The sequence below is a fragment of the Thermalbibacter longus genome, assembly GCF_023806485.1.
Taxonomy (GTDB): Bacteria; Chloroflexota; Chloroflexia; order Thermomicrobiales; family Thermomicrobiaceae; genus Thermalbibacter; species Thermalbibacter longus.
This window is the reverse complement of record NZ_JAMSLR010000005.1, coordinates 171,450-225,792: the sequence shown is the minus strand read 5'-3', so window position 1 is coordinate 225,792 and position 54,343 is coordinate 171,450. Positions and strand designations below refer to the sequence as shown.

Annotated in this window: 51 protein-coding genes (1 of these 51 running past the window's edge); 17 read left to right on the top strand and 34 right to left on the bottom strand. The window is 67.6% G+C overall.

The annotated features are described in order from the left end of the window. Positions 1–195: 195 nt before the first annotated feature. The 8 genes from NET02_RS09575 to NET02_RS09540 form a co-directional block, all read right to left on the bottom strand. Positions 196–1,023, bottom strand: coding sequence for an MBL fold metallo-hydrolase (locus tag NET02_RS09575; RefSeq protein ID WP_284057178.1), 828 nt, complete (start codon positions 1,021–1,023; stop codon positions 196–198). A 286-nt stretch (positions 1,024–1,309) separates the two neighbouring features. Further along, complete coding sequence (locus tag NET02_RS09570; protein WP_284057177.1) at positions 1,310–2,407, bottom strand: mannose-1-phosphate guanylyltransferase; 1,098 nt, start codon at positions 2,405–2,407, stop codon at positions 1,310–1,312. A gap of 259 nt (positions 2,408–2,666) precedes the next feature. Further along, positions 2,667–2,807 (bottom strand): hypothetical protein, encoded by a 141-nt coding sequence (locus tag NET02_RS09565; protein WP_284057176.1) that lies wholly within the window; start codon positions 2,805–2,807, stop codon positions 2,667–2,669. Positions 2,808–2,959: 152 nt separating this feature from the next. Continuing rightward, positions 2,960–4,378, bottom strand: a complete 1,419-nt coding sequence (locus NET02_RS09560; protein WP_284057175.1) for an NCS2 family permease — start codon at positions 4,376–4,378, stop codon at positions 2,960–2,962. Between the two features lie 132 nt (positions 4,379–4,510). Then, entirely contained in the window at positions 4,511–5,302 is a 792-nt protein-coding gene (locus tag NET02_RS09555) for an alpha/beta fold hydrolase (protein WP_284057174.1), read from the bottom strand. A gap of 122 nt (positions 5,303–5,424) precedes the next feature. Continuing rightward, positions 5,425–6,363 carry a GerMN domain-containing protein gene (locus tag NET02_RS09550; RefSeq protein ID WP_284057173.1) on the bottom strand — a complete coding sequence of 313 codons (939 nt, stop codon included), beginning with the start codon at positions 6,361–6,363 and terminating at the stop codon, positions 5,425–5,427. Between the two features lie 169 nt (positions 6,364–6,532). Then, entirely contained in the window at positions 6,533–7,630 is a 1,098-nt protein-coding gene (locus NET02_RS09545; protein WP_284057172.1) for an LCP family protein, read from the bottom strand. 230 nt (positions 7,631–7,860) lie between these two features. Then, positions 7,861–9,216, bottom strand: coding sequence for a bifunctional folylpolyglutamate synthase/dihydrofolate synthase (locus NET02_RS09540; RefSeq protein WP_284057182.1), 1,356 nt, complete (start codon positions 9,214–9,216; stop codon positions 7,861–7,863). Between the two features lie 337 nt (positions 9,217–9,553). Between NET02_RS09540 and NET02_RS09535 the strand changes: the two genes are divergently transcribed. After that, the gene (locus tag NET02_RS09535) at positions 9,554–10,207 is read left to right on the top strand and encodes an orotate phosphoribosyltransferase (protein ID WP_284057171.1); all 654 of its coding nucleotides are present in this window, start codon (positions 9,554–9,556) and stop codon (positions 10,205–10,207) included. Between the two features lie 16 nt (positions 10,208–10,223). Next, positions 10,224–11,054, top strand: coding sequence for a cyclase family protein (locus tag NET02_RS09530; protein WP_284057170.1), 831 nt, complete (start codon positions 10,224–10,226; stop codon positions 11,052–11,054). A gap of 121 nt (positions 11,055–11,175) precedes the next feature. On the opposite strand, the gene NET02_RS09525 is transcribed toward NET02_RS09530, so the two are convergent. From NET02_RS09525 to NET02_RS09485, 9 genes are all read right to left on the bottom strand, one after another. Next, positions 11,176–11,715 carry a hypothetical protein gene (locus tag NET02_RS09525; RefSeq protein WP_284057169.1) on the bottom strand — a complete coding sequence of 180 codons (540 nt, stop codon included), beginning with the start codon at positions 11,713–11,715 and terminating at the stop codon, positions 11,176–11,178. After that, on the bottom strand, positions 11,712–12,296 hold the full coding sequence (locus tag NET02_RS09520; protein ID WP_284057168.1) for a type II toxin-antitoxin system HicB family antitoxin: 585 nt from the start codon (positions 12,294–12,296) through the stop codon (positions 11,712–11,714). Before NET02_RS09520 ends, NET02_RS09525 begins: the two co-directional genes overlap by 4 nt. Positions 12,297–12,311: 15 nt before the next feature. Further along, a complete protein-coding gene (locus NET02_RS09515; RefSeq protein WP_284057167.1) occupies positions 12,312–12,533 on the bottom strand; it encodes a type II toxin-antitoxin system HicA family toxin in 222 nt (73 codons plus the stop codon). A 219-nt stretch (positions 12,534–12,752) separates the two neighbouring features. Continuing rightward, positions 12,753–14,276: an o-succinylbenzoate--CoA ligase gene (locus tag NET02_RS09510; protein ID WP_284057166.1), complete on the bottom strand. Its 1,524-nt coding sequence runs from the start codon at positions 14,274–14,276 to the stop codon at positions 12,753–12,755. Positions 14,277–14,311: 35 nt separating this feature from the next. After that, a complete protein-coding gene (locus tag NET02_RS09505) occupies positions 14,312–14,728 on the bottom strand; it encodes a hypothetical protein (protein WP_284057165.1) in 417 nt (138 codons plus the stop codon). Beyond that, entirely contained in the window at positions 14,725–15,834 is a 1,110-nt protein-coding gene (gene menC / locus NET02_RS09500; protein ID WP_284057164.1) for an o-succinylbenzoate synthase, read from the bottom strand. Before menC ends, NET02_RS09505 begins: the two co-directional genes overlap by 4 nt. After that, the gene (locus tag NET02_RS09495) at positions 15,831–16,685 is read right to left on the bottom strand and encodes a 1,4-dihydroxy-2-naphthoate polyprenyltransferase (RefSeq protein ID WP_347711028.1); all 855 of its coding nucleotides are present in this window, start codon (positions 16,683–16,685) and stop codon (positions 15,831–15,833) included. The genes menC and NET02_RS09495 overlap by 4 nt, the downstream gene beginning before the upstream one ends. 97 nt (positions 16,686–16,782) lie before the next feature. Next, positions 16,783–17,610 (bottom strand): 1,4-dihydroxy-2-naphthoyl-CoA synthase, encoded by an 828-nt coding sequence (gene menB / locus NET02_RS09490; protein WP_284057162.1) that lies wholly within the window; start codon positions 17,608–17,610, stop codon positions 16,783–16,785. A gap of 352 nt (positions 17,611–17,962) precedes the next feature. After that, a complete protein-coding gene (locus NET02_RS09485; protein WP_284057161.1) occupies positions 17,963–18,559 on the bottom strand; it encodes a putative glycolipid-binding domain-containing protein in 597 nt (198 codons plus the stop codon). Positions 18,560–18,991: 432 nt separating this feature from the next. On the opposite strand from NET02_RS09485, the gene NET02_RS09480 reads away from it, so the two are divergent. The 3 genes from NET02_RS09480 (at position 18,992) to NET02_RS09470 (ending at position 22,974) form a co-directional block, all read left to right on the top strand. After that, positions 18,992–19,282 carry a nucleotidyltransferase family protein gene (locus tag NET02_RS09480; RefSeq protein WP_284057160.1) on the top strand — a complete coding sequence of 97 codons (291 nt, stop codon included), beginning with the start codon at positions 18,992–18,994 and terminating at the stop codon, positions 19,280–19,282. 168 nt (positions 19,283–19,450) lie between these two features. Further along, positions 19,451–22,612: a type ISP restriction/modification enzyme gene (locus NET02_RS09475; protein WP_284057159.1), complete on the top strand. Its 3,162-nt coding sequence runs from the start codon at positions 19,451–19,453 to the stop codon at positions 22,610–22,612. Next, entirely contained in the window at positions 22,609–22,974 is a 366-nt protein-coding gene (locus tag NET02_RS09470) for a transposase (RefSeq protein ID WP_284057158.1), read from the top strand. Before NET02_RS09475 ends, NET02_RS09470 begins: the two co-directional genes overlap by 4 nt. Positions 22,975–23,165: 191 nt before the next feature. Here NET02_RS09470 and NET02_RS09465 read toward each other — a convergent pair whose 3' ends face one another. The 3 genes from NET02_RS09465 to NET02_RS09455 are packed head-to-tail and all read right to left on the bottom strand — an operon-like array spanning position 23,166 to position 26,730. Further along, positions 23,166–24,578 (bottom strand): dihydrolipoamide acetyltransferase family protein, encoded by a 1,413-nt coding sequence (locus NET02_RS09465; protein ID WP_284057157.1) that lies wholly within the window; start codon positions 24,576–24,578, stop codon positions 23,166–23,168. 60 nt (positions 24,579–24,638) lie between these two features. Then, complete coding sequence (locus NET02_RS09460; protein ID WP_284057156.1) at positions 24,639–25,613, bottom strand: alpha-ketoacid dehydrogenase subunit beta; 975 nt, start codon at positions 25,611–25,613, stop codon at positions 24,639–24,641. A 16-nt stretch (positions 25,614–25,629) separates the two neighbouring features. Continuing rightward, positions 25,630–26,730 carry a thiamine pyrophosphate-dependent dehydrogenase E1 component subunit alpha gene (locus NET02_RS09455; RefSeq protein WP_347711027.1) on the bottom strand — a complete coding sequence of 367 codons (1,101 nt, stop codon included), beginning with the start codon at positions 26,728–26,730 and terminating at the stop codon, positions 25,630–25,632. 407 nt (positions 26,731–27,137) lie between these two features. Between NET02_RS09455 and NET02_RS09450 the strand changes: the two genes are divergently transcribed. The 9 genes from NET02_RS09450 to NET02_RS09415 all read left to right on the top strand — a co-directional run bounded on the left by NET02_RS09450 (position 27,138) and on the right by NET02_RS09415 (position 36,748). Beyond that, positions 27,138–28,337, top strand: coding sequence for an acyl-CoA dehydrogenase family protein (locus NET02_RS09450; RefSeq protein ID WP_284057154.1), 1,200 nt, complete (start codon positions 27,138–27,140; stop codon positions 28,335–28,337). A gap of 93 nt (positions 28,338–28,430) precedes the next feature. Continuing rightward, positions 28,431–29,963 carry an acyl-CoA carboxylase subunit beta gene (locus tag NET02_RS09445; RefSeq protein ID WP_284057153.1) on the top strand — a complete coding sequence of 511 codons (1,533 nt, stop codon included), beginning with the start codon at positions 28,431–28,433 and terminating at the stop codon, positions 29,961–29,963. Between the two features lie 45 nt (positions 29,964–30,008). Continuing rightward, on the top strand, positions 30,009–30,794 hold the full coding sequence (locus NET02_RS09440) for an enoyl-CoA hydratase/isomerase family protein (protein WP_284057152.1): 786 nt from the start codon (positions 30,009–30,011) through the stop codon (positions 30,792–30,794). 381 nt (positions 30,795–31,175) lie between these two features. Then, positions 31,176–31,871, top strand: coding sequence for a response regulator transcription factor (locus tag NET02_RS09435; protein WP_284057151.1), 696 nt, complete (start codon positions 31,176–31,178; stop codon positions 31,869–31,871). Positions 31,872–32,579: 708 nt separating this feature from the next. Next, positions 32,580–33,278, top strand: a complete 699-nt coding sequence (locus NET02_RS09430) for a hypothetical protein (RefSeq protein WP_284057150.1) — start codon at positions 32,580–32,582, stop codon at positions 33,276–33,278. Continuing rightward, positions 33,275–33,958 (top strand): MauE/DoxX family redox-associated membrane protein, encoded by a 684-nt coding sequence (locus tag NET02_RS16690; RefSeq protein ID WP_430981078.1) that lies wholly within the window; start codon positions 33,275–33,277, stop codon positions 33,956–33,958. The genes NET02_RS09430 and NET02_RS16690 overlap by 4 nt, the downstream gene beginning before the upstream one ends. A gap of 58 nt (positions 33,959–34,016) precedes the next feature. Further along, positions 34,017–34,586 (top strand): RNA polymerase sigma factor, encoded by a 570-nt coding sequence (locus NET02_RS09425; RefSeq protein ID WP_284057149.1) that lies wholly within the window; start codon positions 34,017–34,019, stop codon positions 34,584–34,586. Beyond that, on the top strand, positions 34,586–35,884 hold the full coding sequence (locus tag NET02_RS09420) for a hypothetical protein (RefSeq protein ID WP_284057148.1): 1,299 nt from the start codon (positions 34,586–34,588) through the stop codon (positions 35,882–35,884). The genes NET02_RS09425 and NET02_RS09420 overlap by 1 nt, the downstream gene beginning before the upstream one ends. A gap of 33 nt (positions 35,885–35,917) precedes the next feature. Then, positions 35,918–36,748, top strand: a complete 831-nt coding sequence (locus NET02_RS09415; protein WP_284057147.1) for a DUF4232 domain-containing protein — start codon at positions 35,918–35,920, stop codon at positions 36,746–36,748. 72 nt (positions 36,749–36,820) lie between these two features. Here the strand turns inward: NET02_RS09415 and NET02_RS09410 are convergent, their stop codons facing one another. From NET02_RS09410 to NET02_RS09400, 3 genes are all read right to left on the bottom strand, one after another. Continuing rightward, positions 36,821–38,164, bottom strand: coding sequence for an acetyl-CoA carboxylase biotin carboxylase subunit (locus NET02_RS09410; RefSeq protein ID WP_284057146.1), 1,344 nt, complete (start codon positions 38,162–38,164; stop codon positions 36,821–36,823). Between the two features lie 9 nt (positions 38,165–38,173). Continuing rightward, positions 38,174–38,401 carry an acyl-CoA carboxylase biotin carboxyl carrier protein subunit gene (locus tag NET02_RS09405; protein WP_284057145.1) on the bottom strand — a complete coding sequence of 76 codons (228 nt, stop codon included), beginning with the start codon at positions 38,399–38,401 and terminating at the stop codon, positions 38,174–38,176. Between the two features lie 75 nt (positions 38,402–38,476). After that, positions 38,477–38,926 (bottom strand): acyl-CoA thioesterase, encoded by a 450-nt coding sequence (locus tag NET02_RS09400; protein WP_284057144.1) that lies wholly within the window; start codon positions 38,924–38,926, stop codon positions 38,477–38,479. Between the two features lie 143 nt (positions 38,927–39,069). On the opposite strand from NET02_RS09400, the gene NET02_RS09395 reads away from it, so the two are divergent. Next, on the top strand, positions 39,070–39,381 hold the full coding sequence (locus NET02_RS09395) for a nucleotidyltransferase family protein (protein WP_284057143.1): 312 nt from the start codon (positions 39,070–39,072) through the stop codon (positions 39,379–39,381). Between the two features lie 14 nt (positions 39,382–39,395). Here the strand turns inward: NET02_RS09395 and menH are convergent, their stop codons facing one another. Then, positions 39,396–40,217 (bottom strand): 2-succinyl-6-hydroxy-2,4-cyclohexadiene-1-carboxylate synthase, encoded by an 822-nt coding sequence (menH, locus tag NET02_RS09390; RefSeq protein ID WP_284057142.1) that lies wholly within the window; start codon positions 40,215–40,217, stop codon positions 39,396–39,398. Between the two features lie 210 nt (positions 40,218–40,427). On the opposite strand from menH, the gene NET02_RS09385 reads away from it, so the two are divergent. Then, positions 40,428–40,667, top strand: coding sequence for a type II toxin-antitoxin system HicB family antitoxin (locus NET02_RS09385; protein ID WP_284057141.1), 240 nt, complete (start codon positions 40,428–40,430; stop codon positions 40,665–40,667). A 108-nt stretch (positions 40,668–40,775) separates the two neighbouring features. Here the strand turns inward: NET02_RS09385 and menD are convergent, their stop codons facing one another. The 5 genes from menD to NET02_RS09360 all read right to left on the bottom strand — a co-directional run bounded on the left by menD (position 40,776) and on the right by NET02_RS09360 (position 46,060). Further along, entirely contained in the window at positions 40,776–42,569 is a 1,794-nt protein-coding gene (gene menD / locus NET02_RS09380; RefSeq protein WP_284057140.1) for a 2-succinyl-5-enolpyruvyl-6-hydroxy-3-cyclohexene-1-carboxylic-acid synthase, read from the bottom strand. A gap of 2 nt (positions 42,570–42,571) precedes the next feature. After that, positions 42,572–44,038 (bottom strand): isochorismate synthase, encoded by a 1,467-nt coding sequence (locus NET02_RS09375; RefSeq protein ID WP_284057139.1) that lies wholly within the window; start codon positions 44,036–44,038, stop codon positions 42,572–42,574. After that, on the bottom strand, positions 44,035–44,646 hold the full coding sequence (locus NET02_RS09370; protein ID WP_284057138.1) for a TetR/AcrR family transcriptional regulator: 612 nt from the start codon (positions 44,644–44,646) through the stop codon (positions 44,035–44,037). The genes NET02_RS09375 and NET02_RS09370 overlap by 4 nt, the downstream gene beginning before the upstream one ends. A 168-nt stretch (positions 44,647–44,814) precedes the next feature. Then, a complete protein-coding gene (locus tag NET02_RS09365; RefSeq protein ID WP_284057137.1) occupies positions 44,815–45,348 on the bottom strand; it encodes an NUDIX domain-containing protein in 534 nt (177 codons plus the stop codon). Positions 45,349–45,637: 289 nt separating this feature from the next. Continuing rightward, positions 45,638–46,060 (bottom strand): hypothetical protein, encoded by a 423-nt coding sequence (locus tag NET02_RS09360; RefSeq protein ID WP_284057136.1) that lies wholly within the window; start codon positions 46,058–46,060, stop codon positions 45,638–45,640. 247 nt (positions 46,061–46,307) lie between these two features. Here NET02_RS09360 and NET02_RS09355 point away from each other — a divergent pair, with 247 nt between their 5' ends. Further along, the gene (locus NET02_RS09355) at positions 46,308–47,309 is read left to right on the top strand and encodes a TIGR00341 family protein (protein ID WP_284057135.1); all 1,002 of its coding nucleotides are present in this window, start codon (positions 46,308–46,310) and stop codon (positions 47,307–47,309) included. Between the two features lie 46 nt (positions 47,310–47,355). Here NET02_RS09355 and NET02_RS09350 read toward each other — a convergent pair whose 3' ends face one another. The 5 genes in view from NET02_RS09350 to NET02_RS09330 are tightly spaced (at most 60 nt apart) and all read right to left on the bottom strand, a layout consistent with a single transcriptional unit that may run on beyond the window. Beyond that, on the bottom strand, positions 47,356–49,290 hold the full coding sequence (locus NET02_RS09350; RefSeq protein ID WP_284057134.1) for a S9 family peptidase: 1,935 nt from the start codon (positions 49,288–49,290) through the stop codon (positions 47,356–47,358). A 60-nt stretch (positions 49,291–49,350) separates the two neighbouring features. Next, positions 49,351–50,736, bottom strand: coding sequence for a serine hydrolase domain-containing protein (locus tag NET02_RS09345; protein WP_284057133.1), 1,386 nt, complete (start codon positions 50,734–50,736; stop codon positions 49,351–49,353). A 41-nt stretch (positions 50,737–50,777) separates the two neighbouring features. After that, positions 50,778–51,680, bottom strand: a complete 903-nt coding sequence (locus NET02_RS09340) for an ABC transporter permease (RefSeq protein ID WP_284057132.1) — start codon at positions 51,678–51,680, stop codon at positions 50,778–50,780. A 35-nt stretch (positions 51,681–51,715) separates the two neighbouring features. Further along, complete coding sequence (gene nikB, locus NET02_RS09335) at positions 51,716–52,642, bottom strand: nickel ABC transporter permease (RefSeq protein WP_284057131.1); 927 nt, start codon at positions 52,640–52,642, stop codon at positions 51,716–51,718. Between the two features lie 57 nt (positions 52,643–52,699). Continuing rightward, positions 52,700–54,343: the 3' portion of an ABC transporter substrate-binding protein gene (locus tag NET02_RS09330; protein WP_284057130.1), read on the bottom strand. The gene runs 117 nt beyond the window's last position; only the last 1,644 of its 1,761 coding nucleotides appear in the window; its start codon lies off the right edge, out of view — the gene reads right to left on this strand; it ends in the stop codon at positions 52,700–52,702.

Sequence of the window (54,343 nt, the reverse complement as noted above, 5' to 3'; positions counted from 1 at the left end):
GATCGTGACGTCGTAGACGTCCCGCTCCGGTCCCCGCTCGTCCATCACTGCTTCGCCTCCGCACCGCTCATGGTGCATCCTCGCCCCGAACGCCGTTGGCCGGAGAAGGATGGCCCATCCTGTCTGCCACGACACCAGAGTATACGGGACGCCCAGAGTAAACGCACAGCGCCGGTCGATCCGGCACTGCGCCGCTCAGCAGGCGATCTCCATGAGATCACGCCCGAGAATGACCTCGCCGTCGAACTCGCGCCGCGCCCCCTCGAGCGCCGGCCCCTCGTAGACACCGCGCAGGAAATGCGTCAGTACCAGGGTGCGCACGCCGGCCTCACGGGCCACGCGAGCCGCCTCCGCCGGGGTCGCATGGTGGTGGCGCAGCCGCTCGGCCAGGTTTCCCCAGAGCGGGTTCGGCTGAAGGGCTAGCGCTGGAGCCAGGCAGGCATCGTGGACCAGCACGGCGGCGCCACGCGCCAGCTCGACCAGTTCCGGGCAATAGGCCGTGTCACCGGAAATCACCAGCGACCTGCCAGCGTAGTCGAACCGAAGGGCCAGCGTCGGTGCCGAGTGGATCACGGGCACAGCCGACACGCGCAGCCCGCCATCGTCGTAGATCACCCTGGGTTCTAGCGGGCACTCATGCACGGCGATGTCGAGCACGCCGGCCGGCGAGCGACCGAGCGAGACTCGATAGGCGATATCGTCGGCATAGGGCTCCAGCAGGAGCAGGCGATGAAGCCGCGCGGTCCCGGGCGGGCCGTAGACGGCCAGCTCCTCACGGCCCATCGCCCAGCTCCCGAGGATGAACTCGGCATAGTCGAGCGTGTGGTCCGAGTGCAGGTGAGTCAAGAAGAGCCGCGTCACACGCGCGGGGTCGAGCCCGGACTCCAGCAGTCTCCGCATGACCCCAGCGCCGCAATCGACGAGGATCGTCCGCTCCCCGGCGAAGACGACTTGTCCGGTATTTGCCCGTTCGAGGGTCGGGCGCGGTGACCCGGTACCGAGCAGCAGAAGTCGCAGGCTCACGGTCATTCCCTATCCCCTAGGACGGACACGCTGCCGCAGTCTACCACCATGGCCGCACGGGGGGACCAGTCCGGGCCCACTCGCGACGAGCGAAAGCGTGCCCGACCAGGCCTCGAGACTATCAGCGCAGTGACACTCCCAGCGGGTGCCGGAAGGGCGGGACAACCTCTACGGTGCCGGGTAGCCTGTCCGATTGCAGGGGCGAACAAACCATTCGCCCCTGCAATCCCCACGAGGCGAGGGAGAGGGGAAGGTTGAAGGCAGACGCAGGCTTCTGGGCACTCCCTCAGATGAGCGGGAGCCTGCCCTCTTCTTCGAGACGGCGGACGATCCGGCGCACGTCCTGCGCGCGAGAGCGGTCGCAGACCAGGACGACGTCCTCGGTATCGACGATGACAAGGTTCCTGACCCCGAGCGTCACGACGGTCCGGCCACTGCCGTAGACCAGTGTCGACTCGGTGTCCTCGGCGATCACAGAGCACCCGACAGCAATCGTCGCGCCATCGCTGGCACCGAGGAGTTCGCCCAGGCTATGCCAGTCGCCCAGGTCCGTCCAGCCGAAGTCAGCCGGGACGACTGCGACGCGCTCGGCCCGCTCCATAATGCCGTGATCGATCGTGATCTCCGGAAGTTGTGTCCAGAGCTCGGCCAGCTTCTCCTCGTAGCCCGGCTCACCCCAGATCCCGGCGATCTGCTCCAGTGCCTGGTAGACCTCGGGCAGCAAGCGCCGCATCGCCTCGAGCAGCGTCGAGGCACGCCAGACGAACATGCTCGCATTCCAGAGGTAACGGCCACTCTGCAGGTAGGCTTCGGCCGTCTGGCGATCCGGCTTCTCCTTGAACTCCTCCACCTCGTGGATCACGAGGCCGTCGCGCTCGAGCAACGGACGTCCGCAGCGGATGTAGCCGTAGCCGGTCTCCGGGTAGGTCGGCTTGATCCCGATGGTGACGAGATACCCTTGTTCGGCAGCCTGAACGGCAGCCAGCACCGCCGCCCGAAACCGCTCCGGCTCGGCCACGTAGTGGTCGGCAGCGAAGGAGCCCATGACAGCATCCGGTTCCCGGCGGGCAATCAGCGCGGCTCCGAGCCCGATGGCAGGCCCGGTTCCGCGCGGCGCGGGCTCGACGACGATGTTCCCTTCCGGTAGCTCCGGGAGCTGGCGGGCAACCGCGACCGCGTGGGCGCTCCCGGTCACCACGTACATATTGCTGTACGGCAGCAGCGGAGCGAGGCGGTCGATGGTCGTTTGGAGCATCGATCGCGGCCCAGGCAGGGGGAGGAGGAACTTCGGCTGGCCTTTCCGGCTCGCTGGCCAGAGGCGCGTACCGCTGCCGCCTGCCGGGATGACCGCATAGAGGTTCCGCCTGTGATGAAGCTCGCCCATCCCACCCTCCCTCTCGTTACCCCGGCTGGCCTCACGGCCAGAGCTGTGCTCGATCAGTCTCCGGGCGAGCACTCGACCACGTTCCCGGTTGCCGCCCGGGAACGATTGTGGATTCCAGTACAGCATAGGGCTTAGTTACCGTCAACCACCCTGGCACGGCGCAGCCGGGGGACAGCCAGCTCTCTCCCGTTCTATCCCGTCGGACGCGAGCTCGGCCGCTGCCCATCAGCGCCGCTGGAGACAGAGGAATTCCGCCTCCTCATTCGAGTGAATCCCGGAACAGATGATTCGTAAGCGCCAGGACGAGCACGACCGCCAGGCAGCAGAGAAGCACGGTCCCGGCCAGGACGATGAGCAGCGCGATCCGCACGGCTCGATCGAAATCATCTCCAGGCGGCACCGTTCGTCCTCTCCAGCCAGTCCAGGGCACGCTCCTCCTCGACCAGCCACATGCGCCGGTACTCCCGCGTCGCGTTCACCCGGCGGACACCGGCGAGCGCAACGCTTAACCGGCCGGTGTTCACGCTCTATGGTCGGTTCGGCCCGCGCGCCTCAGATCGCAACACCCAAGTAGTGACGCAGGAAGTAGACCAGGAAGGCCAGGCTAATCACGTACATCACCGGATGGATCTCGCGCGTCTTGCCCCGGAACAGCTTGATCAGCGTCCAGACGATGAAGCCGGCGCCGATCCCGTTCGTGATGTTGTAGGTCAGCGGCATGACGAGCATCGTGACGGCGACCGGCAGGCCGACCTCGATGTCAGCGAAGTTGATACTGCTGCGCAGTCCCCCTCGCCCTCCTTCAGCCTCCGCTTCCGCCTGGCTCAAGACGCCCATCATCATCCAGCCGACGATAATCAGGGCCGGTGCGGTCGCCTGCGCCGGCACGATCCCGACCACCGGCCAGAACGGCATGGAGAGCAGGAACAGGATCCCGACGACGACCGAGACCAGCCCGCTGCGGCCGCCGACGCCCACGCCAGCCGCCGACTCGATGTAGGTCGTGGCCGAGGAGGCGCTCGCCGCGCCTCCGGCGACAGCGGCGAGCGAGTCGACCAGCAGCGCGCGCTGCGCTTGGGGAAGCTCACCGCGCTCGTCCAGGTAGCCAGCCTGGCGGCCCACGCCGATCAGCGTCCCCATCGTATCGAAGAAGTCGGCCATCATGATCGAGAGCACCACCAGGATCCCGGTCAGCACGCCGAGCTTGGCGAAGAAGCCGAAGCTGAAGTCGCCCACCCGGCTGAAGTCCGGCGCGGCGATCCACTGCGAAGGGAGCTGGGCCACTCCCGGCGGGAAAGCCTCGGTACCGGTCACGGCGCGGGCGATGATCGCGACGACCGTTGCGCCGAGGATGCCCCAGAGCAGCGCCCCGCGCACGTTGCGCGAGAGCAGGAACATGGTCAAGAGCAGGCCGACGACGGTCACGAAGACCGGTACGCCGCGCAGATCCCCCATCCGCACGAGCGTCGCCGGATCCGGAACGACGATACCGCCGTTCACCAGCCCGATGAAGAGGATGAACAGCCCGATCCCGACAGAGATCGCTTGCTTGAGCTCCAGCGGGATCGCCGTCATGACGTAGCGGCGGATACCCAGGAGCACGAGGAGCGTAATGATGAGCCCCTCGGCCACGATCACGCCCATCGCCTCGGCCGCCGTCAGCCCCATCGCGCCCATGAGCTGGAAGGCAACGACCGCATTGAGACCCATCCCCGGGGCGATCGCGTATGCCCGGTTGGTCGCTAGCCCCATCGCGATCGTCATGATGCCGGCGACGAGCGCTGTCGAAGTCGTGACCGCTGAGACCGGCAGCCTGTCCGGGGGCGTAGGCGTACTCAGGATGCTCGGGTTGACGAAGATGATGTACGCCATGACCATGAAGGTCGTGAGCCCGGCGATCACCTCGGTACGCAGGTCGGTGCCGAGCGCGCGGAGCTGGAAGACGCGATCGAGGAGGCCTTCTGCCTCCACTGCCGGTGCTCCGCGAACCGGTGAGCTCTCTGCCTGTCCGCTCATTCGTACGCCCCCGTTCCCCAGCAGCATCACCCCGACACTGCCGAGTCTAATCGCAGCGCGCGCAGAGAGCAATGGGGCAGCATACGTTCACTGCTCCCCGAGGAACGCCAGCACCGTCTCTACGAACTCGGTTGGCCGCTCCCGGTGGATCGCGTGGCCGGTCTCCGGGAAACGCGCGAGCGTAGCGCGCGGCAGTGCCGCCAGCGCTCGCGCCGCGCTCTCGTCGTCGAGCGCCCCACCAGCGAGCGGGTCTGCCTGAAGCACGAGCGTGGGACAGGTGATCGACGGCAGCAGCGCCCAGGGGTCTGGCTGGTGCTCGCCCTCCAGCAGTGCCAGGAAGGGGCCGTCCGCCGTGTCGCACAGCCAGGCAGCTTCCCGGTGCCACTCGGCCTCGTCGCGCTCGGGGTGGAGATCGCGCGCCAGCTCGTAGGCCGCGGCTGCGCCGCCGCGCTTCGCCTCCAGGAGTGCCATCAACCAGGCACGGGCCGGCTCGCCGAAGGGCGCGAGCGGGGGATCTTCCAGCACCAGGGCTTCGACCAGCTCCGGACGGGTGCCGGCCAGAACGACTCCCACCAGAGCCCCGAGCGAGAATCCGACCACGCTTGCCGAACGGCCGACGATCGACTCCAGCAGCTCCGCGGCATCCGCGGCGTAGTCGGCCAGGCGGTAGCCAGTACTAGGCCGATCGCTCCGCGCATGCCCGCGCAGGTCGGGCGCGAGCACCCAGAAGCGCTCCGCCAGCGCCGATAGCACCGGCTCCCAGCTCTCCCACCGGTCGTAGAGCCCGTGCAGCAGGAGCAGGGGTGACCGTGCTGGGTGGCCGGCCTCCGCCAGCCAGACTCGAACGCCGTTGACCTCGACTGCCCGCTCGCGCACCATCAAGGGCGGACTCCTCCCTGGAAACCACGCCTAGAGTGGGCTTCCCTACCCTCTCCACCGGGACCGCTCGCAGGCCCGGCAAGGCGAACGTGCCAGCATACTGCCTTCCCACACGGCAGTCACTACTGCTCCAGCTTGAGCGGGATCTCGACGACATTAACCGGCGAGCCGTCACGCGCCGAGGCCTCGTAGACGGTCAGCGTCCCGGGGCCAGCTCGCGGCACGGCGAGGTCGAGGGTGACATCGAAGCTGCCGCGCGTGCCGCTGCCGGAGGTCGCCATGACCGGCTGCTCGAGCAGCACCGCGCCGCTCGCGTCGGTGAGCCGAACCATAAATGTAGCCTCGAAGGTGTTGGCGGTGCCTTGCAGGTGGAACGGGCCGGAGACGACGTCGAAGGGCGCCGGTGACTCGACGAAGATTGCCGGAAGCAGCTCCTCGAAGCTGTCTCGCCCGACCGGCTGGTCGAGCATCAGCCCTTCGCCACCGAGCGCTTCCACCGGCTGGCCATCGAGCTGGAATTGAACTCCCTGGACACTCGGGAACTGGGTCAAGGTGAAGACAACCTGGGCGACACGGGCCACCATCGAGAGGCTGCCGCCCTCCTCGGCGAAGTGCCCGGAGAGATCGACCGTCGCGACGCCGTTCTCGATGCTCAGCCCGCGTAGCCGGGTGCCCGGCGGTATCGCGCTGGTGAAGCCGATCGACTGCTCTTCAGCCGTTGGCCCGGCGAGCAGCGCCTCCAGTGCTGCCCTGCCGATCTGCGGTGTCCGCGGGATGGCGCGGCGTGCGGCTGCCAGGTGATCGCCACGCATGAAATAGACCGAGACATCGACCTCCTGGACACCGGTGGTCGGCGTCGGGCTGGCTGCCACGGTGGGAGGGGTCGAGCCTACAGCCGGGATCGTCCCTGGTTGCGACGCCGGCCCGGTTGTGGTTGCTGGGGTTGCAGCCGGGCCGGCTGTGCTGGTCGGGGAGCCGGCAGGACTCCGGCACGCACTGAAGAGCCCAGCGAGGACGAGCCCGGCGATGAGTATGGCCATGCCAGGGGAACGCTTGCGCACGGATGCCTCCTGCTCTTTGCCCCTCGGGCGGCAGACAACGGTTACACGGGACTCGCAGGGGCAGGCGGCCGCGAGTCGCCTGCCCGGCGACCGGGCACAGCCTGAATACCAGGCAACTACCTCTCTTAACGAGCGCGCGGCCTCGCCAGTTCCGCCACCCACTCCGAGTCTACTGTGGAGACACCGTCATTTCAGCCACGATCTGGCGGACGGCAGGCCAGTTCGCGACCAGGTAGAAGGCTCCGTTCGGTGCCCAGTAATCGCTCACGGCACCCTGCAGGCTGTACGAGTGGATGTCGTCCTTGTCGATCTCCACCCCGAGCCGGGCCAGCGCGAGCACGTCGCGGGGCCGGAGGTCGGTGCGAACCGTGCCGCCCAGCTCATCGATCAATTCAGAGGCCCTGGCGAGCAGCTCGAGCTGGATCGCCTGCTCCCTGAGCGCCTCGAGCACCTGCTGCTGGCGGGCACCGCGGGCGAAGTCGTTGTCGTCGTGCCGGGTGCGGACGTAGCGCAGCGCGGTACGGCCATCCATGTGCTGGAGACCTGTCGGGAAATAGAGCCGGGTGTAGTTGAAACCCTCAGCCGGGTGCTCATCGTCCTTGATCGGAGCGGGCACGTCGACCGTCACACCCCCGAGCGTATCGACGATCCTGATGAAGCCCTGGAAGTCCACCTCGGCGAAGTAGTGGACGGGGATGCCGAAGTTGTATTCGATAGTCGCCCGGACTAACCCGGGCCCGGTGAACTCGGACAGTGCGCCGTAGGCGTACGCCGCGTTGATCTTGTCGTCACCGTAGCCAGGGATCCTCACCAGCAAATCCCGGGGGATGGGCAGCATGCCGACTTGCCGGGTCACCGGATCGATCGAGACGAGGATCATCGTATCGGAACGCGGGGGGTCGCCTTGAGCGACTCGTTCCGGTGTCGTGTCGACACCGAGGAGCAGGATGTTGATGCGCTCCGTGCCGTCCCAGCTCGGGAGCGGGGTGGGCGTCGGTTCATGGGGTTCAGGTGTCTCGAGCACCAGCTCTGGAGTCCCCTGGGGGTTGATTACCACCGTCGGCCGTGGCACCGGCGTGACGAAGACCTCGCCATAGGCCCGGTGCGCCGCTAGCAGGATCGGGATGAGGTAGGCCGCCAGGCCACCGGCGATCAGAAGCGAGACGACCGCCACGGCCCAGCGGGCCGGGCGGCGCCACCTTGGCCTGGCCGGCGGCGCGACAGGCTGCTCCTCCGGGTAAACGAGCGCCTCGGCTGGCGGCTGCACTGCCGTTTCCGGTTGGGACAGGGCCCCGCGCCCCTCTCGCCGGGCCCGCCGGATCTCGCGAGGGGTGAGACGCCTGAGTGGTGCTGGTTCTGGGAGGGAGCCTGGAGATGTTCCGTCCACGTCCATCCCGCGCGCTTTCGGATGAGGTTCACGAGCATGCGCTCAGACAGCGGAGGGAGTATACCTCTTGACAGTACACCCATACGAGCTTCTGGCAGGTGGCCGATCGACTACCCGAAGAGGAGGGCGCGCTCCTGGGGATCGGCCTGCGCCAGCCCCAGCGCCTCGCGGGCCTCGGCCACCACGTAAAGCGAGCCGGTGACCAGGATCAGATCCTCCGGCGCTGCCTGTGCCAGAGCAGCCTTGAGCGCCTCGGCCACCGAGCCGGCCTCGTGAGCCGCGACCGGTGGCTGGAGCGCGCTCGCCGCGGCCAGAATCCGCTCAGGCGGCGCCGCCCGTGGGGAGTGCGAGGCGACCGCGACCACCTCGTCCGCGAGCGGCGCCAGCGCCCGAACGATTCCGGGGATGTCCTTGTCCCGCGCGATGCCGAGGACGAGGATGAGACGTCTCCAGGCGAACTCCTCGCGCATGGCCCGGGCGAGCCGCTCGGCGGAGTCGACGTTGTGGGCTCCGTCGACCACCAAGCAGGGACGCTCGCGCACCACTTCCAGCCGGCCCGGCCACTGCACCTCCGCCAGTCCACGACGCAGCGCCGGCTCCGGGATCGGCAGCCCGCGCTCGCCGAGGAGTTGTCCCACTGCCAGCGCCACGCCGGCGTTCTCGATCTGATGGGCACCGCGCAGCGCCAGCCGGAGACCGTGGAGCTCGCCGCCAGGCCCACGAAAGCTGAACCGGGCAGGCGACCCCTCGACAGCCCAGTCGCGCCCGCCGAGCAGCAGCGGTGCCCCTCGCTCCGCGGCGATTCGGGTGATGACCGCTTCCGCCTCCGGGTGCTGCGGAGCCGAGACCACCGGCCGCCCCGGTTTGATAATGCCGGCCTTCTCTCTGGCGATCTCGGCCAGCGTGCTGCCCAGGATCTGCATATGGTCGTAGCTGATGGAGGTGATCGCCGCGACCTCGGGCAGGAGCACGTTGGTCGCGTCGAGCCGGCCTCCCAACCCCACCTCGACGACCGCTACGTCGACGCGCGAACGGGCGAAGGCCAGCAGCGCCAGCGCGGTGGCCAGCTCGAAGGCCGTCGCTTCTCCCCAGTCCGGGTGCTCGCCCACGAGCGCGGCGTTGGCGTCCGCCAGCTCCGCAGTGAGCTCGGCAAAGAGTTCGGGGTCGATCGGCTGGCCGGAGATCTGGATCCGCTCGCGGAAGGTATGGAGGTGCGGCGAGGTATAGAGCCCGACCCTGTAACCGGCCGCACCCAGCACCGAGGCCAGGCAGGCGGCTGTCGATCCCTTCCCCTTCGTGCCGGCGACGTGCACCGACGGATAGCGGCGCTCAGGGTTGCCGGCCGCGCGGAGGATCCAGGCAGTGCGCTCTAGGCCGATCCCCTCACGCTCGAACGGATTGGACACGAAGCCGCGGTCATAGCCCGAGCGTTCGCTCAGGTAGCGGAGTGCTTCCAGGTAGTCCATCGTCACCGTGCTCTGCCTTTTTCTCGCCCCTCGCGCTCGCGCGCTGCCTCAGAGATACCACGCGCCAGGGCCCGCCGTCTCCACTAGGAACCAGGGCGTACCACGCTAGGGGAAGGCGGTTAGCCCTCTCGGTCTCCTCTCAACGGTGCAGCCCGCGCGCCCGCGACTGCGGCGCCCGCCACTCTCTGGCACAGACCAAAGGTGCGCAGGGCGCTATGCTACACTCCTCACCGGGCATACATTGCCTTATACTTGCTGGTGCCTTCCTTTCTCTCTCGTATTCCACTGCCCTGCGGAGTTGGGAGGACTCTCGACTTAGGCAGAAATGAGGCCTGACGTGCTCTTCGGCGCTGAATCCAACCTCGACCTGGCCCTGGCCCTCTACGACCTCGGCGGGGTACAGTTCGGCGACTTCGACCTCGGGCCGACCGCCGGCCGCTCGCCGATCTACCTCAACCCGCGCGTCCTGATCAGCGACCCAGCGGTGCTGCGCCGGATCGCCCTGCTGATCCACCACGAGATCCAGGCAGATCAGGCCCGGCGACGCCCCCGGCTGGCCAGCTTCGCGGCTGTGGCCGGCGTGCCGATGGGCGGCCTGCACCTGGCGACCGCCTACGCGCTGGTCAGCGACACGCCGCTGCTCTACGTCCGCCCCGATTCGCAGCAGCCATCCATCGAGGGCCGCATCATCCCCGGCCAGACCGTGCTGGTGATCGACGACCTGATGACCGGCGGCACCAGCTTGCTGCGCACGGCGAAGGCGCTGGAGGAGAGCGGGCTGGTAGTACGCGACTTCATCGTGCTGATCGACCGCGAGCAGGGCGGAACCGAGCGGCTCCACGAGCACGGCTACCACGTGATGCCGATCCTCCGCTTGCGCACGATGCTCACCTACTACCATGAGTGCGGCCTGCTCGATACCGCCCGCTACCGGACGGTGATGGACTACCTAGAGCGAACCAGCCCGCGCCGCTGGTCGGGGAGCCCCTGAGCGGACGGGAGGGGAGATGACCAGCTTCGCGGTCGACCTCGCCGGGCGCCCGGCAACCGTGTTCGATCTGGAGCAGCCGAGGACTCCAGAGATGCCGATCCACCCGTCGCACCGACCCGGGTACGCCTACTTCCTGCACCGTAGGCACGAAGATACGTACCGGCCCCAGGAGAGCGGGCCGCGCTCCGGCGCGTCCGGCGTGATCGTCTGCATGGAGCACAGCGGCACGCATATCGACGCCATCTGCCACCAGGCGGACGACCTCCAGCTCCTCGGGGATATCCCGGTGTCCGAAGTGGAGAGCCCTCGCGGCTTCACCAGGCTGGCGGTGGAGGAGATCCCGCCGCTGGTGGGGCCAGGTGTCCTGCTCGACGTGGCCGGGCACAAGGGCGTGGAGGCGCTCGATCCCGGCTACGCGGTCACGGTGGCCGACATCGAGGAGTGCTGCGCGGCGCAGGGGGTCGATATCCGCCCGGGCGACGTGGTGCTGGTGCGCACCGGCAACGCGCGCTACTGGGGCGAGCCCGAGCGATACCTGGCAGGGCCAGGCGTCTCGGGCGCGGCCTCGGCCTGGCTCGCCGAGCTGGGCGTGCGGGCAGTCGGTGCCGATAACATGGCCTGGGACGTGATCGGGCTGTTCGACCCGGACACTGGCTGCGATCTGCCTGGACATCTGATCCTGCTGGCACGGCGCGGCATCTACATCGTCGAGAACCTCCAGCTCGACGAGCTCGCGGCCGCGCGTGGCTACCGCTTCACCTTCGTCTGCACGCCGCTGAAGTTCGTCGGCGCGACCGGCTCGCCAGTTCGACCACTCGCGCTGGTCGTGCACGACGCGTCGCCCTGACCCGAGCCATTGCGCTGGGGCTCACGCAAGAGCCACGCCCGGCTCCGGCGCCGCTGTGTTGAACTCACCCCGCCGACCGCACAGCGAGCCGAGCGGTTCGCTGAATACGGGCAAAGCGCGCTCAAGAAGGCTCTTCCGGTGCCTCCGCGTCTATACCGCGCGGTGATCGCCGGCGGGACGAGCGACGCGGGAGGCGCTTCAGCGTCGGGAGCGCGAACGGCTGCCAGCCGAAGCGACCGAGTATGCTGGCGACTAGCTCGCGCAGATAGGGCCAGGTATTCACCGGCACATTAACGGTGCTGAAGACCTCGAAGAGGTCGTCGGTGAGCGGCAGAGCAGAGGAGAACTCGAGCCCGTAGGTCACCCGCAGTGTCGCGATAGGCGTCTCGGTATCGCCAGCGCCGGAGAAGACGAGATCGTACACGTGATAGATCCGAAAACCGCCGTCGCGGGGTTCCCAGGTGGCCTCGTCCTCCACTCTCACGCCGCCAGGCTGCGGGGTGGTCGGGCCGTGGTCATTGCGGACTTCGAGCGCAGCTAACCACAGATGTCGAAGCTCTATCCCAGCGATGAACTCGCTGTAAGTGTCAGTGAGGGCCCGGGAACTCGTTGTCCGATCACGGCGAGTCGAGCGACTCGCCTGCGCCCGAGACGCGCTCATGCCGCCACCCCACCTTTGATCAGCGTGAGCCGATCACGCCGCCCACGCCCGTTCTCCGGCGCTCCCACTGGTGCTGGCGATGCTTCCGGAGTCGTTTCCCAGTCCACCCGATAGGGAGACTCCTTCACTCGCACGTCCAGGTCGAACTGGGTGGAGGGGTTGACCAGCCGGCGCTCGATTCGTTCCAACCGGCGCTCGATCCGCTCGAGCCGCTCGTCCTTTGCTGTCGCACCCAGGGCGCGCTCGATCAAGGCGACCGTGTAGGTGTTGAGGCTCACACCGTTGCGCCGGGCATCCTCCGCGAGCCGTCGGTGAAGCGAGCGCGGCATCCGCACGACGAACCGGCCGGAGTACTGCTCCGCCCCCAGTGGCTCGGGAACGTCCATCCCGCGTTCATAGACGCTCTCGATCCAGAGCCGGCGGGCCTCCTCCGCCATCGAGTGAATCTCCTCCGGCGTCTCTGCCACCGTCGCGCAGCCGGGCAGGTCCGGGAATATCACCACGAAGCCGCCCTCAGGATCCGGCTCGACCGTATACGGGTAGATAGTGTCCAGGTATTCCTGCAGCGTCTTGCGAGCCATGTGCCCCGCCCTCACTCACAGTTCGTCGAGATCGAGCTCGTCGAGTCTGAGACGTTCGACGATTATGCGCACGTATGCACCCTTGACTCGTTTCCCGCGGTGCTTGGGAACCGAAATGGAGAACTCCCCTTCCTTACCAAACACCACATGGCTACCCCTTATTCGATCCACGTACCAACCGAACATTGCCAGGAGCGTCTCGACATCCTCGTACGCCACCTCAGGTGGCTGGCGCAAGAACCGCTCGTCAAGCTTTCGCCACCTGCTCGCTCAACGCCCCTCGCATAGTATCACATGTGATATCAAACATCAAGACAAGCCTAGGGATAGCGATCGGGCACGGTCTACCAATCGCTCAACCGTCCGCATCCACCACATTAGAACATGGTCATGTGGGGGAGTGATACGAGGACGCTGCGGAGAGCCTCTCGCAGAGGAGCAACACCCCGACGAACCTCAGGCTCCCGGCTCCCACCAGCCCCGTACGGCGCGGCGGAGGAGCTTACCGGTCGCGTTGCGGGGAAGCTCGGCGACGATTCGGATCTCCTTCGGCACCTTGTAACCTGCCAGCCGCTGGCGGCACCAGGCGTGGAGCTCGCCTGCGCTCACCGTGGCCCCGGCTACCAGCCGCACCGCGGCGACCACCCGCTGGCCCCACTCCGGATCGGGCACCCCCACCACCACGGCTTCGGCCACCGCCGGGTGCGCCAGCAGCGCTGCCTCGACCTCGGCCGGGTAGACGTTCTCGCCCCCGCTGACGACCAGATCCTCCCTCCGGTCGACCACGTAGAGATAGCCTTCCTCGTCCAGGTAGCCAAGGTCGCCCGTGCGCAGCCAGCCGTCGCGCACGGCAGCCGCCGTCGCCTCGGGTCGGTTCAGATAGCCTGGTGTCACGATCGGGCCTCGCACCAGGATCTCCCCCACCTCACCTGGCCTGGCCTCCTCGCCTTCCTCCGTGACGATCCGCACCCGGTTCGGGTACAGCGGTCTGCCCGCCGACCCGAGCTTGCGCAGCGCGTCCTCCGGCGCCAGCGTCGCCACCTGGGACGCCGTCTCGGTCAACCCGTACGTCTGCGCCACCGGCAGGCCGAGCCGAGCGCACGTCTCGAGCAGTGGCCGGGGCGCCGGACCGCCGCCGAGCAGGACGCAGCGCAGCGTGGACGGGTAGGCTCGCTCGCCACGCGCTTCCAGCATGCGCTGGAGCATCGTGCTCACCACCGAGAGCAGCGTGACGCCCTCCGCGTCGATCGCCTGGTTGACCGCTACCGGATCGAACCGCTCGTGCACGAGGGCAGCGAAGCCGGAGATCACGCTCCGGAAGAGGATCGACAGCCCGCCGACGTGGAAGAGCGGCAGGCAGACGAGCCAACAGTCACTGGGAAGCGCGCCGAGATTCATGGCCGAGCCGAGCGCGCTCCACCAGTGGTTGCCGTAGGTCAGCAACGCGCCCTTCGGCCGGCCGGTCGTGCCCGAGGTGTAGACGATCGTGTGCACCTGGCCCAGGTCGACCTCCCGCCGCAGCGGCGCCTTCGCCTCCGGTAGCTCGACTAGCGACGGCACACCGGGCTCGAGCGGCTCCGTCGTGACCAGCCGGCAGCCTGCCAATTCCTCCAGGGCACCCCGGGCCAGATCGAGCGTTCCCGGCGCGGCGAGCAGCCAGCGGGCGCCGCAGTCGGCGAGCTGCCAGGCGAGCTCGCTGGGCGCCAGCCGCACGTTCAGCGGCACCAGCACGAGGCCGAGACGGCTGACCGCGTGCGGTACGACTGCCGCCTCCAGCCCGTTGGGCAGCAGCGTGGCCAGCCGGTCGCCCGGCTCCAGGCCGAGCGCGGCGAGCCGGCGGGCCATCCTGTCGGCCTCGGCAGCCAGCTCAGCGAAGGACAGCCGGCGCCCGCCGGCGATCAGCGCCAGCCGCCCCGGCGTCGCCTGAGCGCGCCAGTACAGCCACTCCGGCATGAGCGGATAGCCACTCGCTGCCCTCATCGCCCGCGTGCCCCTTCGTCAACCGCTAGGCCTCCCTAGCTCGGGCCGAGGCCGAAGAGTCCGAACACGAAGGCCACCGCGAAGGGCCAGAGGAAGATCGAGTAGCCCAGCAGCAGGGCAAGATTCGTCTGCGTGAAATCGGTATCCCAAGGGTTGACGAGCACGAACCCGGTCGTCCAAAGCGCACCGACCACGACGTACAGAAAGGCTGCGAGCAGCGCACCGCGACGGGCGCTGCCCCACGGTCGCAGTCCGGCCCCGACCAGCACCCAGCCGAGCGCGAACAGCCCGACGCCAGCGAAGATCGCGAGGTTCCCCACCAGCGGGCCGAGCTGCCGGGCCGACCACCGCGCCAGTGCCGAGAAGAGCATGGCGCCGGTGACCATCAGCGACAGCGCCAGTACCAGCACCCGCCGATCGGGGCTCGCGGGCCAACGCAGCATCGACGTCATCGTCCCTCCCTGCCCTGCCGCCAGCGATCGAGCGCCGCTCGGTCGATCGACACGCCTAATCCTGGTCCAGCCGGCAGGCACAGGCATCCTCTGCGCGGCAGCAGCGACTCGTCGGTGAGCGTCGCGGCGAGCAGGCCAGCAGTCGCCAGCCCGCTGGCCGGAGACAGTCCAGGCAAGGCGGCCGCCAGGTGCAGCGCCGCGGCCAGCCCCACCCCGGCCTCGAACGCGCTCGTGACGATGACCGCGCAGCCGCGCTCAACCGCCAGCTCGGCGATCTCCCGCGCCGAAGCGATGCCGCCAGTGACCGGCAGTTTGAGCACCAGCGCGTCGGCTGCCTCTAGCTCCAGGATGCGCCGCGCCGTCTCCGGGCCGGTCACCGCCTCGTCTGCCGCTACCGCGACTGGCGCGCGGCGGCGCACCGCTGCCAACCCCTCCAGGTCGCCGGCTGGCACCGGCTGCTCGACCAGGTCGATCTCGTAGACCGCAAGCCGCCGCAGCAGCCGGACGGCCTGCTCGCTCGTCCAGCCGCCGTTGGCGTCCAGCCTGAGTCGCACTCCCGAGCCGATCGCCTCCCGTACCGCCGCCACCCGCTCGACCTCCGCCGCCTCGGTCTCCGCCACGCCGACCTTCAGCTTCACCGTTCGGAAGCCCGCGGCGACGGCACCGCGCGCCTCGTCGGCCGCGGCCTCGATGGAGGGTGCGGTCACGACGGCGTTGACCGGCACCGCTGTCCTTGCCTCCGCCGACAGCCAGCGCGCCAGCGGGAGCCCGGCCTGCCGCGCCCGCGCGTCGAGCAGAGCCGTCTCGAGCGCTGCACGGAGCGCCCGGCCGGCCGGCATCCCATCGCGCCAGCCGGCCAGCAGGCGCTCGAGATCCGGCTCGCCGCGCTCGATCTCTCCTCTGAGCTCCTCCAGCAGACCGAGCGCCCGGCCCAGCTCGCGCTCGGCCAGGTCAGGGAGCGGGGCCACCTCGCCCAGGCCGCGCACCCCGTCGGGGCCGGCTAGCCAGAGGATCGCCCCAGCGCGGAACGCCAGCCGGCCGCGCGCAGTCGCGACCGGCCGGGTAAAGGGCATCCGGTAGGCCGCCCAGCCGAGCGCCCAGCTCACCACAGCAGCCCCCCGGCCAACAGCAGGCTGTAGAGCAGGTGGAGCTGGCCCGTGCGCTTGAGCACCGGGTTCAGCGCCGGCCCCGCGAGGCCGCCGAGCACCGCCCGGCCCAGCCGCCAGGCCAGCGGCAGCGAGAGCCAGGTCAGCAGAGCCGCCGGCCCGGCCAACCCGCTCAGCCAGAGCACCAGCGGCGCCGCATAGGCGACGACGAGGGACAGCACGTACTGCATCCGGGTCACCCGGTCGCCGAGCCGCACCGCTAGCGTGCGCTTGCCGGCGGCACGGTCGGTCGGGATGTCCCGCAGGTTATTGATCACCAGGATGTTCGTCACCAGCAGGCCGACCGGGACGGACGCCGCCAGCGCCAGGACGCTGAGGCGACCGGCCTGGAGGTAGGCGCTGCCGGTCACTGCCACCACCCCGAAGAAGATGAAGACGAAGAGGTCGCCCAGACCCAGGTAGGCCAGTGGCCAGGGGCCGGCGGTGTAGAGCAGGCCGCAGGCGACCGAGAGCAGGCCGATGACCAGGATCGGCCAGCCACCGACCCACACCAGGTAGAGCCCGGCCAGCACCGCCAGCCCGAAGGTGAGGGTGACGGCCCGCCGCATCTGCCCCGGCGTGACCAGCCCACGGGCGGTGACCCGGGTCGGCCCGGCTCGCTCGGGCGTGTCAGCGCCCTTGAGGAAGTCGAACAGGTCGTTGGCGTAGTTGGTGCCGATCTGGATCAGCAGTGCGGCCACCAGCGCCACCACGAACGGCAGCGGGCGAAAGCTCGCCTCGCGCGCGCCAGCAGCGGTGCCGACCACCACTGGCGCTACCGCCGCTACCAGCGTCGGCACCCGCGCCGCCATCACCCAGACGCGCCAGCCCTCCGGGCGGTCGGAGCGCCCTTCCGGCAGCGCGGTTCCCGATGCCTGGGCCGTCATGCTCGGCACCTCATCCGATCGCCTACGGGAAGCGCGGGAACTTCGAGAAGTCCGGCTTGCGCTTCTCCAGGAAGGCGTTCTTCCCCTCCTTGGCCTCGTCGGTCAGGTAGTAGAGCAGCGTGGCGTCGCCAGCGAGCTGCTGCAGACCGGCCAGCCCATCGGTATCGGCGTTGAAGGCCGCCTTGAGGAAGCGGATAGCGGTGGGACTCTTCTCCAGGATCTCGCGCGCCCACTGTACCGCCTCCTCCTCCAGCCGCTCGTAGGGCACCACCGCGTTCACCAGGCCCATCTCCAGCGCCTCCTGCGCGGTGTATTGACGGCAGAGGAACCAGATCTCCTTGGCCTTCTTGTGCCCCACGATCCGGCCGAGCAGGGTCGCGCCGTACCCGGCGTCGAAGCTGCCGACCCGCGGCCCGGTCTGGCCGAAGATCGCGTGCTCGGCGGCGATCGTCAGGTCGCAGACCACGTGCAGCACGTGGCCGCCACCGATGGCGTAACCGTTGACGACCGCGATGACCGGCTTGGGTAGGTAGCGGATCTGCTTCTGGAGGTCGAGCACGTTGAGCCGGGGGATGCCCTGGTCGTCGACGTAGCCACCCTCGCCGCGCACCTTCTGGTCGCCGCCGGAGCAGAACGCCTTATCGCCCGCTCCGGTGAGCAGCACCACGCCGATCGACCCGTCCTCGCGCGCGTGCGCGAAGGCGTCGATCATCTCCATCACGGTGAGCGGCCGGAAGGCGTTGCGCACCTCCGGCCGGTTGATGGTGATCTTGGCGATCCCCTCGCCCTCGGCTCGCTCGTAGAGGATATCGGTGTACTGCTTAATCGGCACCCACTTGACCGTGCTCATAGCACCTCCCGGTACCTCCTTCGTGACACAAGCTCCGGCCAGCGCGGAGGACTGTCTCCCAACTATAGACCCGCTCTCTCGATTCCGGTATCTCTGCCGGCTCGCTCCCCGGCTCTCACCTCGCCCTTGACCAACCTACTGCCACAAAGGGTAACGACAGGACAGGAGCAAGCGCGACGCCTCGGGGCACAGGCGCATCCGACCGTGCGTCGGACCGGCCGGTACCCCAACCGGCGAAAGCCTCCTTCGAGCGTCCGCTGGGACGGCGGCGCCGCTAAGCCAGTCAGGGTTCGCGCGAGAGCGCCGCGGGTCGCTCGGCGAAGCCCTCGCCACGCCTGACGAGATCGCCGTCTCACTCGCCGGCCGGCGACTGCTCGCTCAAACCGGGCCAGACCCGGCGAAAGAGGCCTGGGTAGTCGACGACGAGCCCCTCGCGGTCGACCACCAGCTCGACCGTGAAGCCGCGCGCGAGCGACTCGTAGCGGTAGCGCCCGCCGTCCGGTCGTGACTCGAGGCAGGTATAGCGCTGCCGGACGGTCTGCAGCCGCAGCTCAGGCACAGCGATGTAGGCCACCGACGGCTCGGCCGACTGGCCCGGTTTCAGCCCCAGCCGCCGGAGCGGCAGTGTGTTGGTGAACGGTGTGGCCGAGATATCTACGTCGATCGTCCCCTGGATCGCCGAGACGCCTTGCCCGTCGGGCGTCGCCCACCGCCCCTGCCCGTCGGAGACGAGGGCCAGTTGTACGTCGCGCGGGCTGAGCAGGCTGACCGTGACCTCGAGCGCGCGCCAGCCGGCGTCGCAGCGGATGCGGTAGCCGAGCCGAAACGGCCGGCCACCCTCGAGGCCGATAACGATACCGTCGGCCAGGATGCCGTCCTCGTCCTGCCGGAGCCGGAGGTGCTCCAGTCCAGGCCCCTCCCAGGGAATCCACATCACCTCGCGCTCCATCTCGACCTCCTTCGCTCAGGAACGGCTCGCGCTCGGGAAGCTCACTCGTCGATGCGGTCATGCAGCGCGCTCGCGCGGCTCGCCGCCGGCTCGGCATCCCGCGCGCCCGCCGAGCCCCTAGTGCGCGGCCGGTGCCGTCGCCCTCCCACCTCGCGCCGATCGTACCAGAGCCACGGCCACAGCCGCCGGGCAGGCACGCCGATGGTGCGGCTGAAGCCAGCGTCTTCGATAGACTTTAGGGTGCAGGAGTCGAGCGGAGACTCACTGTACAAGCTATTCCTCAGACTGCGAACGACGCTCGCGAGACACTCTCTGTTCTCGCGGAACGTCGCGCAGGGATCGTGAACTGGCTACGATGTCCTCCTAGCAAGCGGCGCTCGCTGTTGAGCAGGCAACGACGGTTACCGAGGCGTCATGGAGGGAACAGTAGGCATGCAGCCCGAGGAATTGCTGAAAGAGAAGCGTGAGGAGATCCTGCGCCTCGCGGCGAAGTACGGAGCGCGCAAGGTGCGGGTGTTCGGCTCGGTGGCGCGCGGTGAGGCCGATGAGGAGAGCGACATCGACCTGCTCGTTGAATTCGAGCCAGGACGTAGCCTCCTGGATCACGCAGGACTGTGGCTAGAGCTTCAGGAGCTACTCGGCTGCAAGGTCGACGTGGTTAGCGAGCGAGGGATCAAGCCGCGGATACGAGAGCGCATCCTCCGGGAGGCCGTCCCGCTGTGAGAGATCCGAGAGAACGGCTCCGTGACATCCTCGACGCTATCGCCCAGATCGAGGACGAGGCCGCGCTGGGACGCGAGACGTTCGAGAGCCACGCCACCGCCTGCCCATCTCCTGCTATAATGCTTCCGCTACACATCGACCTCTCTGTTATTCGTACAGGGGGCGTCTATGGCGTTCACGCGGGTGTTCAAGGACTACCTGCGCGACGTCACGGCCATCTACCATCGGGGCGATGCCCGCGAGGAGAGCTTCTACGATCCGCTCGCTCGATTGCTCCAGGCCGTGGCTTCCCTCAGTGGCCGGCAGGATATAGCCGTCACGATTCTGCCTCGACCAACAGAGGCCGGTAACCCCGACTTTCGAGTCTGGAACGGCCGAGACCGCATCGTCGGCTACGTCGAGGCCAAGCACCCGGACGTGCAGAACCTCGACCAGGTCGAAACCTCCGAGCAACTCCAGCGTTATCTCGACACGTTCCCTAACCTGATCTTGACCAACTTCCTCGAATTCCGGCTGTACCGTTCCCGCAGTCTGGTCGCGCAGGCCCGTCTCGCCCGTCCTTACACGCTTCGCTTCGGACAGGTGCCACCCGTCGAGCACGGGGACGAGCTTACCCAGCTTCTCGAACAGTTCTTGAGCTTCGCGCTGCCGGCGATCCAGAGCGCTGAGACATTGGCGATCGAGCTGGCCAAGCGCACCCGCTTCCTCCGTGAGGTGGTTCTCGATGAACTCCGGCAGGAGCAGGCAATCGGGCATGGCAACCTGCTCGGCTTCTACGAAGCGTTCAAGCAGCATCTGCTCGCCCAGCTCAGCGAAGTCGACTTCGCCGACCTTTACGCGCAGACCATCACCTACGGTCTCTTCGCTGCTCGCACTCGCGCACAGAATGGGTTCAACCGGCGGATGGCTTTCTATAGTGTCCCGCGTACCGTCGGAATTCTGCGAGATGTCTTCAGGTTCATCTCACTCGAGGATCCCCCAGCTCAGATCGAGTGGATCGTGGACGATATCGCCGAGGTCCTGGCCGTGGCCGATGTGGTGGGGGTCCTGCACCAATTCTATCGTGAGCGGCGTGGTCAGGATCCGATCGTTCACTTCTACGAGACGTTCCTCGCTGCCTACGACCCCGAGGAACGGGAACGGCGCGGGGTGTATTACACGCCGGAACCGGTCGTCGATTATATCGTTCGTTCGCTACATCGGATACTGCAGGACAAGTTTGGGCGCAACGACGGTCTGGCCGATCCTGGTGTCACGCTGCTCGATCCTGCGGCCGGCACGATGACTTTCCCCGCCCGCGCCTGCCAGCTCGCGGTGCAGGCGTTTGAGCAGAAGTATGGGTCAGGAGGCCGCCGTGAGTTCATCCGCTCGCACCTCTTGCGCCACTTCTATGCCTTCGAGTTGATGATGGCCCCCTATGCCGTCGGCCACCTCAAGATGGCCTTCTACCTGGACGAACTGGGATACCACCTGCAGGACGACGAGCGGTTCCAGCTCTACTTGACCAATACGCTGGAGATGGAGGAGCTACAGCAGACCAACCTCCCCGGGATGGCCTCGCTTGCCGAGGAGTCTCGGCTAGCGGGCCTGGTGAAGAAGAAGCAGCCGATCCTGGTAATCTTGGGCAACCCGCCCTACTCGGGCCACTCCGCCAACAAGGGGCAGTGGATCCTCCAGCTCATCGAAGAGTACAAGAGGGTGGACGGGCGAGCGCTGGGCGAACGTAATCCGAAGTGGCTGCAGGACGACTACGTGAAGTTCCTGCGCTTCGCCCAGTGGAAGATCGAGCAGACCGGCCGCGGCGTAGTCGGGATGATCACCAACCACTCCTACCTGGACAACCCGACGTTTCGCGGCATGCGCTCGAGCTTGCTCCGGAGCTTCGACGAGATCTACGTGCTGAACCTGCATGGCAACAGCCTGCGACGCGAGCGCGCCCCCGATGGCTCTGAAGATGAGAATGTGTTCGACATCCGCCAGGGGGTCGCCATCGCCTTCTTCGTCAAACATGGGGCAAAGGCCCCGGAGCAACCAGGGCGGGTCTTTCATGCTGAACTTTGGGGCACGCGCGAGGCCAAGTACGCCTGGCTGCAGCAGCACGACGTGAGCACGACCGAGTGGCGGGAAGTCGCGCCGCGTCCAGCGTTCTATCTCTTTCAGCCCCGCGACGAAATCGCGCTCCACCGTTATGAGCAGTTCGTCAAAGTCACTGAGATCTTCCCGGTGAACGTAATCGGGATACAGACACACCGCGATCACTTCGCCATCGACTTCGACCAGGACGCGCTCATGCAGCGGATCCGCACATTCCTGAATCCACGACTCACTGACGACATGGTGCGCGAGACGTTCAACCTGCGCGACAACCGGGATTGGAAGCTCTCAGAAAAGCGCAAGCTCCTCCAGGACGATCAGAATTGGGAGCGGGCTATCGTGCCAATTCTCTATCGCCCGTTCGATCGGCGCTGGATCTTCTATCACCATCATGCCATTGATTTCGGCAGACGGACAGTAATGCGGCATATGCTGGCCGGGGAGAATGTAGCCTTAAATACTGTGCGACAAACGAGGATGGGCAAATGGGCTCACGCGGTTATCTCAGATACACTGACATCAGCCGTATACGTTGAGATCAAGGATGGGTCGAATCTGTTTCCGCTTTACCTCTACCCCGACAGTGAACGTCGCGATCTCTTCAGCCAACTTGACCCTAGGGAGCGGCGCCCGAATGTTCCCCCCGGCTTGCTCCAGCAGCTCGCGGACTCATACGGACGGGAGCCGATGCCCGAAGACATCCTCGCGTATGTCTACGCAATCCTCTACGCACCGTCCTACCGCGAGAAGTACGCCGATTTCCTCAAGACCGACTTCCCACGTATCCCGTTCACCGCCGATCCTGAACTCTTCGGTCTGCTCGCAGGACTAGGACGACGCCTGATTGATCTCCATCTCCTGCGCAGCCGGGAACTGGACCCACCGCTCGCCCGTTTCGAGGGAGAAGGTGACAACTCTGTTGCGCGCACCCGTCGCGAGGGCTTCAACTACGACCCAGCCACCGAGTGCCTCTCCATTAACACTGCCCAGCACTTCGCACCGGTCCCGCTCGAAGTGTGGGAGTACCAGCTCGGTGGCTACCAGGTAGTCCAGAAATGGCTCAAAGACCGGGCCGGTCGCCAGCTCTCACTCGACGAGATCCGCACCTACTGCCGCATCGTCACGGCGCTCCACCGCACGATCGCCATTCAGGATGAGATCGATGAACTCTACCCCAACGTAGAGGAGCAGTTAATCATACTCTCAAGCTTGGCGCAATCACAGGAGGCCTCTTGATTCACGAACTCTCAGGCACCAGCGATCGACTTGTCAGTACGCCCGTTGATCCGTTGACCGCCGAACAGGTACGGACGAATGATCATTCGCCCCTACCTTCGTTCCTGTCTCCCTCCCGGACCATCGGCTCGATCGTCCGTGGATTCAAGATCGGTGTCACGAGGTGGTTCCGCCAGCACACGGACATCTCTGGTGTCCGGCAACGCAACTACTACGAGCACATCGTCCACGACGAGCAATCCCTGACACGCATTCGCCAGTACATCGCCGACAACCCGCTGCGATGGGCCAATGACCCGGAGAACCCAACGGTTACGGACAAGGCCTGGCAGCGTACACCCGACGACCCATGGCGCATCTAAGCGATTCGGAGCGTTCCACAGATACCCCTGCAGTGCAAGGACGAGTGGCTATTCCCCCTTGCTATTCGCAGTAGGGCACGTGCGGCACCTCCGGCACAGGGACTACATGAATGTAGGCATGAATGATCATTCACCCTCACCTAATCAATAACGATGCGTTCGGGATCCGCCGCGCCTCGCTCGGTCGCGGCTCACACCGCCTCGAGGACGAACAGCTCCGGGCGCTCGAGCAGGCGGATCACCTCCTTCAGGAACTGCACCGCCTCCGCCCCGTCCACCAGCCGGTGGTCGAACGACAGCGACAGGTACATCATCTGCCGCAGCGCGATCGTGTCGTCCGGCATCGCCACCGGCCGCTTCTTGATGCTGTGCACCCCCAGGATCGCCGCGTCCGGTACGTTGATGATCGGGAACGAGAAGAGCGAGCCGATCGGCCCGATGTTGGTGACCGAGAACGTGCTCCCCGTCACCTCCTCCAGCTTCAGCTTGCCTGAGCGCGCCCGCTCGGCCAGATCCTCGATCTCCGCCGCCAGCTCTAGCACGCTCTTCCGATCGACGTCCTTCACTACCGGCACCATCAGGCCGTGCTCGGTCGCGACCGCCATGCCCATGTTGTAGTAGCGCTTGCGCACGATCTCGCCCCGGGACTCGTCCAGGCTGGCATTGAGCTGCGGGTACTTCTTCAAGGCCCGTACCACCGCCTTGAAGATGAACGGCAGATAGCTCAGCTTCACCCCCTGCCGCTCGGCCTCCGGCTTGAGCTGCTCCCGCAGCCGCACCAGCTCGGTCAGGTCGGCCTCGTCCACCGCCAGCGTGCGCACGGTGTAGAGGTGGCTGGCGACCATCTGCTGGGCGATGGCCCGGCGCACGGCCGAGAGCGGCACCCGCTCCTCAAGATGCTCGTACCCCTTCGGCGTGCGATAGACCGGCGGCGCTGGGAACGCTGCCGGCGCACCGATAGCCGGCCCCATCGCCGGGGCAACGACGGCCGCCTCTTCCTCTGCCGGAGCCGCCGGGCCCATCTCGGGCGGAACCTCCGGCCGGGCGCGCAGCCGCGCGGCGTAGGCACGCACGTCCTCGATCCGGACACGCCCGTGCGGCCCTGACCCCGGCACCTGTGACAGGTCGATTTGCAGCTCGCGCGCTAGGCGCCGCACCGCCGGTGCAGCGCGTACCCGCCCGGGCTCGGGCGGAGCCTCGGCGACCGCAGACCCTGCCGCCAGGAACGGGTTCCGGATCGTCTCCTGCTGCGTCTCGTCCGGCTTGAAGAGCGCCAGCGCCGCGCTGCCATCCGCTTCCGGCGAGGGCCCGGGCGCCGTCGCCGTCGGAGCTTCATCAGCGCGCGGCGCACTCACCGCCACCCCCTGCTCCTCAGCGATCAGGGCCAGCGGCGTGTGCACCGGCACGGTGTCGCCCTCAGCCACCAGCTTCTTGACGAGCACCCCCTCGTAGGGACTGGGGAGTTCGACTGTGACCTTGTCGGTCGTGATCTCGATGTACGGCTGGTCTTTGGCCAGCCGCTCTCCCTCCTCCACCAGCCACTTGACGATCGTTCCCTCGACGACTGACTCGGCGAGCTCGGGGAAGATCAGCTCCTTCGGCATCGAGCCTCCTCGCGTCGCGTCCACGGGGCAGACGCAGCAGCCGCCGGCAGCGCCGCCCCGCTAGTACTCCAGCACCTGCTTAGCCGCGTTGAGGATGCGCGTGACCGTCGGCAAGTAGAGCTTGTCCTGCGCGTACGGGTACGGCGTGTCGAAGCCAGCCACGCGCACCGGCGGCGCCAGCATCTGGTCGAACAGCTCCTCGGCGATCGTCGCGGCGATCTCGCCCAGCACGCCGGATAGCCGCGGCGCGTCGGCCACCAGCACCACGCGCCCGGTCTTGGCCACCGAGCGCATCACCGCCTCGATGTCCCACGGCACCAGGCTGCGCAGGTCGAGGATCTCAGCCGAGATGCCTGCCTTGGCCAGCTCATCGCCTGCCTTGAGCACTTCTGGCATGCTGGTGCCGTAGCCGATGATGGTCAGATCGGTACCCTCGCGGCGCACGGCCGCCTTCCCGATCGGAACGACGTAGTCGTCGTCCGGCACCTCCTCGCGGGTCGCGCGATAGAGGCGCTTGGGCTCGAGGAAGACGACCGGGTCGTCGTCGCGGATGGCAGCCTTGAGCAGCCCCTTGGCATCGTAGGGCGTGGAGACGACCACGACCTTGAGCCCAGCCGTGTGCGCGAAGTGGGCTTCGGGGCTCTGCGAGTGGTGATGCCCCCCGCGTACGCCGCCCCCGCTCGGCATGCGCACCACCATCGGCGCGGTGAACTGCCCGCCGGAACGGTAGCGCAGCTTGGCGGCCTGCGTCGCAAGCTGGTCGAAGCCGGGGAAGATGTAGTCCGCAAACTGGATCTCGGCGACCGGCCGCAGCCCGTGCGCGGCCATGCCCACCGCGGCGCCGATGATCGCCGCCTCGGAGAGCGGCGTATCGATCACCCGGTCAGGCCCGAACCGCTCGAGCAGCCCTTCGGTGGCCAGGAACACGCCGCCGCGCTTGCCCACGTCCTCACCCAGCACCACCACGCGCTCGTCTCGCGACATCTCCTCGGCCAGCGTCCGCGCGATCGCCTGCACCATGGTCAGCGTCGCCATCGTCGCCTCCTCGGAGCTACTGCAGCTCGGCCCGGAGCAGTGCCCGCTGCCGCTCCAGGTGCCAGAGCGGCTCGGCGTAGACGTCATCGAACATCCACTCGGCCGGTACCTCGCCGGCACGCTCGGCGGCTTCGATCGCCTCCGCCTGTTCCCGGGCGATCTCCTCGCGGAGCTGCCGCTCCCACTCCTCGCTCCAGAGGCCATGCCGGGCGAGGAACCGCTGGTAGCGAACGAGTGGATCGCGCTGCCGCCACAGCTCGACCTCCTCGCGCGGGCGGTAGCGCGAGTCGTCGTCGGCCGAGGAGTGCGCCCCGTAGCGGTACACGACCAGCTCGACCAGCGACGGCCCGTGCCCAGCCCGCGCCCGCTCGATCGCCTCGCGCGAGACGTAGTAGGAGGCCAGCACGTCCATGCCGTCCACGTGGTAGCCGGGGATGCCGAAGGCGTGCGCCTTCTCGGCGATCGTCCGCGTCGCCGTCTGGCAGCTATAGGGGACACTGATGGCATAGCGGTTGTTCTCGCAGACGAAGACCGCGGGCACCCGCTGCACGGCCGCGAAGTTGATCGCCGCGTACCAGTCCCCTTCGCTGGTGGCCCCGTCACCGAAGGTGCAGACCGCCACCTGGCCCGTACCCTGGATCTTCATGCTGAGCGCCGCGCCGGTGGCCGGGGGGATGTGCGATGCCACGGTCGAGGCCGCGGCGAAGATGTTGAGCGGGCGAGAGCTGGGATGGCACGGCATCTGCCGCCCCTTATTCGGGTCGGCCCGCGTCCCGATCATCTGGCCGAAGATCTCGACCAGGGGAACGCCGAGCGCGAGCGCCAGGCCGTAGTCCCGGTAGTAGGGAAAGGCCCAGTCGTGCCCTCGCCTGAGCGCGTGGGCTACGCCGACCTGCGCTGCCTCGTGGCCGGCCATCGGCGCGGTGAAGCTGATCTTTCCGGTGCGGAGCAGCACGGTGAAGCGCTCGTCCATCAACCGGACGGCCAGCATGTCGCGGTAGAGCTGGCGCAGTAGTGTCTCGTCGAGATCGAGGGGAAAATCTCCGATCCATTCGCCCTCCTCGCTGAGGAGGGCAATCGGCTGCTCGGTGAAGGGCTGGAACCATTCGGTCTCCATGACTGGCAGCGTTTCTCGTACCACGAGGGCCCCCTTTCCGAGACGCTGAAGTGCGAAGCCCCCGGATTCGGTTGTCCGGGGGCTTCGTGTGACCGCTCTCTTTCAGGTATGAGGATCCTAAGGACGAGGCGAAATACGCCCCGTATCGGAAGCTCGAGCATGGCGATGCGATAGCCCGCGCTCATGGTCTGCTCCGGCTTCGCTCTGGATCCTCTACACGACAGTATACCGAATCGGCAAACCTGCAGCCAAAGCCGGCTAGCGCATCCCGGCCCAGCGCGCGAGACGAGTGGCGCGGCGCAGCGCTCGGGCACGATGAGGGAGCCGAACGCCAGCTTGACACCGCTTCTGTCGAGTCGGTACAACCAGGCTGACGCGCGAGCGAGCGCACAGTAAGGAGCGCGGCGATGACGGCCCAGGGATTCGCGCTCAGCGAGGAGCACCGGATGGTGCGCGCCACGGTCGAGGAGCTGTTACACCGGCTGCGGCCGCAGCGCGAGGCGTACTTCCACGCCATCTTCGACGAGATGTACTTTCCCGACGAGCTGTGGGACCGGATGGCCGAGCTGGGACTCTTTGGCGCGCTGGTGCCCGAGGAGTACGGGGGTACCGGGCTGGGCCTGCTGACCATGACCATCGCGCTCGAGGCCTTTGCCAGCGAAGGGCTCGGCAACACGATGGCGATGGTCACTGCCATGGACACGATGGCCATCGTCCGGGCCGGTACCCCGGAGCAGAAGCGGCGCTGGCTGCCGGACATCGCCGCCGGCAAGCTCTGTCTCGCCTTCGCCATCACCGAGCCGGACGCCGGCACCAACAGCTTCCGGATCAGCACGCTGGCCCGCCGCGACGGCGACGGCTACCGACTGAGCGGTCAGAAGGCCTGGATCACCGGGGTCGACCGCTCGCAGGCGATGCTGGTGGTCGCGCGCACCATCCCCTATGAGGCGGTCATCGCTCGCGGCCTGCCGCCTCGGCACGGGCTCAGCCTCTTCATGGTCGACACCCAGGCGCCGGGGCTCACCGTCCAGCCGATGGACACGGTCGGTATCGAGGGCTTCCGCCAGTTCTTCGTCTTCTTCGACGAGGTGCCGGTACCCGAACACGACCGCATCGGCCCCGAGCACGAGGGGCTCGCTGCCCTGTTCGACGCGCTCAACGCCGAGCGGATTCTGACTGCCGCGCTCTGCCTGGGCATGACCGAGTTCGCGCTGCGGCAGGCCGCCGAGTACGCCCGCGAGCGCCGGGTCTTCGGCGACACGCCGATCGGTGCCTACCAGGCTGTCCAGCACCCCCTGGCACGGCTCAAGGTACTGCAAGAGGCAGCGCGGCTCCTGACCTACCAGGCAGCGGCCGCCTTCGACCAGGGCGTGCCGTCGCGGCAGGTGGGGCTCCAGGCCGCCATGGCCAAGTACCTGGCCTCGGAGATCGCCTTCGAGGCGTTCGACCGCGCGATCCAGACCCACGGCGGGAACGGCTTCGTCAAGGGCTATCACCTGATCCAGATGCTGGCTCCGGCCCGGCTGTTCAAGACGGCGCCGATCAACAACGAGATGCTGCTGAACTACATCGCCGAGCACGCGCTCGGCCTGCCGCGCTCGTACTGAAATCGCCTCGCCGTGGCGGCGCAGGATGGGTGGGACACCGGCACGCGATGGGCCAGCGACCGGAGGCTGGGAGAGAAGGAAAGAGCGTGAGGTATGGGAGAGCGTGAGCAGCACGTCCTCGAGGAGATCGCGCGCATCGAGCGGGGCGGGCCACCGCGCGGGCACGAGCGCCAGCGCGCGGCCGGCAAGCTGTTCGTGCGCGAGCGGCTGGCCCTGTTCTTCGACGACCACGAGCCGTACACCGAGACCGGCCGCTTCGCCCGGAGCTGGGATCCCGAGCTGCCTGCCGACGGCGTGGTGACCGGCAGCGCGCGCATCGCCGGGCGGACGCTGTTCTTCGTCGCCAGCGACTACACCGTCAAGGCCGGCTCCATCGGCCAGTACCACGCCCAGAAGTTCGTCCGCACCCAACAGGCGGCCATCCGCGCCCGGCGCCCGATCCTCTACCTGATCGACTCCTCCGGCGCGCGCATCGACGAGACCGGCGGGCACCACGTCGAGAAGAACACCGTGGGCGAGATCTTCTACCTGCACAGTATCATGTCGGGCTACGTGCCGCAGATCGGCGTGCTCTACGGTACCTGCTTCGCCGGCACCGCTTACACCCCGGTCTTCTGCGATCTCCTGATCATGCTGCGCGACTCGGCCATGGCCATCGCCTCACCCCGCATGGTCGAGGTGGCGATCGGCCAGAAAGTGACGCCGCAGGAGCTGGGCGGCGCCGAGATGCACGCCAAGAAGAGCGGCTCGGCCCACTTCGTGGTGGACACCGAGGAGGAGGCCGCGGCGCTCGTCAAGCGGCTGCTCGCCTACCTGCCCGACCACTGCGAGGACGCGCCGCCCGAGGCGCCGCCGCGCGACCCGGCGCGTGACCCGGCCGAGATCGACGACCTGATCCCCGAAGACCCCAACCGTCCCTACGACGTGCACCGCCTCATCGAGGCGATCGTCGATGCCGAAAGTTTCCTCGAGGTGCGCCCGCAGTACGCCGCCGAGCTGGTGACCGGCTTCGCCCGCATCGAGGGCCGCGTCGTCGGCATCGTGGCCAACCAGCCGGCGGTGCGCGGCGGCACCATCTTCCCCGAGTCGGCCGATAAGGGCGCCGAGTTCGTCTGGCTCTGCGATGCCTTCAACATCCCGCTGCTCTACCTCGTCGATACCCCCGGCTTCATGGTCGGCACCGCGGTGGAGCAGAACGCTATCCTGCGCCGGGGCCGCAAGTTCATCTTCGCCACCGCCTGCGCCACCGTGCCGCGCCTCTGCGTCGTGGTGCGCAAGGCGTACGGCGCCGGGATCTACGCCATGTCCGGCCCGGCCTACGATCCGGACGTCACCCTGGCGCTGCCCTCGGCCGAGATCGCGGTGATGGGCCCGGAGGCGGCGATCAACGCGGTCTACTACAACCGGATCCAGGCGATCGAGGACCCGGAAGAGCGCCAGCGGCTGGTGGAACAGCTCCGCGCCGAGTACCGTGCTGGCTACGACATCTTCCGGCTGGCCGGCGAGCTGGTGGTGGACGAGCTGATTCCCCCGAGCCGGCTGCGCGAGGAGGTGGCGCGCTCCTTCGCCCTCTACCGCGACAAGCGCGTCGAGCTGCCCAAGCGCAAGCACGGCACGATCATCTGACGGCGTCGCTGGCACGGTAGGGCGAGACGAGGGAGGCAGGGCAGCATGGAGCAGCGACTGGTGCTGGTGGAGACGGCCGAGCGGGTAGCGACCATCCGCCTCAACGCCCCGGAGAAGCGCAACGCCCTCTCCGAAGCGCTGACCGAGGAGCTGATCGCGGCGATCCGCAAGGCCGACGCCGACCCGGAGGTGCACGCCATCGTGCTCACCGGCAACGGGCCGGCCTTCTGCGCCGGGGCGGACATCGGCGAGCTGCGCCAGAGCTTCGAGAAGCCGGCGCCGCAGCTCTACGCCGAGGGCCGGGCCGCCGCCGAGCTGTTCAAGCTGGGCGCGCTCGTGCGCACGCCGCTGATCGCCGCGGTCAACGGCCCGGCGCTGGGCGGCGGCTGCGGACTGGTCGCCATGTGCCACCTCGCCATCGCCTCCGACCGGGCGACGCTCGGCACGCCGGAGCTGCGGTTGGGCCTGGCCCCGTTCGTGATCATGCCCTGGATCCGCCGGGCGGTGGGGCACAAGAAGGCGCTGGAGCTGATGCTGACCGCCGCGGTGCTGACGGCCGAGGAGGCCCGGGAGATCGGGCTGGTGCAGCGGGTGGTGCCGCACGAGCAGCTCGAGGCCGAGGCCCAGGCGCTGGCCCGCCAGATCGCCGGCTTCAGCCCCCTGCCGGTGCGGCTGGCGCTGGACGGCTTCTTCGAGACCGAGGAGCTCGACCTGCTCAAGGCCTTCGACTATCTGAGCACGATCCGCCTCGTCTCCTTCCTGAGCGAGGACCTTCGCGAGGGGACGACCGCCTTCTTCGAGCGCCGGCAGCCGGAGTGGAAGGGCCGCTAGGCCTCGCGTCCCCCTCGCAGCGCGGCACCGGCGTGGCGATGCGGGCGCACCGGTATGTCGAGCAGCCCAGCCAGGTCTCACCCGCGCGCCCAGCACCCGGCTCCCGGCCAGCCCTCTCTCCTCGCTCGACCCTGGAAGCCGGAGGGCCGCCACACACCGCCCGGCAGGGAGCAGCAGCTACCTCCCGCTCGCTGGATCATAACTTCGACAGACAGTATACTCTCGCTCGAGCGTTCCGCGTAGGGATGCGAGCCTGAGGCTGGTCGCGCCCGGCGAGCGCCGCTCCTGGCGCTCCTCCTACCAGGGGACGCTCGTCGCACGGGCGTGGCGCCGGGGCGAGCGACCGGGCAGCCGGGACAGATGGGGCAGCAGGGTGCCCCGATGGAACTGCGGTCCGTACTGCTCATCCACTCGGACGAGATCGGCTGGGGCGACCTGCGCGCCTTGCTGGAGTCGATCTCAGGGCTAGCGATCGCCGGCGAGGCGGGCGACCGGGAGCAGGCGCTCCGGCTGGCCGCGAGCCATCGCCCCGAGGTGATCTTCATCGGCGAGACGCTGGAGGGCACCTGTGCCGCCTCGCTCGTCGCCGCGCTGCGCCGCGGCCCGTGCCCGGACAGCGCGGTCATCGTCCTCGCCCGGCGAATCGACCCGGACAATCTGCGCGAGTGGACGAGCCAGCCGGTCAACATCTCCGCTTACCTGCTCTGGAGCGAGCTCAGCCGGGGACTGCTGGAGCGCTGCCTGACCGTCGCGCTCTCGGGGGAGATCATGGTGATCAGCCAGGTGGTGGCTCGAGCGGTCGTCTCGCTGCTTCAGGCGGAAGCCCGGCTGGCCGAGGCGGCCCGCTGGCTCACCCCGCGCGAGCGCGCGCTGCTGCCCTGGCTGGCCCGCTGGGAGCTGAGCTACGTGCAGATCGGCGCGCAGCTCGGGATCGACGCGGATACCGTGAAGGCCCACGTGCGGCGCATCGGCGAGAAGCTCGGCACCAGGGGAGGCCGCGCGGCGGTGGTGGAGGCAGCCCGGGCGCTCGGCCTGCTCCCGGCGACCGGGCGAGGCGGCGAGCAAGGCGGCTGGTGAGCCGGCAGGCCGGTGGGGACACGCCGTGCGGCGCGGAAGGGCGGTCCAGGGCTGGTTGCGCTGTGGACGGTGCGCGTGGCAGGTCGCCCGGGCCTGGCGCCAGCGCTGGTGGGCAAGTATGCCGTTCGTGGGACCAGTGGGATCGGGTGATCTGACAAGCGGGAGTACGCCAACAGTTTACAAAAATTCACCTCTTGGGGGAATAGTCTTGTATGCCCATCCTGTCCTATCCTTAGAGTGAGCAGGAACCGGTTGAAGTGCCCTCAAGGGGCGAGAAGGCGGAATACGATGGCCGAGCCACGCTGGGCTTTAACGACAAGTGTTTTGCGTAGCCAGAGGCCCCACGAAGTCACTGGGGTACTGATAGTGAGCTCACGGCCCACAGACCGTATGGTCCCAGTCCTGCAATCAGGAGAGGAATGATGCATGGTCATAATCCACTCTCGATGAGTCTCAGTACTGCAATCCATGCACTGCCGCAGCTACGCTGGTGAAAGGTTTGGGTGATGGCACACTACAAAATCTCGCGGCGAGACCTATTAAGAGCATCGGTTGGCTCCTTGGCTGTTCTCTCGACTGCGTCCGTACTATGGCCTACCAATGTGGAGGCTGGATACGCTTATTGTGCTGACTGTGATAGTACGTGGGTTGCAACCTGCTCGTGGCTTTGTACCAATCCCTGGTGCCTTGCGCAGGGAAAACCAGGGCGTGCATTCGACCGATGTCAGGGCACTTACTATTGTACTGATTGCACACACCAAACAGAGTGTTGGTGTGAATACTATCAGTGTACCTTCAATGGCTGCCAGTGGCCAATTGCATGTTGCTAGGAAGGGGACGTTGACGATGAATCTAAGACCATGCTTCGGCGTACTGGAAGTTCCATGGGAGCTAGCTCTTGCATCGCCTGCCGGCAAGGCTCCAAGGGAAGGCACGCTACTATCGCCTGACGCATTAGGCTCTCTTCCCTTGAAGCCTTTTGTACTTACTCACTCGACTGTTACGCAAGCTCAAATACAGCATAGACTGTTTACCATAATGCTTACTCAAGTAGAGCCGGATGGATTCAGAAAACCAGTTCCAGTAGATAAGCTGGTGAGTTGGTACGCAATTGATGGTGCTCGTCTCCTAGCATTGAGCCAATACGTACCGCCTCCAGGAAATAGCGTTGTCTATCGTGTTGCGGCTGGTATGACACGCAGAGTTATGGTAGGTACTTCTCAGGGGTTATTTATCCAAGGTCGATGGTACGCTGATTACGGCAGCACAGTCGCACGATGGCAGCCTAATACCGGGGCGACATTGCTCTGGTCCATCCCGGAAAGGGCATTTGAGCTCTATGGAGAGGGATTCACGGAAGAGGAGATGATCGAATTTGGCATGTCTATTATGTCTATCCATGAATGAGCGTGCCTATGACAGATACTCTCCTAACAATCGTGTTTCAGTTGCTACTCGGAGGGTTATTGGGGGTTTCGAGTGGCGCTAAACTTGCTTCCCACCGTGACTTCAGTGCAGAGCTGTATCAAGTGACTGGATTACCTAAACCTATTGCGGCTCAAGTTGCCCTTGGTGTATGCGTCCTTGAAGCACTGATTGCTATCTGGTTGGGAGTTGGTCTTCTACCCCAGGCGGCATTCACCGCGGCTGCTGTGTTGATGGTCGCCTTCATAGCCTGGACTTTCGGTGTGTACCGAGTTCGACGGCGTGCGTGGACAAATTGCCAATGCCTTGGAGCGCTGACACCGGCTTGGTGGAACGGTGAGTTCAGGGCTTATAGTCGAAATGTGTTGCTTAGTTTGGTAGCACTAGCCGGATCCTGGATGAGTATTGAGTCTCAGATGCACCTTTGGGGCGCTATTTTCCCTCTTGCTAGTATCACGTTTGCGTATTGTCTGACACGGCGTCGATTTCACCCCTGGTCAGGGCGGTCCAATCAGCCTCTACTGGGCGTGGAGGATTTTACATATGCTGTGATGTTGATCCATGTGCCGGGGTATGGATTACTTTGTGAATCGTGCGTTGCGATCGACGATGTCGATACGTTCGATTGCACGGTCAGTATGCTGACACCCGCTGCCCTGTAACGTCTTTCTCCTGGCAAGCGAAGAGAGAAAAGGAAGATCCATACCGGAGGTGCACTCTGTGGATCATGATGCTCCGGCATGTGGGGAGATTGCGACGACGGAGGAAGAGGCGGCCCTGGTTCGAGCGATTAATCTCGATCGCCGGAATTTCGGCGCCCTGTACGAGCGCTATGCGACATCGCTCTATCGATACGCGCTGCACCAGACCGGATCGCCTCAGGAAGCCGAGGATCTTGTCAGCAGCACAATGCTTGCGGCCTTGGAGGCGTGGAACCGGTTTGACCCCAGCCGCGGTAGTCTCGCGGGCTGGCTCTTCGGCATTGCCCGGCATAAGCTCGCGCAACACCGGCGACTCAGGCGCCGTCTCGAACGGCTCCTTCGACACGTCGTCCGGGTTAGTGGGCAAGCTTCGGTGGATAACCCTGGCCCCGAGACCGAGGATATTCTCGCCTTGCGGGAAGCCCTTCACCACCTTGCCCCCAACGACCAGGAAGTGATTGTCCTGCGCTACGGCGCGGGGCTGTCGACGCGCGAAATCGCCGATGCCCTGGCAATCTCGGAAGCCGCTGTCCGGGTACGGTTGACGCGAGCACGGCATCGACTGAAGCGAGAGCTAGGAGGTGAGTAATGTCATTCCGCCCTTCCCCCTCACCGATTGACGATGCTACGCTCACGAGCCTGCTCGATCGCGCACTGGGAACCGGCGATCTGACTCCATCTCAGCGCCGACGCCACTTGGCTCTGCTCGCGCAGCATATCGAGCGGTTAGAGCAGCAAGAGGCGAGCTACCAGAACGTTGGAGAAAGGCAGCGCCTTGTCGCTGGCGCCCTGCTGGTGCTGACGGCTGCGGTTGCGCTCTCGCTCTGGTGGCTTCTTGCTTCCCCAACACATCCAGAGGTTGAGGCGGCTGCTGATATCCTCGCCCCGCCCGCGCCTGGGTCCGGGCGTCATCTTTTGATTACCGGAGAGAGTACGCAGCCGGTCGTCGGCCAGACACGACGCTGGACGGTCGAGATTTGGGAACGCACGCTCGCGGATGGTCTCCACCAACTCGCCGCCTCGGCAACCGATTCGTCCGGCCGGTCGCTGGCGCAGTACGTACAGTCAGGAGACGCCTGGACACTTCACGATGGGTTGGAGGTAGACCACGGGCGTGGCACACCCCTTGGGCTGCCACCAACTCTTGCGACAGCGCTGGCGACACCTGGTTCGCTGCGAGAGGTGCTGCTGGCCAGCGATCCGGACAACGTCCAAATCCGCCAGAGCGGTAACCAGCACATCCTCACCATTACGATATCTCCCTCTGCCACGGATCGAGCAACACTGGCTCGAGAGCTCGAGCTCGAGGCAGAAGCAGTGAAGGCGCTCATCCTGACCGTGCGCTTCGTCCCATCGGAACAGCGCCTCGTAAGCTGGGAAGCAGCGGCGCTGGACGTCCATCAGAATCAACACCCCCTGTTTGCATATCGCTTTGTCGTTTGGGACGTCATGGCCGCCGACGCCGTGCCCGATGCCTCCTTCACCCTTGCGCCCGCGACGCCGTCGCCCACGCTCGATCTCCCTCCCGTGCTCTCGTTGCCGAGCGGGACGTTCACCCGAAGCAGTCAGCATCAAGAGAACGGAGCAGTCCGAGCCATCTATGTCGGCCCTGGAACGCGCGTCGTGCAGATCACCGTGTTGCCTTCCTCGAATCAGCCGCTCGACTTACCCGGGCCAGATGTCCAGGTGCTGAGAACCACCGCTGGCGATGTACAGTGGAGCAGTGGCGACACTGCGGAAAGCTGGCCACGCCTGGCTCTGTGGGACGATGGGCGCTATCGCTACGACCTCAGCGTCCTCACCGCGCCACCCAATGGGTGGACACTCGCGGATCTATCAACCATCGCGGAAGCGCTCGCTGCTTGGAGCGGGGCCATCGGGCAGTAGGAACCGCATAGTGATAGCCTGAGGAAGGAGGGCATGTCGATACGTCTGCTGACACTCGCGGCACGATCGCTTCCAGCAGGGTCAGCCAGCCGCCGACGGTGGCGGCGACGCGGGTATGCCACATGGGCCACGTTGACGCTCGCTGCCCTGCTCGCCCTCGCCTGTCGCACGGCGCCGCCCACCAGCCCCTCGCCGCCACCATCGCCCACCGCAGTCATCCCGCTCCCGACCTCAGCCGCCACGCCCATGCCCGGGATCGCGCTTCCCACCCCGACCGCCACGGTCGCAGCGCCGACGAGTCCCATCCCTGCGATCATGCCGCCCACCCCCTCCCCGGCTGCTGCCACTCTCCCCCCACCCTGCACCGCCCAGCAGCTCGAGGCCGCCTTCATCGGCGTGACTGCTGCCACGGGTAACGCCCTCGGCGTCTTTGCCCTGCGCAACACCGGTGACCAGCCGTGTACGCTCCAGGGCTACGTCCAGCTCATCCTGCTCAACGCCCAGGGCCAGCCGATCCAGATGCCTGCCCAGCAGACCACCCAGGCCCTCTTCGGCCAGACGGTGCCCCCGCCCAGCCCGGTGGTGCTGCCGCCCGGCACCCCGCCTCTCACGCCCCCGCGCTCGGCCGCCACGGCCGGCCACGCCTTCGTCCGGGTCATCTGGACCAATATCTGCGGGGATGGGGTTAACCCGGCCGCCATCGCGATCGTCCCGCCCGGCGACACTCAGCCGATCCCGGTCGCGATCGACCCGTCCTGGCAGACCGCCTTCACGATCTGTGCCCACATCGGGCCGAAACCGGCGGGGCTGCGCATCCTCCCGATCGAGGCGACGCCGCCAAGTGGGCTGGACCTGTCCTCATGACCGCACGGGCGTGGCTTCACCAGGCAGCCGGTATGCAGATGGCGAGTATGAGGGAGGGCGTACCGCAGCGGCTCACTGCCCGGAGCGTGGGCGCGAGAGGAACGAGGTGTCGTACCGGCCGGACTGGAAGCTCGCGTCCTGGCAGACCGCGAGCAGGAGCGGCAGGTTGGTCTTGATCCCCTCGATGCGCATCCCCCGCAGCGCCTCGATCATCCGCTCGATCGCCTCGGAGCGGGTCGCGCCGCGAGTGATCACCTTGCCGATCAACGGGTCGTAGTACGGTGTAACCGCGTTCCCCTCCTCGTACCCGAACTCGTAGCGCGCGCCCTCCGGCAGCTCCATCCGCGTGATCGTCCCCGGCGAGGGCAGGAAGGTCTGCGGGTCTTCGGCGTAGACGCGGCACTCGATCGCGTGGCCCTCCTGGCGGATCCCCTCCTGCGCCAGGCCGAGCGGCTGGCCGGCCGCGATGCGGAGCTGGAGCTCAACCAGATCGACCCCGGTGGTCTCCTCGGTGATCGGGTGCTCCACCTGCAAGCGCGTGTTCATCTCGAGGAAGTAGAACTGGCCCGCCTGATCGAAGACGAACTCGATGGTGCCGACATTGGTGTAGTCGATCGCCTCCGCGCCCCGCAGGGCGGCCTCGCAGAGAGCCGCGCGCCGCTCCGCGTCGAGGAAGGGCGAGGGCGTCTCCTCGATCACCTTCTGGTGGCGCCGCTGGATCGAGCACTCGCGCTCGAAGAGGTGGACGCCCGCACCGTGGCTATCGCGCGCGACCTGCACCTCGATATGTCGCGCCCCGGGCACCAGCCGCTCGAAGTAGAGCGTGCCGTCCCCGAAGTACCGCTGGGCACGCTCTCGGGCCGAATCGAAGGCGCGCTCGAGCTCATCCGGCGAGCTCACGAGGTGCATTCCGATGCCACCGCCCCCGGCGCTGGCCTTGAGCAGGAGCGGGAATCCGAGCGCGCCCGCCACTCGCTGCGCCTCAGCTAGCGTGGGGAGCGGCTCGTCCCACCCAGGGATCACCGGCACCCCCGCCCGCCGCATGAGCTGCCGCGACGCGAGCTTGCTGCCCATCGCCTCGATCACCTCGGGCCGCGGGCCGATGAAGACCAGCCCGCGCTCGGCACAGCGCCGGGCGAAGAGCGGGTTTTCGGCCAGGAAGCCGTAGCCGGGGTGAACCGCCTCGGCCCCGGTCTCCTCGGCAGCGTCGAGGATCTTCTCGATGGCCATGTAGCTCTGCGCGGCCGGCGGCGGACCGATCAGGACGGCCTCGTCGGCCTCGCGCGCGAAGGGCAGCGCGCGGTCGGCCTCGGAGTAGACGGCAACGGTACGGATGCCCAGCCGCCGGCAGGTCCGGATCACCCGCCGCGCGATCTCGCCCCGGTTCGCGATGAGCACCTTGCGAAAGTACGGCATGACCCCGCCCTAGGACTCCGCGCGGTGGGCATCCAGCACTACGAGCGGCGCGCCCTCCTCGACGAAGTCGCCCTCGCGGACGCGGATCTCTTTGACAACGCCCCCCTGCTCGGCGACGACGGCGATCTCCATCTTCATCGACTCGAGGACGACGACGGTGTCACCCGCCTGCACTGGCGTTCCCGGCTCCACCAGAACGCGCGCCACGATCCCGCTCATGCTGGAGGTGATCTCCATAGCGCCCGCCGTTCCTCCCTAATAGGAGTCAACTGTCACGACCGCGCTTGTGGTAGCCCGGCGAGGCACGCTATGTCAAGACGACGCCAGCGGAGATCGATCGTCTCCTTTCTCCTCATCGGCCCCGAAGGCTCGCCGGAGCACCTCCGGCACCGGGATCGGGCGCATCGCCTCGGGATCGACGAAGACCATGACCAGGTGACCGGTCACCGCCGGCTCGTCGTCGCCGTCCTTCGTCAATGCGAAGTCCAGGCGCACCGATGAGTTCCCGACCCGACCGACCCAGACCCGGCAGGTGCCTGTATCGTGCACCCAGAGCGGTTTCCGGAAGTCGGCCTCGACGTGGGCGCGAGGATTCGCGAAGCCCTCGGCGATCATAGCGCGGACGGTATAGCCGATCTGGCGGTAGAGCGCTGACTCCGCCTGCGCCACGTAGCGGAAGACGCTGGGATAGTAGATCAGTCCTGAGGGATCGGCGTCGCCCCAGAGCACCTCGAACGGAACGACTGCCTCGCGTACGCCCACGTCGCTTCTCCTCTCCCCCGTCCGGGTCTCGCCCTACCGCTACAGCGCGGCCCGAGGCGCGGCAACCCCGCGTCGTTGCCCCAGCGTACCAAACGATGTGTCTCCCGGGCACCCAGCCCTGCGGGCATGGCCAGGCAACGGTGATGACTCGCGGCCTGCAGCTCGGGGACCATACCCGCGCGACTCCGGCGGCTTTTTCGGGAATCCTGCACATCGCCGCTGAACACGGTGCGCACAACGTTCGCGTGTTCGGGGCCGCGGCACGCAGGGATGCAGGGGAAGGGAGCGACATCGATCTTCTGGTCGAGTTCGAGCCGGGACGAACGCTGCTCGATCACGCGGCGCTGGTCGCCGACCTCGAGGAGCTCCTCGGATGTAAGGTGGACGTCGTCACGGAGAGCGACCTGTACTGGCTCCTGCGCCGGCGCATTCCCATAGAGGCTCGCGCGCTATGATCAAGAATCCGCATTCACCCTCGTCCACAGTCGGAGGCCAGAAAGGCAGTCACGAGCTCGAGGAACTGCGCCGGCCGCTCCAGGTGCACGGCGTGGCCCGCTCCGGGCACGATGGCCACTCGCGCCTGGGGCAAGCGCTCCCCCATCGCGCGGGCGATGGCCACGTACTTCGCGTCCAGCTCGCCGGCCAGCACCAGCGCCGGCAGGCGCAGCTCGCCAAGCCGCTCCCAGACCGGCTCCATCGCCCCGGCGCCCATGCCCCGCAGGCTGTTGGCCAGTCCACGCGGACGCTGTCCCAGCCGCTCGGCCCGTAGTCGCTCCCGCACCTCGGCCGGCAGCGACCGCTGGCTGGCGAAGAGCGACTGGCCCTCCCAGCGCTCCACGAACGCGGCGATCCCCTCGCGCTCGATGAGCTCTGCTAGCGCCTCATCGCTGCGGGCGCGCTCTGCTCGCTCTGCCGGGTCGGTGATACCGGGCGAGGCGCTCTCGAGGACCAGCGCCCGCACGCGCTCCGGTACCGCCAGGGCCAAGTGCAGCGCCACTCGCCCGCCCATCGAGTAGCCGAGAACGGCGAACTCCTCCACCCCGAGTAGGTCGAGCAGCGCCAGCAGGTCGGCCACGCACTCGTCCATCCGGTAGCGCGCGGCGTCGTCCGGCGCGGCGGTGCGCCCGTGGCCGATGAGGTCGGGGGCGACGACTCGCCAGCCCGCGGCGAGTTCCGGAAAGAACGGCCGCCAGGTCTCGGCGCTCCCGGTGAAGCCGTGCAGGAGCAGCAGTGCCGGCCCAGCGCCGGCCACCAGCGCGTGCATCTCGATCCCGCGCACGGAGACGATCATTATCCGCTCCTCTCGTACGCCGCACTACCCTTGATCATAGGTGTCCCCACGGGAGCGCGCTCCGGCATCCGAGGCCCCATAGCAGCTCCACTCCCCACCGAGGCCCGCAATCTGGAGATGACGAGCCGGCACCTGAGTGGGTAGCATGAGTACGGCACTTCGGCACCTGGAATCGGCTAGGCCGGTTCCGAGCGAGATCGCGGGGGCATTATGCTCACAGCAGATATCGACACGGCGATCAATCGTGCCCGGAGCGAATTCCTCCCCGGTGACGGGATCTGGTACGCCGAGATCCCCGAGCTTCCCGGCGTCTGGGCCGATGGCCTCTCCGAGGAAGCCTGCCTGCAGCGCCTCCGCGAGGTGCTGGAGGACTGGGTCATGCTTCGTCTCGCACAACAGCTCCCGCTGCCGGCGATCGATGCGCATGATTCATCGACCCCTGCGGGCTGAACCCGCTTCGTAATTCCGAGGGCACGACGTGCGTGGCTCGAAGCCTCCAAGCCCCACCTCGCCAGCCGGCCAGGCGTCACGGGAGGAGGCACGGCACCGCTCCGGCACTCAACGGCGCATCGCCGGCAGAACGGCGCCGCGTACCGCCTGCGCCACGGCAGGCCAGATGCGACGGTGTAGCTCCACGTTGCGCGCCCGCTCGGTCGGCACCTCGATCACCGAGACGCTGTCGCCCGCGAGGCTCGCCCGCACGGCCTCGCGGAAGGCCGGCCAGCTCTCGACGCGAGTGAACGCGAGGCCGTAGAGCGCCGCCGCGTGGCGGAAGTCGAGCCCGTGCGGCGTGCCGAACAGCCGCTCGAACTGCTCGCCGTGCTCGGCCTGGGGCAGGAACGAGAAGATCCCACCGCCGTCGTTGTTCAGCAGCACGATCGTCGCGCGCAGTCCGTGCCGGCGAGCGGCCAGTAACCCGTTCATGTCGTGGTAGAACGAGAGGTCACCGATCACCAGAATCAGCGGGGCCGGGAGCGCCGCTGCCGCGCCGAGGGCTGTCGAGACGACACCGTCGATCCCGTTCGCGCCCCGGTTGGCCAGGAAGCGGAGGCGATGCCCGCTGCCGGGAAAGAACGTGTCGAGGTCGCGCACCGGCATGCTGTTCCCGGCGAAGAGCGTCGCGCCGTCGGGAAGCAGCGCGGCCAGCTCGGCGAAGACTCGGCCCTCGAACGGCTCCTGGATCCGCTCCACCTCCTCGCGGATCGTTGCCCGCGCCCGCATGTCGATTGATCGCCACAGCTCGCTCCACCCCGGATCGGGTCGGCAGTCGATACCGGCGAGCTGGGTCGCCAGCGCCTCGGCCAGCGCCGCCGGGTCGGCGTGCACGACGTGGCTTGCCAGATGCAACGGATCGGGCCAGCCGGCCGGATCGACGACGATCTGCTGAGCTCCGGCGTGCCGCTCCAGGTAGAGCAGGAGCGGCTTCGAGGTCGGGATCGCGCCGAAGCGCAGCACGGCCTGCGGCGAGAGCGCGCCGGCGATCTCCGGGTCGCGCAGGAAGGCGTCGTAGGCATCGACGACGAGGTCGCGGTCGTGCGGCCCGCAGCGAACCTGCGAGAGCGGATCGGCGAGGATGGGATAGCCGAGCGTCGCCGCCAGCCGGGCCAGCGCTGGGGCCAGCGCCTCGTCGGGCTGCGGCCCGGCGACGATCACCCCGCGGGGCAGCCCAGCGAGCAGTTCGGCTAGGTCGCGCACCAGAGCCGCGCTCGGCTGCCTCGGCCCGGCCAGGACGCGCGCGAACGGCTCCCCGTCCGGCCGGCCGAGCCAGGCCAGCGCTTCCGGCCCGGAGACGTCCGGCGGCTCGGCTGCCAGCGGGATCAAGGGCTCCCGGAACGGGAAGTTGAGATGAACCGGCCCAGCCGGCTCCTCGCGCGCCGTCGCCGCGGCGCGGGCCGCCAGCGCGCGGGCGTAGCGCAGGAGGAGCGGCGTTCCCTCCGGCAGAGCGACCTCCACGAACCACTTGGCATACGAGCCGTACAGCCGGAGCTGATCGATCGCCTGGGGCGCGCCCATGTCGCGCAGCTCTGGCGGGCGGTCGGCGGTCAGCACGAGCAGCGGTACGCGGCTATAGTGCGCCTCGACCACGGCCGGCAGGAAGTTGGCCGCCGCCGTCCCCGAGGTGCAGACAACGGCCACCGGCTCACGCAGCGCCTTCGCCAGGCCCAGCGCAAAGAAGGCTGTCGAGCGCTCGTCGAGGTGATCCCAGAGGCGGATGCGCGGCTCGCGAGCCAGCGCCAGAACGAGCGGCGTCGAGCGCGAGCCGGGAGCGAAGCAGGCGTGGCGCACCCCAGCGCGCGCCAGCTCGTCGACGAAGGCTCCGACGTAAGCCGCTAGAGCGGCCTGGTAGTCCACCGTTACGCTCCCTCGAGCGCCCGCAGCAGCGGCTGCAACTTCAATTCCGACTCCGCGTACTCAGCCTCCGGGTCGGAATCGGCCAGGATGCCGCAGCCGGCATAGAGGCGGGCCGTCCGGCCGCGGATCAGCCCAGAGCGGAGCGCGACTGCGAACTCGCCCTCCCCGCTCCGGTCGACCCAGCCCACTGGCCCGGCATACCAACCACGGTCGACCGGCTCGTGTGACCGGATGAACGCCAGCGCCGCCGCGCGCGGTACGCCGCCGACTGCTGGGGTCGGGTGCAGCCGCTCCACCAGGTCGAGCACTGTCGAGTCGCCGGCTAGCTCGCCGCGCACAGGCGTGGCCAGGTGGTGAACGTTCCGCATGCTCAAGAGCGATGGCTCCCTTGGGATCTCGAGCGCGCGGCACGCCGGAGCCAGCGCCGCCCGGAGCTCGTCGACCACCACGGCGTGCTCCTGGCGGTCCTTTTCGCTCGCCAGCAGCGCGCCGGCCAGCGCCGCATCCTCTTCCGGCGTCGTCCCGCGCCGGATCGAGCCGGCCAGCGCCATCGTCTCGATCCGGCGCGCATGGAGGCGAACTAGCCGCTCGGGCGTGGCCCCGAGGAAGACGGCGTCGCCGTAGCTGAAGGCGAAGAGCGTGCAGCCGGGGTAGCCAGCGGCGAGCCAGCGCAGCACGCGCTCGACGCTCACCGGCTCCGGCCCCGAGACCTCGACAGCACGCGCGAGTACGACCTTCGCCAGCTCCCCGCGCCGGATCGCCGTAATGGCTCGCTCCACCATCGCCCGCCAGCGCTCCGGGCCGCACAGTTCGCGGCGGACTACCTCAACCGGGAGCGCGCGACCGTTCGTCGCTGGCATGCAGCCGGATGGGGCGGGCTGCAGCAGCAGCGCGCGCAGCCGCCGCAGCTCTTCGAGCTCACCCGCCGGATCGCGCCCCGGCCACGCCACGAGCGTGCTCGCCAGCCACCAGCGGTCGCCCTCACCGAGCAGCAGGAGCCGCGGCAGCACGAGCCGGGCGGCCGGGAAGCTCCGCCAGGCCGGTTCGGTCAGCCGCAGCGGGTCGAAGGCGAAGCCGCCGAGCAGCAGCGGCCCGGCGAGCGCGGGGCTGTCGCTGGGGGCATCGACGAGCGCCCCAGCGGCCAGCCGGCGCCACTCACGCGCGATCTCTGCGGGCGAGACATCCAGGCCGTGCCCCTGGTAGACCCCTCCCGCGCAGGGAGCCGGGCCGAGAGCCAGCGCCTCGCCCAGGCCGACCAGCGCCAGGCTGTCCGCCCCCCACCAGAGCGCACGGGTCAGCTCCACTGGGGCGCGGACGAACCGGGCGATCGGGTCCTGCACTGGAGACGGCTCGACCAGGGTGGCCACGACCGGGCGGCCGCTGGAGTCCGCCTGCCGCTGCGCCTGGCGGGCCAGCGCGTGCAGCCGGGCATCCAGCCCGAGATCGAGCGTGCGCGCTCGGGTCGTCATGCATCCTCCGGTGACTCAGGCAGGCCGACGCTCCGCCGCAGGAAGACCCGGAGTTGGGGGTAGGCATCCTCCAGTCGCTCGGGTTCCCCAGCCAGCACCCAGTTGGTCACCACCTCGTTGATCGCCCCGAACCAGGCCATGCTGGCTAGCCGGGTATCGAGCGGTGGGAGAGCCCCAGCCGCGATTGCCGCCTCCAGGTGGCAGGCGATCAGATCAGCGAAGCGCCGGTGGATCTCCATCAGCTTCAGGTGCGCCTCCGGCCCGGCACCGAGGGCGTCGACCAGGAAGAGACGGGCCAGCGAGCGGTGCGACGAGAACGTGCGCAGCACGACCGCGAGCGCGGCATCGATCTGCCGCGCGGGGTCGCGCTCGGCGGCGACAGCCTGCTCGGCGCGGCTCATCAGGAGGTCGGCCATCCGGTCGAGCAAGGTGAAGAAGAGGGACTGCTTGTTGGGAAAGTGGAAGTAGAGCCCGCCCTTGGAGGTCTCCGCCTCGACGGCGATCTCGTCCATGGCGGCGTCGCGGTACCCACGCCGGGCGAAGACGGCGAGCGCCGCTTCCAGGATGCGCTCGCGGCGAGCGATCGCGCGGAGCTGCTCACGCACCATCGGGCCAGGCCTCCTCCGGTTGAAATCCGACCGACGCGTCGGTCGGATTTCGAGGATACCACGCCCCTGCCCAGCGGGCCAGGGACAGACTGGCTCCGGCTCGGCTGACCGGGTCGACGACTCTTCGCCGGCAGGCTCCCAGCGAATCGGTGCGCCCCGCGCGGCCCTCTATGCCCAGGTGATCGCTTCGATCGCGCCTTCGGGCGAGTAGCGGAGGGCGCCGAGCTTGACCGGCTCGTGCCCCTCCGGGTCACGCCGGGCATCTTCGAGCAGGAGCGGCAGCACGAGCCGGGCGTTGTCTACCAGATCGAGCTGCTCCAGCTCGCCCGCGCGAACCCAGCACAGTTCCCCCTCCGGCGACGATGCCGGAAACGGTACCAGCTCGTCTTCTCCGGGAAGCTCGCCGGTGAAGTAGAGCAGGAGGGTGAGTGGCCCACCTGGACGGGCATGGAGCAGCACCCGGCGCAGTGCCAGGTTGCGCACCTGCTCTGCCTGGATCCCTGCCTCCTCGCCCAGCTCGCGCAGCGCCGCCGCTCGCAGGCGCTCCAGCTCATGCGGCTCGACCCGTCCGCCTAGTCCCGTCCACTGGCCGGGGAAGCGCGCCCGGTGCTCGGCCCGGCGCAGGAGCAAGCATCGCTCTCCCCGCAAGAGGAGAACGAGCGTGTAGGCCGCCAGGCTGTCCGGGCGCTCCGCCTCGCTCATACCCCGACCGCGCTATCTCCTCCGGTCTCCCCTCCAGAGGCGGAGGGACACTCTCGGCAGTGGGCTTGCCTTACCGGCATACGTCCCGGCGCTGCTGCATTGTAGTGCACAGCCCGCTGCCCGGAGGTGATGCCGGCACCGGCAATGCGAGGCTCGATAGGCCGCGCCCCTGCCGTCGCCGCGTCTCAGGGGAACCCCCTAGTTGCTGGGGTTGGCGACGTGCTTGCGCCTGGCAGAGGGATCACCGGCCCGCGGGAGGCCCGCGCGGGCGAGCGCGGCGATGCGCGGCTCACGCCGAGGGTGGAAGCACCGTATCCGGATCCTCGAAGGGATCCCAGCTCAGCGCCTCGTCGACGCTGTCGAACCAGTTGATCGCCGAGCGGTTCAGCACCGCGATCACCGTCGGCGGGCGGAAGAAGTAGCGCAAGTAGCCCGGCTCGACCGAGCAGACACCCGGCACCTCGCGCAGCAACTCGATCAGGCTCGGCTGCTCGGGCGTCGCGACCAGCGTCTCGTCGAAGGGAGAGTCGGCGAACCGGTTGGTGGCGAGGTAGCTGAGCCCGTGGATCGGTGGGAGCGAGGCCCCCTGGTGGCGCACGATCCAGTAGAGCGGAGGTTCGACCATCCAGCGTAAATCGTCGCCGGCGAGCTCTCCAGGCTCCCCGGCGACTCCTCTGTTATCCAGGAGCGGCTTCTCGTCGCCGACCGCCACGCGAGACCTTTCGCTATCCGATCCCAAGACTGCGGCTCTCCAGGCCGGCAGGAGCAGAGGATAGCACGCCAGGAGGCCCAGCGACAACGATACAGTGGATTCGGTCACAGCCTCGATCGTCTCTCCCCGGCAACCGGTTTACCCTGAGCGCCCGGCGGTATCTCGGATACGATACGATTTGCCTCGTTACCGGATTGTCGCTGGCCGAGCTCGCGCAGCAACGCGGGGATGGACAATGTCTTTGAGGATGATCGCAGTCACCATCCACGCCGGTGACCAGGAGCCGGTCCGCCAGGCGCTGCTGGACGAGCATCGTCCCCAGGCTCTATGGTCGCAAACCATCCAGGATGATCGAGTCTTGCTCTGGATCGTTGTCGACGAGGGGCAGACCGAGGCGCTGCTCGACCGACTGGAAAGCCGGTTCGGCGCCAGGGAGGGTTTCCGCGCTGTCGTGCTGCCTGTCGAGGCTGCACTGCCCCGCCCAGAGGAGCCGGCTACACCTTCGGGAGACAGGCATTCCAGCGGGGCTGCGCCAGCCAACCATATTGGACGGATCAGCCGCGAGGAGTTGTACGACGACATCGCCGGCGCTGCTCACCTCACACCGGTCTTTATCGCGATGACCCTGCTCTCGGCCGTCGTCGCCATGTTCGGATTACTCAAGAACAACGCAGCAGTGATCCTCGGGGCTATGGTGATTGCCCCGCTTCTCGGGCCGAACCTCGCCCTCTCCCTGGCCACGACGCTCGGCGATCTCGACCTGGCCCGCAAGGCTGTCAAGGCAAATCTCGTGGGGACCGGAGTGCCGTTCCTGCTGGCGGCGATCTCCGGCACGGTTCTTCCTGTGAATCCCCAGGTAGACGAAATCGCTCTGCGCACCTTCCTCGAGCCGAGCGCGCTCGTCGTGGCCCTGGCGTCCGGGGCTGCAGGAGCGCTCGCCTACACGACTGGCGTGGCAACAGCGCTCATCGGAGTGATGGTCGCGGTTGCCCTTCTGCCGCCGCTCGTCGTCTGCGGGCTCCTGATTGGTGCCGGCTACTGGGATCCCGCTTTCGGAGCCTTCCAGCTCTTCGCGAGCAACTTGATTTGCGTGAATCTGGCTGGCGTACTTACCTTCCTCGCCCAGGGTGTGCGCCCACGACGGTGGTGGGAAGTCCAGCGGGCACAGCGGGCTACTCGAATCGCATTGTCACTCTGGAGCCTCTCGTTCGTGCTCCTGATCGTCATTCTCTGGTTCGGCCGCCGGTAGATGCGCTCGCAGTAGCTAGCGGGGATACGAGCGAGCGGCGACCAGATCAGGCCGGCCCACCCAGATGGCTCCTGAACCAGTCCAGGATCCGAGCCAGGAAATCCCGCCGGTGCTCGGGCGGCCCCTCTCGCAGCATGCCGTGCGAGCCACCCGGATAGCGGACGAACTCGGCCTCGCAGCCGGCCTTCACCAGCGCCACGAACATCTGCTCCCCCTGGCCGATCGGGCAGCGCTCATCGGCCTCGCCGTGCACGATCAGGGTCGGAGTCCTGGCACGGTGCGCAAAGGTGGAAGGCGAGTGCGCCTCGTACCACTCACGGTCGGCGTGGGGCGGCCCACCCCACTGGAGCTCGCCGAAAACGTGGCTGATGTCGCTGGTGCCGTACATCGACTCGAGATCGAACGCCGGCGCCCCGCAGACAGCCGCCTTGAAGCGGTCGGTCTGCCCGATGATCCAGGCGGTCATGTAGCCGCCGTAGCTGTAGCCCCACACGCCGAGCCGATCCGGATCGGCGTACGGCCGCTCGAGCACCGCATCGACTACCGCCATCAGGTCGAGATAGTCCTGGCCGCCCCAGTCCCGCCGCACCTGCTGAGCGAAGCGTCGCCCGTAGCTGGTCGAGCCACGGGGGTTGGAGTAGACGACGAGGAAGCCGCTGGTCGCCAGGAGCTCGCGGGTCGGATCGAAGCCGTAGCCGTAGAAGGAGTTGGGCCCGCCGTGGATGGCGAGCACCAGAGGGTAGCGTTTCGCCGGGTCGAAGTCCGGGGGGAAGAGCAGCCAGGCCTCGATCGTAAACTCGTCGCGGCGCACCTCGAACCGTTCCCAGCGCGCCGGCGGATGCTCCTCGAGCAGCGCCCGGTTCCAGCTCGTGACGAGGCGCAGCTCTCCGGTCTCGCGGTCGAAGACCGAGATCTCGTCTCCAGCCTCCAGGCTGCTGAAGGCCTGGGCGACGTACCGGCCGGCGCGATCCACGCTCAGGCCGCTGCGCAGGGACGGCCCGTACTCGAGCTGCTCGACCGCCCGTGTCGTCACGTCGATCCGGTAGAGACCGCTGGCACCGGCACGGAAGGCGTGGAAGAGCACGCGCTCGTCGTCCAGCCAAACCGGCTGCGAGGATGCGTAGACCTCGACGAGGTAGGGCAGATCGTCGGTCAGCCGGCGCGAGGTGTCGCTCGCGAGGTCGTACAGGAAGAGGTCGTGGTGCCAGGACTTCTCCGGGTCGGCGGCGTAGAGGATCCGGTCGCCGCTGGGAGACCAGGCCCAGGCGCCGATCACGCCCGTCTCCGGTCCTACCACCCGCGGCTCGCCGCCGTCGACTGGGACGAGCACGAGCTGGGAGAAGATCCCGTTTAGCCGGAGGCGCCGCGCGGCGATCCAACGCCCGTCAGGCGACCACTGCGGCAGCTCGTGATCCAGCGGCTCGTTCGTGAGTCGCCGCCGCTCGCCACTCACGACGTCCACGACGAAGACCTGCTGCCGGGCATCGCCCAGATAGCCGCGTCCGTCTTGCTTATAGTCGATACGGCGGGTAACCCGCACCCGGGGAGGCGCGTCTTTCGGCGGCTCCTCCTCGTTCGGGTTCTCCGGGTCGAACGTGGTCAGGTAGGCGAGCTGCCGGCCGTCCGGCGACCAGGCCAGACCGCTGATCGGCTGGCGATGCCGGGTGACTTCCCGCGCCTCGCCCCCCTCGTCCAGCGGCAAGACGAAGATGCCGCTCTTCTCGACCCGGTCGGAGACGAAGGCGATGGAGCAACCATCGGGCGACCAGCGTGCGCCGCCGTTCCGCTGGCCGCTCCAGGTGAGCCGGCGCGGCTGGCCGCCGTCGATCTGGCAGAGCCAGAGGTGGGAGGTCATCTTCTTCGTGCCCGGGTCGACCTCGGTGAGGGTGTAGACGATCCGGCTGCCGTCAGGGGAGACCTGCGGGTCGCCCGGCTGCTTCCAGGCGTAGATCAACACCTCCGGCGTCAGCGGCTGCCCCATCGTCCCGCTCCTATCCGCGTCGAGTCATCGTGCCACCTGCGGCAGCATACCGCACGTGGCTCACCCTTGTGTCTGCCCCGGCTCCTCTTCCTCGACCCGCTCGGCCAGTCGACCACCGAAGCGCATGAAGGTCGGGCGCCCCGACTCGCCATCGATGAAATCGATTCGCATGCCCCGGTAGTCCCCCTCTGTGACGAGAAACTCGTTCAGGCTGATCGGCTTCGCTACGATGGGCGGGAGCTTGGTCTGCTCGCCGGTCAGCGGGTGCTGCACCGTCGACTCAACTGCGATGCCGTCGTGCTCGACCCGTACCATCTGCTCGACGCCCGGGCGGCGATACAGGCCAGCCACCCGCTCGAGCTGCTCCGGCGCGACCGACACGACTGCCGGCTGCGCGATGGTAATCCCGCAGTAGCGCTCGAGCGCCCACTCCTCGATGTCGCGGATCGCCGCGGTGCCGCGGCTGGAATTCGTCAGAACGGCAACAGCGAAACGCTGCTCAGGCACCAGGAGGAGCTGCGCCTGGAAGCCATTGGTCGAGCCGCCGTGTTCGACGATCCGCGCGCCACCCGGGGTGCGGATCGCCCACCCGATGCCGTAGGCATCGGCGAAGTTCGCCGCCACTACCTGGGGCTGCTGCATCGCCTCGACCGAGGCTGGGCTCAAGAGCTGGGTATCCCCAATGCGCCCGCCGTCGAGGTGAAGCGCCGCGAAGCGCAGCAGATCGCCGACGGTGGAGATGATCCCGCCGGCCGGGTTGCTGCTCCGCGGGATCGGGTAGGGCCGCGCTATCTGCGGCCCCGCGCCCGAGACCGGGTCATAGCTGTGGCCCACCGAGACAGGGAACGTGATCGCCTCGTGCGCGAAGAAGGTGGAGCGGGACATCCCCAGCGGGTCGAAGATGCGCTCCTTCACCACCTGCTCATATGGTTTCTCCAGCAGCACCTCGATCACGCGACCCGCCAGGTTGAAGCCGCTGTTGCAGTAGCTCCAGAGCTGGCCCGGCCGCGTCCACTGCCGGAGCGTGTGCAGGTTGGCGACATACTTCGCGAGCGCGTCGTCGCCCCAGCCGAAGTCGGCGAAGTAGTCCCCTTCGATCCCCGATGTGTGCGAGAGCAGGTGACGGAGCGTGATCGCGCGCTGGGCCTCGGCGTCGGCGAGCTCGAGATTCGGAAGGTACTGGACGACCGGGGTGTCGAGGTCGACCTTCCCTTCATCGACGAGCTGCATGACGACGGTCGCGGTAAAGACCTTCGTGATCGAGCCGATTTGAAAGAGGGTGTCTGGACGAACTGGGCAACCGGTCTCGGCGTGCGCGACGCCGAACCCTCGCTCTTCGGTCGAGCCGTCGTGCAGGACGGCGACGGCCAGGCCCGGCACCTTCCAAGTGTCCAGGCGGTCACGGACGAAGACCCCGAGCTCCTCGAATACTGCGCTTTCAGCCACTGCGTACCACCTTTCCTCCTACCATCGCCAGAGCTACTCTTTTACCGTCCGATGCGGGCCGTGCGCCCCTGCGGGTCGAGGGCATCGCGCAGCCCATCGCCGAGCAGGTTGAACCCGAGAACGGTCAGTGCGATCGCTACCCCGGGAAAGGTCGCGATCCACCACTCATCGCGCAGGTACTCACGACCGGTCGCGAGCATGGCACCCCACTCCGGGGTGGGCGGCTGCGCCCCCATCCCGATGAAGCTGAGCGCGGCGGCCGAGAGCACTGCGCCAGCGAAGCCGAGCGAGGCGAGCACGATGATCGGCGAGAGGGTATTCGGCAGGATGTGAACGAAGAGGATCCGGGCCGAAGAGCAGCCGATCACCCGTGCCGCCTCGACGAACTCGTCGTGCTTGAGCGAGAGCACCTGTCCCCGCATCAGCCGGGCGTACGCCGGCATCGAGCCGATGCCCACGGCAACCATCACGTTCGGTAGCCCCGGGCCGAGGACTGCGATGATCGCCAGCGCGAGGAGCAGGCCGGGGAACGCCAGGAGCACATCGACCAGCCATTGCCCGGCCGCGTCCAGCCACCCTCCGACGTAGCCAGTCAGCAAGCCCAGCAGCGAACCCAGCGTGCCGGCGATCCCGATCGCGATGATCCCGACCTGCAGGGAGATCCGCGCGCCGTGGATCACCCGCGTGAACACGTCCCGGCCAAAGTCGTCGGTACCGAATGGGTGGGCCAGGCTCGGCGGGAGGAAGCGGTTCGAGAGATCCATCGCGACCGGATCGTATGGGGCGACGAGCGGCCCGACGAGCGCGACTGCCAGGAGTACCGCGACGATACTCCCGCCGAGCAGGGCACTCCGGTGCCCGGAGAGCCTCCGCCACAGCGAGGGGGGACGACCCCGCAGCCTCTGGAGCCGCTGCTGTTGTCCAACTGCTGCCAGTTCAGCCATCGTCGCTGGCCCGCCCGATCACCGGCACGCGCTTCTCACGAGTAACTCACCCGCGGGTCGATCAGGCAGTAGAGCAGATCGACCACGAGGTTCACCACCACGTAGATGACGGCGACGAAGAGGACGATCCCCTGGATGAGCGGAAAGTCGCGGGCCTGCAACGCGCTGACCGCCAGGAGGCCGACGCCAGGGTAAGCGAACACGGCCTCGATGATGAACGCGCCCGACAGGAGCTGTCCGAGCTGCAGGCCCACGATCGTCACCACCGGAATCAAGGCGTTGCGTAGCGCGTGCCGCGCGATCACCGCCGACTCCCGCAGCCCCTTGGCCCGCGCGGTGCGCACGTAATCGCGGGAGAGCTCTTCCAGTAGGCTCGAGCGGGTCATGCGGGCCAGGATGCCCGAGGTCAGGACTCCGAGGGTGACCGCGGGCAAGACCAGGTGTCGCCAGGTGGCAGCGCCGGACACTGGGAACCAGCCGAGCTGCACGGCGAACAGGAGGATCAGCATCAGGCCGAGCCAGAACCCGGGGAGCGACACTCCGAGGATCGCGATCACCATCGTCGCTGCATCGATCCACGACCCTTTGAACATCGCCGCCACCATGCCAGCGCCGACCCCGAACAGCACGGCGACGGAGAGGCTGGCCACGGTGAGTTTGACCGTGTTGGGCAGGCGAGTCACGATCTCGCTGGTGACCGGCTGCTTCGTGCGGAACGATCGTCCCAGGTCACCCTGGAGCGCCCTGCCGAGGAAATGCAGGTACTGGCGGTGAATCGGCAGGTCGAGCCCGAGCTGGTGCCGGAGCGCCGCGCGCTGCTCGGGCGTCGGCCGCGGCTGGTTGGCGAACATGATGTCGATCGGGTCTCCCGGGACGAGCCGCACCATGGTAAAGACCAGCAAGCTGACACCGAAGATCACCAGGATGGCCGAGACCAGTCGTTTCAGGAGATATTGCCGCATCCATCCAGCCTTCGAGACGGCTGCCCGCCATGCCTAGCCGCGACCGCGCCGGGGCGCTCAACTCTCGATGGTGGCATCCTCGTAGACGTAGATCCCCTGCGGCCCGATCTTGAAGCCCTTCACCTCTTTGCGCGCGCCGACGACCGAGACCGGTGACCACAGCGGCACCATGGCGGCATCCCGCAACATGATCTTCATCGCCTCGAAGTACAACCGGCACCGCTCCTCGTGGTCGACGACCCGGCTCGCCTCGACGACCAGCTTCTGGTACTCCTCGGGGCGATACAGGCCGATACCGGCCGTCGTCTGGGTCATCATCAAGAGCATGTGCGGCTCGGTCCAGCCCCAGCTCATCAGATCGAAGTGCGAGGTGTCGTCCGCCGTCCCGAGACGTGCCAGCAAGCTTCCCGGCTCCATCGTCTCCAGCTTGACGTCGAAGCCGATCTGGTTGAGCTGGTTCTGGATCACCTGCGCGACCTTCTCCTGCGTCGTCGCGTTCCACGTCCACAGCGTCACCTGCAACGGCTGCCCGTCCTTCTGGCGTACGGAGCCGCCGGACGGTAGCGTCCACCCGGCTTCATCCAGAAGCTGGGCCGCGCGCTGGGGATCGTAGTGGTAGCCGAACTGCTCGATCGCCGGATCGTAGCACGCGACGCCCGTCGGCAACGGGCCGTAGTTCCGCACGGCGAGCCCCTCGAGCACGGTCGCGATGATCTCGTCGGCGTTCACGCCGTAGGCGACAGCCTGGCGGACTCGGACGTCGTCGAACGGCGGGCGGAAGATCGCGCCGTATTGGCCCTGCGGGGGATCCATGTGGAACTCGAGGAAGCTGATCCCGACGCTCTGCTCGACTCGGAAGATCTGGACGTCCGGGTTGCCCTCGAAGTCCGCCACCGCATGCGGGGGCACCGCCAGCACGTTGATCTCCCCCGTCTCGAAGGCGGCGATCTGCGTCTGCTCGTCCGGGATGTTGCGGAACACGAGCTCGCTGACCAGCGGCGCGCCCTTGTTCTCGACGTAGGAGCGGAAGTTCCTGTAGTCCGGGTTGCGCTCGAGGACGATCTCCTCGCCGGCGCGCCATTCCTTGAACTTCCACGGGCCTGTCCCGACCGGGTTCTTGCCGAACTCGTCGCCGTACTTCTCGACGGCAGCGGGCGAGACGATCCCGAAGTACCCGGTGCAGAGATTGCCCAGGAACGGCGCGAAGGGCTCCTTCAGCCGCATCCGCACGGTGAGGGGATCGACGACCTCGGTCGACTCCAGGCTGGTGATCCAGGCGGCAGCGGGAGCCCCAGTCTGCGGGTCGAGGATCCGGTCGAAGGTGAACTTCACCGCGTCGGCATTGAACTCGGTGCCGTCATGAAACGCGATGCCCTCGCGGAGCGAGAAGGTGTACTCCAGGCCATCGTCGGAGATCTCCCATTCCCTGGCCAGGATACCCTCGACGTGGAGGTTGGCGTCCCAGGACACCAGCGGATCGAAGATGTTGGTGAACACCTGCCAGGAGAGTGATGCGATCGTGTGGTGCGGGTCGAGGCTGTCCGCGTCACCGGTACGCCCGACTACGATCCGCCCGGAGACCCGCTGGGGCGTCTCCGTCGCTTGAGCGGCGGTCGGCGTCGCTTGAGCCGGCGCTGGCGTCTCCCAGCCCGCTGGCTCCGTCGCCTCTGGCTCACCGCCGCAGGCCGCCAGGAGACTGCC

Bases quoted from the DNA above. Each gene is read 5' to 3' on its own strand.
- NET02_RS09440 (WP_284057152.1), top strand. From the start codon at position 30,009: ATGGAGCAGCGACTGGTGCTGGTGGAGACGGCCGAGCGGGTAGCGACC.
- NET02_RS09410 (WP_284057146.1), bottom strand. From the start codon at position 38,164: ATGCCGTACTTTCGCAAGGTGCTCATCGCGAACCGGGGCGAGATCGCG.
- NET02_RS09375 (WP_284057139.1), bottom strand. From the start codon at position 44,038: ATGACGACCCGAGCGCGCACGCTCGATCTCGGGCTGGATGCCCGGCTG.
- NET02_RS09480 (WP_284057160.1), top strand. From the start codon at position 18,992: ATGCAGCCCGAGGAATTGCTGAAAGAGAAGCGTGAGGAGATCCTGCGC.
- NET02_RS09465 (WP_284057157.1), bottom strand. From the start codon at position 24,578: ATGCCGAAGGAGCTGATCTTCCCCGAGCTCGCCGAGTCAGTCGTCGAG.
- NET02_RS09460 (WP_284057156.1), bottom strand. From the start codon at position 25,613: ATGGCGACGCTGACCATGGTGCAGGCGATCGCGCGGACGCTGGCCGAG.
- NET02_RS09355 (WP_284057135.1), top strand. From the start codon at position 46,308: ATGATCGCAGTCACCATCCACGCCGGTGACCAGGAGCCGGTCCGCCAG.
- NET02_RS09475 (WP_284057159.1), top strand. From the start codon at position 19,451: ATGGCGTTCACGCGGGTGTTCAAGGACTACCTGCGCGACGTCACGGCC.
- NET02_RS09370 (WP_284057138.1), bottom strand. From the start codon at position 44,646: ATGGTGCGTGAGCAGCTCCGCGCGATCGCTCGCCGCGAGCGCATCCTG.
- menB (WP_284057162.1), bottom strand. From the start codon at position 17,610: ATGAGCACGGTCAAGTGGGTGCCGATTAAGCAGTACACCGATATCCTC.
- NET02_RS09485 (WP_284057161.1), bottom strand. From the start codon at position 18,559: ATGGAGCGCGAGGTGATGTGGATTCCCTGGGAGGGGCCTGGACTGGAG.
- NET02_RS16690 (WP_430981078.1), top strand. From the start codon at position 33,275: ATGAGCGTGCCTATGACAGATACTCTCCTAACAATCGTGTTTCAGTTG.
- NET02_RS09455 (WP_347711027.1), bottom strand. From the start codon at position 26,730: ATGGAGACCGAATGGTTCCAGCCCTTCACCGAGCAGCCGATTGCCCTC.
- NET02_RS09570 (WP_284057177.1), bottom strand. From the start codon at position 2,407: ATGGGCGAGCTTCATCACAGGCGGAACCTCTATGCGGTCATCCCGGCA.
- NET02_RS09365 (WP_284057137.1), bottom strand. From the start codon at position 45,348: ATGAGCGAGGCGGAGCGCCCGGACAGCCTGGCGGCCTACACGCTCGTT.
- NET02_RS09520 (WP_284057168.1), bottom strand. From the start codon at position 12,296: ATGGCTCGCAAGACGCTGCAGGAATACCTGGACACTATCTACCCGTAT.
- NET02_RS09340 (WP_284057132.1), bottom strand. From the start codon at position 51,680: ATGGCTGAACTGGCAGCAGTTGGACAACAGCAGCGGCTCCAGAGGCTG.
- NET02_RS09505 (WP_284057165.1), bottom strand. From the start codon at position 14,728: ATGACGTCGATGCTGCGTTGGCCCGCGAGCCCCGATCGGCGGGTGCTG.
- NET02_RS09450 (WP_284057154.1), top strand. From the start codon at position 27,138: ATGACGGCCCAGGGATTCGCGCTCAGCGAGGAGCACCGGATGGTGCGC.
- NET02_RS09495 (WP_347711028.1), bottom strand. From the start codon at position 16,685: ATGGCGGCGCGGGTGCCGACGCTGGTAGCGGCGGTAGCGCCAGTGGTG.
- menH (WP_284057142.1), bottom strand. From the start codon at position 40,217: ATGATCGTCTCCGTGCGCGGGATCGAGATGCACGCGCTGGTGGCCGGC.
- NET02_RS09540 (WP_284057182.1), bottom strand. From the start codon at position 9,216: ATGGACTACCTGGAAGCACTCCGCTACCTGAGCGAACGCTCGGGCTAT.
- NET02_RS09395 (WP_284057143.1), top strand. From the start codon at position 39,070: ATGACTCGCGGCCTGCAGCTCGGGGACCATACCCGCGCGACTCCGGCG.
- NET02_RS09530 (WP_284057170.1), top strand. From the start codon at position 10,224: ATGACCAGCTTCGCGGTCGACCTCGCCGGGCGCCCGGCAACCGTGTTC.
- NET02_RS09555 (WP_284057174.1), bottom strand. From the start codon at position 5,302: ATGGTGCGCGAGCGGGCAGTCGAGGTCAACGGCGTTCGAGTCTGGCTG.
- NET02_RS09525 (WP_284057169.1), bottom strand. From the start codon at position 11,715: ATGAGCGCGTCTCGGGCGCAGGCGAGTCGCTCGACTCGCCGTGATCGG.
- NET02_RS09350 (WP_284057134.1), bottom strand. From the start codon at position 49,290: ATGGGGCAGCCGCTGACGCCGGAGGTGTTGATCTACGCCTGGAAGCAG.
- NET02_RS09415 (WP_284057147.1), top strand. From the start codon at position 35,918: ATGTCGATACGTCTGCTGACACTCGCGGCACGATCGCTTCCAGCAGGG.
- NET02_RS09445 (WP_284057153.1), top strand. From the start codon at position 28,431: ATGGGAGAGCGTGAGCAGCACGTCCTCGAGGAGATCGCGCGCATCGAG.
- NET02_RS09420 (WP_284057148.1), top strand. From the start codon at position 34,586: ATGTCATTCCGCCCTTCCCCCTCACCGATTGACGATGCTACGCTCACG.
- NET02_RS09510 (WP_284057166.1), bottom strand. From the start codon at position 14,276: ATGAGGGCAGCGAGTGGCTATCCGCTCATGCCGGAGTGGCTGTACTGG.
- NET02_RS09405 (WP_284057145.1), bottom strand. From the start codon at position 38,401: ATGGAGATCACCTCCAGCATGAGCGGGATCGTGGCGCGCGTTCTGGTG.
- NET02_RS09385 (WP_284057141.1), top strand. From the start codon at position 40,428: ATGCTCACAGCAGATATCGACACGGCGATCAATCGTGCCCGGAGCGAA.
- NET02_RS09435 (WP_284057151.1), top strand. From the start codon at position 31,176: ATGGAACTGCGGTCCGTACTGCTCATCCACTCGGACGAGATCGGCTGG.
- nikB (WP_284057131.1), bottom strand. From the start codon at position 52,642: ATGCGGCAATATCTCCTGAAACGACTGGTCTCGGCCATCCTGGTGATC.